The sequence below is a fragment of the Sphingomicrobium sp. genome, assembly GCA_036563485.1.
In the GTDB taxonomy this organism is placed as follows: Bacteria; Pseudomonadota; Alphaproteobacteria; order Sphingomonadales; family Sphingomonadaceae; genus Sphingomicrobium.
The window spans coordinates 278,408-333,785 of the sequence record DATCMI010000001.1; the positions used below are offsets into that span (position 1 = coordinate 278,408).

Sequence of the window (55,378 nt, forward strand, 5' to 3'; positions counted from 1 at the left end):
CATCGCCGCCGCGTCCGTCATCGGCAGGATCTCGGGCACGATCAGGCACGTGCCGGCCGGCGCGACGCAATATTCGGCATAGCCGCCGCCTGCAACCAGAGCGCAGACTTTCTGCCCCACCAGCTCGCCGTCGCCGCCCACAACCTGGCCCGCGACTTCGAGGCCGAGGATGTCCGGCGCACCGGGCGGCGGCGGGTACATGCCTTTGCGCTGAAGGATGTCGGGCCGGTTCACGCCCGCGGCGGCGACCTTGATCAGCACCTCGCCGGGGCCCGGCCGCGGCACCGGCCGCTCGACCACCGCCAGCTCGCCGTCGCCGTCCGGATGCGACGCGATCACGGCCATCATTGACGAAGGAATGGAGCTGCTCACCTGCCCGAGCTTATTGACTTGGCCCCGCCCACGGTCAACGAATTCGTCCATGGACATCGACGACCTGTTCCCCAGCAAGCCCGACGATCCGCTGACCGCGCTCGGCAAGCAGGACCTCGACCCCTTCTCGATCGACGAACTTCACGCCCGCGTCGAGGCGCTAAAGGCGGAAATCGCCCGTACCGAAGCCCACATGGACCGCGCCACCAAGCACCGTTCGGCGGCCGAAGAGCTGTTCAAGAAGTCGTAAGCGTCACTGCGAGCGCAGCGAAGCAATCCAGCCGGCACCTGGATTTGCCGCGGCCGCACCGCGGCCTCGCAATGACGGTGGGCGACCGCCTCATTCAGCCCCCGCACAGCCGCGATCCGATATTTGGGGATAAGCGCGGCACCCGCCCTTGATTGCGGCGTTCCGGCATATGACATTGATTTGAAAGCCCGTGGGGCTCCCTTCCCTCGGGCATGGAGTACCAGCCTACATGCCTAGTTTCGCTCGCGAACTCGAACAGACCCTCCACAATGCTTTGGGGGAGGCCAGCAAGCGCCGTCACGAGTATGCGACTCTCGAACATCTGCTCATTGCGCTCATCGACGACGACCATGCGTCGAAGGTGATGACCGCCTGCGGCGTCAACCGCGACGAGCTTCGTGCGTCGGTGAAGCAATATCTCGACAACGAACTCGGCGCCCTAGTCGCCGACAGCGCCACCGATCCGACGCCGACAAGCGGCTTCCAGCGCGTCGTCCAGCGCGCGATCCTGCACGTCCAGTCGTCAGGCCGCGACGACGTCACCGGCGCCAACGTCCTCGTCGCGCTCTTCTCGGAGCGGGAGAGCTACGCCGTCTACTTCCTGCAGCAGCAGGACATGAGCCGGCTCGATGCCGTCACCTACATCAGCCACGGCGTCGGCAAGGGCGAAACGCCGGCCGAGGGCGCCCGCCCAGCCGAGCCCGGCGAAGAGAAGACGGACAAGGAAGGCGCGAAGAAGGAAAGCGCGCTCAAGCAGTTCACGGTCGACCTCAATGAAAAGGCCCGCACCGGCAAGGTCGATCCGCTGATCGGCCGCATGCCGGAGGTCGAGCGCACCGTGCAGATCCTCTGCCGCCGCTCGAAGAACAACCCGCTCTACGTCGGTGAGCCGGGCGTCGGCAAAACCGCTATTGCCGAAGGCCTCGCGCGCAAGATCATCGAGGGCGACGTTCCCGACGTCCTCAAGCCCGCGACCATCTACTCGCTCGACATGGGCGCGCTACTCGCCGGCACCCGCTATCGCGGCGATTTCGAGGAGCGGCTGAAGTCCGTCGTCTCGGAGCTCGAGAAGCTTCCGAACGCGATCCTCTTCATCGACGAAATCCACACGGTGATCGGCGCCGGCGCCACGTCGGGCGGCGCGATGGACGCGTCGAACCTCTTGAAGCCGGCCCTGTCGAGCGGCGCGATCCGCTGCATCGGCTCGACGACCTACAAGGAGTTCCGCAACCACTTCGAAAAGGACCGCGCACTTCTGCGCCGGTTCCAGAAGATCGACGTCAACGAGCCGACCATCGAGGACACGATCAAGATCATCGCCGGCCTTCGCTCGTCGTTCGAAGGCCACCACAACGTCCGCTACACGCCGGACGCGATCAAGTCGGCGGTCGAGCTGTCGGCGCGCTACATCCATGATCGCAAGCTGCCGGACAAGGCGATCGACGTGATCGACGAAGTCGGCGCGATGCAGATGCTGGTGCCGCCGAGCCGCCGCAAGAAGGTGATCACGCCCAAGGAGATCGAGGCGGTGGTTGCGACCATGGCGCGCATCCCGCCGAAGTCGGTTTCGGCCGACGACAAGCACGTCCTCGAGCATCTCGAGGCCGACCTCAAGCGCGTCGTCTTCGGCCAGGACATGGCGATCGAAAAGCTCGCCTCGGCGATCAAGCTCAGCCGCGCCGGCCTTCGCGATCCCGACAAGCCGATCGGCAACTATCTGTTCTCGGGTCCCACCGGCGTCGGCAAGACCGAGGTCGCGCGCCAGCTGGCGTCCGTCCTCGGTATTCCGCTGCAGCGGTTCGACATGTCCGAATATATGGAACGCCACTCGGTCAGCCGGCTGATCGGCGCGCCTCCGGGCTATGTCGGCTACGACCAGGGCGGGCTTCTGACCGACGCGGTCGACCAGCATCCGCACAGCGTGCTCCTGCTCGACGAGATCGAAAAGGCGCACCCGGACCTGTTCAACATCCTCCTGCAGGTGATGGACAACGGCAAGCTGACCGACCACCACGGCAAGACCGTCGACTTCCGCAACACCATCCTCATCATGACGACCAATGCCGGCGCCGCCGACATGGCGCGTGAAAGCATCGGATTCGGCGCGGCGACGCGCGAGGACGCGCAGGAGGATGCGGTCAAGAAGATGTTCACGCCGGAATTTCGCAACCGCCTCGATGCGATCGTCCCGTTTGCCTACCTGCCGCCGGCAGTGGTCGCGCGGGTCGTCGACAAGTTCATCCTCCAGCTGGAGCTTCAGCTTGCCGACCGCGGCGTCCACATCGAGCTCGACGACGAAGCCCGTCAGTGGCTCACCGACCGCGGCTACGACAAACTCTACGGCGCGCGTCCGATGGGCCGCCTCGTCCAGGAGAAGATCAAGCAGCCGCTCGCCGAGGAGCTGTTGTTCGGCAAGCTGGTCAACGGCGGCGAGGTGAAGGTCCGGATCAAGGACAATGCGCCCTGCTTCGAGATCGTCCCGGCACCGCCGAAGGCAAGCAAGCCGAAGGCGCCCAAGAAGCCCTCGGCAAAGAAGAAAGCCGACGGCGAGGAAGCTCCGGCTGCCGAATAGGGCGCCGATTACCTAACGAAGGGCGGGAGGCGACTCCCGCCCTTTTCCTTTGCGCCGGCAGCTTGCGCCTTGGCCTTTCCCGAGGCACGTGGCCCGATAATCCGAACCGCACTCCCGAAGCCATGGAGACGATGTGACTCTCGACGAGCTGGGCCAGAAGCATGGCACCGACAAAGCCTCTCACGCCCACAATCACCTTGAGGCCTATGACGCGCTGCTCACGCCGTACCGCGACAGGTCACCGCTGACGCTGATCGAGATCGGCGTGCGCGACGGCGCGTCGGTGCGCATGTAGCAGGACTATTTCCCCTCCGCCCAGATCGTCGGCGTCGACATCGTCGAAAGCTGCCGCGATCATGCGGACCCGCGCATCACCATCGAGATCGGCGACGGATCGGATGCCGGCTTCCTTGACGACCTTGCGTCCACATATCCGCCAGACATCGTCTTCGACGACGGCTCCCACCTCTGGAGCGACCAGATCGACACCTTCCGCCGCTTGTTCCCGCGCATCAGTGCAGGCGGGCTGTTCGTTTGCGAGGACCTCCACACGTCGCGGTCAAAATGGGTGGCGAAATACGGCCGCGCCTACACCGACGCCGCCGCTGGCTACTTCGGCCGCCTTGCCGCGGAAGTTGCGGCCGAGGGCCATGTCTACGGCACCATGTTCGACCAGGAAGTGAAGGACATCCAGCGCGACATCGAATGGGTCCGCTTCGGCCGCGGGTTCGTCGCCATCAAGAAGAAGTAATCGCAGCCGATCCGCGCGCGGGGACCTTCTTAGTCGTCGGCCCCGTCGAGCCGGATCGTCCCCTTCGCGCCGCCGCCCTCGCCTGGCCCGACCTTGATAGTGAACTTGTCGCCGTCCTTGGACGTGCCCGTGATCGTGTCGCCGGTGACTGCCGCCTCGACCTTCCTCTCCCGGAACTCGTCCGCGAAATAAGCGCGCACCTTTTCCGGCGCGTTCGGGTCCTTGAACCCGATGTTCACTATCGACCGGCCGCCCGTCGCCTCGACATGGAAGCTGTTGACCGATGCGCTCGGGGGCATCTTCACCCCGTCGATATCGATGTCGCTGCTGCTCAACGCGCCTTCCGGCAGCTTCACCTGCCCCTTTGCGACCGGCAGGTCGAAGGACACATTGCCTTCCGCATCGCCGCTGATCGTGACATTGTCGTCGCCCTTGGCCCCATCGTGCTTCGCCTGGACGTTGCAGCCCGCGAGCAGCAGCGGGAAGAGGATGAGTGCCGATCGATTCACATGAGCCTCCTGTGTGTTGCAAAAACAATACAGCACAGATGCAGGCCGTCAACGTCCCCGCCGCACGCGCGTCTTCTCGCCAGGCTGCTTGCCTGCTAGTTCGTGGGTAGAGCTCAATCGGGGGAGTGAGCATGGCCACCATCGCAGTTCCCGTCACCGGCCCGCTCGTCGAACCGCAAGCCGGCGGCGGCCTGACCCGGGCCGGCCAGGCGCGCATCGACACGATCGACATGCTGCGGGGCCTGGTGATCGCCATCATGGTTCTCGACCATGTCCGCGACTTCTTCCACGCCAGCGTCAACAGCTTCGACCCAACAGATGCGGCGCGCAGCTGGCCCCTGCTCTACCTGACGCGCTGGATCACCCATCTGTGCGCGCCGACCTTCGTGCTTCTGTCCGGCGTGTCCATTTACCTGCAAAAGGCCAACGGCAAGACAGGCGCCGACCTCAGCCGCTTCCTCGTTTCCCGCGGCCTTTGGCTGGTGTTGCTGGAATGCACGATCATCATGTTCGCCTGGAACTTCGGGAAGCCCTTCTGGCTGCTTCAGGTGATCTGGGCGATCGGCTGGGGGATGGTCGGCATGGCTGTGCTTGCCCATCTTCCACACCGCGCCGTCCTCGCAATCGGCGTCGCCATCATCGCCTTGTCGCCCTTCGTCTTGCCGCCGTTCGCGCCGGCCGCGAGCGCTTCCGAGATCCTCCGCCAGCTGCTGTTCGGCACTGCTCCAGTCGCGGGCGCGCCAATCTTCATCGCTTATGCGATCGTCCCCTGGTTTGGCGTCATGGCGATCGGCTTCGGCCTTGGACCTTTGTTCGCGGCCCCGCGGCAACGCCAGTTGCGCACACTGCTTCCGCTGGCGCTCGGCTTGATCGCGCTGTTCGCATTGCTTCGCGGGCTCAACGGCTACGGCAATCCGGTGCCGTGGCGCGCGTTCGGCGATCCGGTGCGCACGGCGATGAGCTTTTTCGACGTGTTCAAATATCCGCCGAGCCCCGACTTCGTCGCCATCACCATCGGTTTTTCGCTGCTGCTGTTCCTGGCCATCGCCCACCTGCGCGGTGCCCCTGCCCGCGTTCTCGGCGACTTCGGTCGAACGCCGCTCTTCACCTACATCGCCCACCTCTACATCGCCCGCATCCTGATGCTGGCGGCGGCAATCGCAATCGGCCGGCCGGAGGCCGCGCTCAACCTCTTCACCCAGGTGTTCGGCGGCAATGCCCCGCAGGACTGGGGCTGGTCGCTAGGCGTGGTCTATGGCGTCTGGGCACTGGTCATCGCCATTCTCATCCCGCTCTCCCGCTGGTTCGCCCAGCTGAAGCGCAGGCGGCGCGATTGGTGGATGTCCTACCTCTGACCTAGACCGGCCCCGCGAAACTTTTTGCCGCCTCGGCGCGTCTCGCGCATGTGGGTGCGTATCGTTTCGGGGAGACTATCGATCGTGAAGACTAGCCGCTGGCTCATTGCGGGCGCGTTCGCCCTCACCACCGTTCCTGCCGCCGCCCAGACCTTCAGCCCGGCCCGGCTCTCGCAACATGTGAAGACGCTTGGCTCCGACGCGTTCGAAGGCCGTGCGCCCAACACGCGCGCCGAAACCAAGACCGTCGACTATATCGTGCGCAACTTCCGCGCCGCTGGCCTGCAGCCCGGCGGAGACCTAGAGAACGGCAAGCGCAGCTGGACCCAGAAAGTGCCGCTGCTGCAATCGCAATGGACTGCAACGCCGCAGCTTTCGATGAACGTCGCCGGCCAGCCGCTCGCCCTCACCCAAGGCGAGGAGATGGTCGTCCGCTCGCCGATGAACGGCACCAAAGCGATCGACCTCGCCAATGCGCCGCTCGTCTTCGCCGGCTATGGCGTCAAGGCGCAGGAGCGCGGCTGGGACGACTTCAAGGGCCAGGACCTCAAGGGCAAGATCCTCGTCGTCCTCGTCAACGATCCCGACTTCGAAGGCGGCGAAGGCGACTTCGGCGGCAAGGCCATGACCTATTACGGCCGCTGGACCTACAAATATGAGGAAGGCGCGCGCCAGGGCGCCGCCGGCGTGCTTGTCATCCACGAAACCGAGCCCGCCTCCTACGGCTGGAACACGGTCAAGAATTCCAACACCAACACCATGTTCGACATCGTCCGCGACAATCCGGCGGCCGATCATCCGCTGGTCGAAGGATGGATCCAGCGCGACATCGCCCACCGGCTGTTCGCCGCTTCGGGCCTCAACTTCGACGCGATGAAGGCGGCGGCGCGGCGCAAGGACTTCCGCCCGGTGCCGCTCAAGGCCGCGCTCAACGTCCGCGGCAATGCGTCGGCCGAAGTCATCACCTCGCACAATGTCGTCGGGCTTCTGCCTGGCAAGAAATATCCCGACGAGACGATCATCTATTCGGGCCACTGGGACCATCTCGGCATCGGCAAGCCGGATGCGAACGGCGACGCCATCTATAATGGCGCACTCGATAATTCGACCGGCATCGCCCACCTGATCGAGCAGGCTCGCGCCTTCGCGCGCGCGCCGCGTCCCGACCGCTCGATCGTCTTCCTCGCCGTCACCGCGGAGGAGAAGGGCCTGCTCGGCACCAAATATTATGCCAGCAACCCGCTCTATCCGCTCGGCAAGACCGTCGCCGTGCTCAACACCGACTCCATGGGCGTGTTCGGCCCGGCGCGCGACTTCAGCATCTCCGGCACCGCGCGCCTCGGCCTGCTCGACGTGCTGGTCGAAGAGGGCAAGCGTCTCGGCAAAACCTTCACGCCCGACGCCCACCCCGAAACCGGCGGCTTCTACCGCTCCGACCATTTCGCCATGGCGCAGGCCGGCGTTCCCGCCGTCTCCTACGAATCCGGCTCCGACCTTGTGAACGGCGGCAGGGCTCGCAGCGAGCAGATCGGCCGCGACTATGTCGAGAAGCGCTACCACCAGCCCGACGACGAATGGGAGCCGAGCTGGGACTTCCGCGGCATCGCCGCCGATGCGCTGCTGCTGCACCGGGTCGGCATGCGGCTCGCCAATTCGCGCGAATGGCCGAACTGGTCCGAGGACAGCGAATTCCGCGCCACCCGCGACGCCACTGCCGCCGAGCGCAGCGGCGACGCGCCGCCCGCCCCTGCGCCGCAAAAGGGCGAACGCGGTTGAGCGAAACGCTCCAGCCGGCGCTCCCCGACGCGCTGGACGAGCAAGCCGAGCGGCTGATGCGCCGCGTCTGCGAAAGGGAGCTGAAGGTCGCCACCGCTGAAAGCTGCACGGGCGGGATGCTCGCCGCGCTACTGACGGACATCGAAGGCGCAGGGCACGGCTTCGACCGCGGCTTCGTCACCTATGAAAAGGAGGCGAAGACCAACCTCCTGGGCATCTCTCCCGCACTCGTCGAGCAAAACGACGCGGTTTCCGAAGCTGTCGCCAGGGCCATGGCCGAAGGGGCGCTGTCGCGCTCCCAAGCCGACCTCGCCTTCGGCGTCACCGGCTTTGCGGGCCCCGCCGGCGAAGGCAGCGAGGAAGGCCTCGTCCACATGGCGCTCGCCCGCCGCAACGGCGCCACCATGCACCGCGTCGGCCACTTCGGCGCGATCGGCCGTGGCCCGGTGCGGGTGAAAAGCCTCGAGGTCATGCTCGACATGCTTGAGAAGGCGCTCGAGGAAGAGTAGTTCCCCCTTTGTTCCAGCGGAGTCGCAACGGAGGGAGAGCGCCATGTCCGACCTGATTTTCTACACCAACCCGCAGTCGCGCGGTCAGACTATCCGCTGGATGCTCGAGGAGGTCGGCGCCCCCTACGAGACGCGGATCCTGGATTACGGCACGACCATGAAAAGCGACGAATATCTGGCGATCAACCCGATGGGGAAGGTTCCGGCCATCGTCCACAACGGCAAGGTGGTCACCGAGGTCGCGGCGATCTGCTGCTACCTCGCAGACGCCTTTCCGGAAGCAAACCTCGCACCACCGGCGACACAACGTGCGGATTATTACCGCTGGATCTTCTTCTGCTCTGGCCCGGTCGAGGCAGCCTTCACCAACAAGGCGCAGGGCTGGGACGCACCCGACCGCCAGGCGATGCTCGGCTACGGCAATTACGATCTAACCATGGCCACGCTGGAGAAGGCGATCGGCGGGAAGCCGTACATCGCCGCCGACCATTTCACCGCCGCCGATCTGTTCGTCGGGGCGATGATCAACTTCATGCTGACCTTCAAGCTGCTCGAGCCGAAACCGGTATTCAGCGACTATGCGCAGCGGATGACCGAGCGCGACGCCTACCGCCGCGCGCAGCAGATCGACGCCGACCTCATCAAGGCCGCAAGTCAGTAACACGCCTCCATGTGGCGCTGCTCGCAAACTCTTCCCGCTTGTGATTGGCGGGCAAGGGTTCCACACACCGCCGATGGACGCCGTCACTCCTGCGCACCTTCGCACGACCGCCTTCCTCGACGGCGGCGGTGAACTCGGGCGGCTGATTGCCGAATTCGATTGGGCCGGCACCTCGGCGGGCCCGATCGAAAGCTGGTCGCAGGTAATGAAGACCACCGTCGGGCTCGTGCTGCGGTCGCCGGTTCCGATCGTCACTCTGTGGGGCGCAACGGGAGTGATGATCTACAATGACGGCTATGCGGCCTTCGCCGGCCGCCGTCATCCGCAGATCCTCGGCATGGATGTCCTCGAGGCATGGCCGGAAGCCGCCGACTGGAACCGCCGGATCATGGACGACGTGTTCCACGGCGGTGGGACGATTTCGGTCCAGGACATGGTCCTCGAACTGGATCGCCGCGGCACAGCGGAGCCCGCTTGGCTCAACCTCGACTATTCACCTGTTCTCGATGAGCAAGGCGCGCCTTGCGCGGTGATTGCGATCGTCGTCGAGACGACCGCCAAGGTCCGCGCCGAGCGACAGCTGAGCGGCGAGCGGGCGCGTCTGGAACGCATGTTCCACCAGGCGCCCGGCTTCATGGCGCTGCTGGAAGGGCCTGAGCATCGGTTCACGATGGCGAACGAGGCCTATTCAGCGCTCGTCGGAGGGCGCGAGGTGCTCGGGAAGACGGTGGTGGAAGCCTTGCCCGAGGTTGCCGAGCAGGGTTTCGTTGCGCTTCTTGGCGAAGTCTATCGTTCGCGCCAGCCCTATATCGGCAGAGCAACGCCGGTCGTGCTCAACCGGGTCGACGGTGCAGCGAGCGAGGAGCGCTTCGTCGACTTCGTCTACCAGCCGCTTCTCGACGACCAGGGCGAACTGACCGGCATCTTCGTCCAGGGGCACGACGTGACCGAGCAGCAGCAGGCGGTTCGCGCACTCCAGGAGACCGAGGAACGCTTCCGCCTGGTCGCGGAGCGCGCGCCGGTCATGCTCTGGATGGGCGACCAGGACGGCAAGTGCCTCTACCTCAACAAGGCCCAGCGCGACTTCTGGGGCCTGACCGAAGCGGACATTGCCGGTTTCCAATGGGGCAGCAGCCTGCACCCCGACGACCAGCAAAAGCTTTACGCTCCGTTCGCCGAGGGCATGGCGAACCACACCCCGTTCACGGTCGAAGCCCGGTACAAGCGCGCGGACGGCCTCTATCGGCGGATGCACACCCACGCCGAGCCGCGCTTCGATGGCGACGGGCAATTCCTCGGCATGATCGGCGTCAACACCGACATAACCGACGTTCGCGAAGCCGAAGAGCGCTATCGCCGCTTGTTCGAGCAGGCGAGCGACTTGATCCTCACCGCCGACCTCCAGCAACGGATCACCGACTGCAACCCGGCCGCCGCAGCAGCGGTCGGTCTTGCTCGCGAGCAGGCGATCGGCCGCAACATTGCGGAGTTCATCAGCGAGGAAGATTACGGCCGCACGACGGAGATGCTCCGCAACAAGCTCGAAGGCGGGGGCACGACGCAATATGACGTGCGCGTGCGCAGCAGCACCGGCGAATGGCTGTTCTGGGAGATCAATTCCGGCCTGACGTTTGACGACGGCGGCAGTCCGGTCGGCCTTCATGTCGTCGCCCGCGATGTTACCGAGCGCAAGCGTTTCGAGAGGCACCAGCAGCTCCTCGTCGGCGAGCTCAACCACCGCGTGAAGAACACGCTCGCGATCGTCCAGAGCCTCACGCACCAGAGCTTTCATTCCGACGTGCCCGCGGACGAGGCGATCCGCCGCTTCGAAGGCCGCCTCCAGGCACTTGCCGCCGCCCACAACCTGCTGACGCACCGCAATTGGGATTCGGCGTTGATGACCGATGTCGTGTCGGCGGCCATGGCGCCTTTCTGCAGCAACGAGCGCTGCGCCATCTCCGGTCCGCCGCTGTTCATTCCGCCCCAGACGGCGGTCAACCTTGCGCTCGCTCTGCACGAGCTGGCGACGAACGCCGCCAAATATGGCTCGCTTTCTAACCGCGACGGCAGGATCGACGTGCATTGGACGACCGAAAGCGGCCGGCTTCACCTCACCTGGCGGGAAAGCGGCGGCCCCGAAGTGACGCCGCCGGACCGGCGCGGCTTCGGTTCACGCATGATCGAGCGCACCCTCGCCTCGGAATTCGGCGGCACGGTCGAGCTCCGTTTCGAGCCCTCGGGCGTCACCTGCCAGGTCAGCGCTCCACTGCCTCAGCCGCTCGCCTGACGCTCGCGAGGCCTCACTGGCCCTGGCCAAGCGAAGATCCGGTCTCTCCATTGAAGTGGGGTTGATCGAATCGGCCAACCTCAACGCTCCCGCGACCCGCCTGCGCGACTATCTCATCCACGCCACGAGCTCGAGCGCGGCGTCGCCGCCTGACGCAAAAGAAAAGGGCCGGAGTTTCCCCCGGCCCTTCCCGTCTGTTGAATGCTGCTTCGCTTAGCGCCGATCGCCCATGAAGCTGAGCAGGAACTGGAACATGTTGATGAAGTCCAGGTACAGGGTCAGCGCGCCCATGATGACGGTCTTGCCCATCATCTCGGTGCCCTGGACGTAGAAATACATGCTCTTGATCCGCTGCGTGTCGTAGGCGGTCAGGCCGGCGAACAGCAGGACGCCGATCGCGCTGATTGCCAGCGCCATCGCGCTCGACTGCAGGAACAGGTTGATGAGCATTGCGACCAGAAGCCCGACGACGCCCATGATCAGGAACGTGCCGAAGCCGCTGAGGTCCTTCTTGGTCGTGTAGCCGTAGAGGCTGAGCCCCATGAACGCGGCCGCGACGGCGAAGAAGGTCTGCGCGATCGACGTGCCGGTGAAGACCAGGAAGATGGTCGACATCGACAGGCCCATCAGGCCCGCGAACGCCCAGAACAGAAGCTGCAGCGTCGACGTCTTCATGCGCTGCATGCCGAAGCTCATCGCGAACACGATCGCGAGCGGCGACAGCATGACGATCCAGCCGAGGCCGCTCATTCCGCCATTGGGCGAACGCAGCACATCGCCGGCATAAGGCGCGAACAGAAGGGCGATGATGCCCGTCAGCAGCACGCCCGACGCCATATAGTTGTAAACCGAAAGCATGTACGACCGCAGGCCCGCATCGCGGGCAGCGCGCGGAACGCCGACCGTGGCGGCGGCGGGGTTCATCCCTGTCGTCGTCGTACGCGGGTCTTGCCAATTGGCCATTCTATCTCCTTTGCGCGGGGCAATTGGCCCTGTCGCTAGCTGCGAATATCGTGGATGCTCTATGGGGATTCAAGCAAAACCGGACATCAAACATCCCTGAAACGCCCAAAAGCCGAGGTGCAGCAGCAGACACTTTGCTGCGGATCTTTGTGACTGCTGCTCACAAGGTTCTGCAGCTGAGTTGGTACGTGCGCCGCCCCCGCACGTACGGCGCTCATGCCTTGGCCCTGACTCCTCAGCGCAAGATCGTTCTCGTGAAGCTTCGTTATGCGCATGGCTGGCGCGTCCCCGGCGGCGGCCGCTCGCCCGACGAAGATCCCGTAGCCGCGGCACTTCGCGAACTGCGCGAGGAAATCGGCATGATGTCGCACGGCCGCGTGCGTGTCGTCGGCGAGGAGGACGACAGCATCGACTATAAGCGCGACCGCTCGACGCTGCTGATCGTCGAGGACGTCCGCTACCGTCCGCGCAGATGGTCCCTCGAAGTCGAGCGCGTAGGCGAATTCGACCTTGCCGACCTCCCCGAAGACACGCACCACACCACCCGTCGCTGGGTCGCGCAGTTAGCGCCGGGAAGCTAGCCGATGCACCGCCTGTTCGTCGCCATCCGCCCGCCGGAGCCAATCCGCGATCTGCTGATCGACGCGATGGACGACGGCGCCGATTTCCGCTGGCAGGACGAGGAGCAGCTGCACCTTACCCTGCGCTTCGTCGGCGAGGTCGAGCGCCCCGTTGCCGAGGATCTCGCCCACGCATTGTCGCGCATCAGCGCCGACGCGTTCGAGTTGCGCATCGCCGCCGCCGGCCGCTTCGAACAGCGCAGCTCCGGCGCGCTTTGGGCAGGTGTCGAACCGAAGCCGCCCGTGGCCGCGCTCGCCGCCAAGGTCGAGCGAGTCTGCCAGTCCGTCGGCCTCGAGCCCGAGCGCCGCGCCTTCCACCCCCACATCACGCTTGCGCGCTGGAAGGGCCGCCGCACTCGCGAAGTCGCCGACTTCCTCGACCGCAACCGCGGCCTTTCATCGGACCCGTTTACCGTCGATTCCTTCGCTTTGTTCGAAAGCCGCCTGTCCCGCCACGGCGCCCAATATCAAACCGTCGAGACCTACCCGCTCGGCTGATCCAACTCGCGTCGTGCCCGTAACAATTGCAACAAATTTCCCGCGTGCCCGGCGAACGATTGCGATGCGCCGCCTCCAAATGCCCCGCCATCAAATCACATCAAATCAACCGGGGACAAGACAATGCACGCACAACAAATCGACACCGGCGCCCTCCGCCGCGTCGCCACCATCATGCTCTCGCTGTCATGCGCAAGCGTGATGCTCGCCGCCGCGGTGCCGGTCTTCGCCGCCGAGCAGCCGCAGCGCATTGAAGCCGTCGCGCCGCACTCGCCGGTCGGCGTCGTCATCGAGGCCCAGACGCTGCCGGCGCGGCAGGCGCCCGCGACTCCGGTTGCTGCCGAGCCCGAGCCCGACGACGAGCTGCGCGCGAAAGAACTGAAGCCCGGCACCTTCGTCTGGGCCGAAGAGCAGGCAAGCGGCGACGCGGCCCTCCACGTCTCGATCTCCGAGCAGCGCGCCTACCTGTATCGCGGCGGCAAGCTTGCGGCGGTGACCACGGTCTCGACCGGCCGTAATGGCCATGCGACGCCGACCGGCACCTTCCGCATTACGGAGAAGCGCGCCGTCCATTTCTCGAACAAGTATGACAATGCGCCGATGCCGTTCATGCAGCGCCTGACCAACGACGGCGTCGCGCTTCACGCCGGCCACATTCCCGGCAAGCCCGCCAGCCACGGCTGCGTCCGCCTGCCGCGCGACTTCGCGCAGAAGCTGTTCAAGGTGACCAAGGTCGGCACCGAGGTGGTGATCGCCGCCTGAGCCCCAAGAAAAGGGGAGCCGCCGGTTAAGGCGACTCCCCCAAACGCGTTCATCCCTGGCAGCTCACCAGATGCGGACGCGCTTTTCCGGTGCCACGTAGAACTTGCTGTCCGGTCCGATGTCGAACGCCTTGTACCAGGCGTCGAGGTTCCGCAGCGGCCCAATGATCCGATAGCGGCGCGGGCTGTGCGGATCGCTCGCCACCTGCGTCTTGATCGCTTCCGGACGCTGGTTCCCGCGCCACGCCTGCGCGAACGCCAGGAAAAAGCGCTGGTCGCCGGTCAGCCCGTCGATCACCGGCGCTTCCTTGCCGCCCAGCGACATACGGTAAGCGTCATACGCGACCTGCAGGCCGGACATGTCGCCGATATTCTCGCCCATCGTGAATTCACCGTTGATGAAGATCCCGGGCGCCGCTTCGTAGGACGAATATTGCTTGCCGAGCTCGTCGGTCAGCGCCTTGAACCGGGTCGCATCCGCCGGCTGCCACCAGTCCTTGGCGGCGCCGTTGCTGTCGAACTTGCGCCCCTGGTCGTCGAAGCCGTGCATGATCTCATGGCCGATGATCGCGCCGATCGCGCCGTAGTTGACGGCCGGATCCGCGCTCGGCGCGAAGTAGGGCGCTTGCAGGATCCCCGCCGGAAAGACGATCTTGTTCTCGAAGAAGGCATTGTAGGCATCGACCGTTGCCGGGCTCATGCTCCACTTCTTCTTGTCGACCGGTTTGCCGATCTGGTCGACCTCGTCCGCCCACTCGAACGCGCTCGATCGCTTCACATTGCCGTACAGGTCGCCGGCTTTCATCGTCAGCTTGGAATAGTCGCGGAATTTCTCCGGATAGCCGACCATCACTTGCATCTTGTCGAGCTTCACGAGCGCGGCCTGCTTGGTCGCTTCGCTCATCCAGCTATTGCCCTTGATGCGCTCGGCCGCGGCCAGCTTCAAATTGCCGACCAGGGCTTCCATTTTCGCCTTCGAATCCGGCGAGAAATATTGCTCGATGTAGGTCTTGCCGAGCAGTTCGCCGAGCCGGTTGTCGACCTGGTCGATGCCGCGCCGCCAGCGGGGACGCAGTTCCTTGACGCCCGACAGCGCCTTCTGGAACTCGAACTTATTGTCGATGAAGCGCTTCGACAGATAGGGCGAAGCCTGGTCGGCGACCTTGAACCGCTGCCAGGTCTTCAGCGTCGACAGCGGCGTCTTCGCATAAAGCGCCGCAAGCGCCTTGATCGCCGTATTATCGCTGACCAGCACGTCGTTGACCGGCGGGATCCCCGCGTTGCGAAGATAGGCACTCCAGTTCAGCCCCGGCGCATAAGCGGCGAGCTCAGCCGGCGTCATGTGATTGTTGAGCTTTTCGATCTTGCGCAGCTCGGTGCGCGGCCACGAAAGCTTGGCGATCTCGGTCTCGAACCCAAGCACCTGGTCCGCCGCGGCAGCCGGCGCCGGCGTGCCGATCATCTTCAGCGTCCGCTCGACATAAGCGCGATAGGCCTCGCGCTGCGGCTTGTACTTGTCGTCGAGATAATAGTCCCGGTCCGGGAGCCCCATGCCGGACGTGCCCAGATAAAGCATGTTGGTGGCCGGATTGTTCGGGTCCGGGATCTTGCCCATGCCGAACAGGGTCGATCCGAAGTCGCTGAGCGTCTTCGCCATGTAGCGCGTGAATTCCGGCTTCGTCTTGATTGCGTCAACGCGTGCGAGGTCGGCCTTTAGCGGCTTGGCGTCGAGCGTCTCCAGCAGCGGCTCGTCCATCCAGCTGGCGTAAAAGGCGCCCAGCTGGCTGTCTTTCGGCGCGCTGGTGACGATCTTCTGCAGCTGGTCCTGAGTCCGGTCATAGACTTCGGAGCCGCTGCCATTGCCCTGCTTGTCCGCAGGCACCGGATTGGCATCGAGCCATTTGCCGGAAGCGAAGCGCTGAAAATCGTCCCCGGGCTTCACCGACGGGTCGCGCGCATCCAGGTCCACGCCCCAGGTGCCGTACCGGACAGGCTGGCTCGCGGCCGATTGCGCGGCGGCCTGCCGGGCGACGGCCGGCGCGCTAACCGCGGCACAGCCGGCAAGAAGAACGGCGGCGCCTCGAAGACCCCAAGCGCCAAGTCGAACAGTCATTATCATCCCCCGTCTAAAGCAGCTTTGAACGGGTGGAACCGCGCGCCTCCATGCGCCAGCCGCTGTCGACAAGCGTCACGAGTCCATCGACGAACCCTCTGCCGCGCCTTTGGATTTTTGGCTCGATCGCCGGATCAACAACCTGTGTCTCCCGACCGCTACAGGAGCCGAACGACAGGTCAGTGAACAACGGTGGGGTTTCCGACGCTCCTGAGCGCGGGAACATCGTTAGCAGACTCATCTCAGGGGAAAGAATACTCGAGGTTTCCGGCGACCTGAGTACAGCTAAAGCGCTGAGTTCCGCTCGATAGCTCCCTACGGCTCACCGTCGCTTACTGCCGTACCGGCCAGCAATTCACTTTCAGCTTTGCTCACTCTGCATTTTACTGGCTTCGTCGTTGATTTGCTCATTCATTCTCGCCAGCTCCTGCCGATAACCCTGAAGCGCGCTTTGATGAGAAGTTATGGCAGACTCGTAATCCTCGATGTTGCGCTCGTGAGCATTCAAGAACGCTTTGTTGCGCTCCGGAGCAAACGGACGTCTGTCGGTCTCCATCGTGTCATCGAGCGGCATCTCAACAAACGAAGGTCTTCGGCGCTTCAACTCAATTTGTCGCCCGTAACTTCCGGCAGGCTGCTGAGAGCTCGGAATGCTATGTCGAGCTCATGTTCCAACAGCCGAACGTCATGCGTTGCTTTCCCGCTTAGCGGGCCTTGCCATAGGTTCCTCACGTACTGCCGGTAGCTGGCCAAGGTGTGCTCTGCCTCGCCAACCCTAGTAGTGATGCTTTCGATCAGACGGTCAAGGTGATGCTTGGAGCCTTGCAGGTTGAGCCATGGCGTCTCTGGGACGGCAAGCGGTTCCGGCGTCGCAACCGGTAGAGGCTGCTCCACGACGAGGTTGAACTGGAGCTGGCACCGCTTGCTTGATCGGATTCCGTCTCTCCGGCCACACGCTCCAAATAAGGAGCCCACCGAAAGGGATGTACATAAATCACCCGGGGGCATGCTCAAGCATTCGCACGACCCACCGTGCGTCTTCTGGCACCCCCTCGGCGGTCTGCAAGTGAGAGTATGCATTCCAGGCGAGCACAAGAAACGAACCGATGCCCCCCGCCTTACCGGATCTTCGGTGAGTGAAGAGCTGCACGGCAATATCCTGCCCGTTAGGAACCCCGCTGTGGAGTCCGCATACTAGAGCAGCGCATTGCATGTCTCCGACGGAATAAACCCGCTCGAATTGCAACACGCCGTCGGGTCCGAGCATCCGAGGGCGACACAAAGCTGCCATTGAAGACGTGCGTCGTCAAACGCTTGCGCAGGCGGCACCCGGCACCCACATCCAACAGCCGCGTTGACCGGGGGAGCCGCCTCGCGCTACTCAGAACATAAACGGAACGAACGCGCCAAGATGCTGACTCACATTTCTGTCCGAGGTGCCCGCGAGCACAACCTCAAGGGTGTCGACATCGACATCCCGCGCGAGAGCCTGACGGTCATCACGGGCTTGAGCGGCTCGGGCAAGTCGTCCCTCGCCTTCGACACCATCTATGCCGAAGGCCAGCGCCGCTACGTGGAGAGTCTGTCGGCCTATGCCCGGCAGTTCCTCGAGATGATGCAGAAGCCGGATGTCGAGCATATCGACGGCCTGTCGCCGGCGATCTCGATCGAGCAGAAGACGACCTCGCGCAACCCGCGCTCAACTGTCGCCACCGTGACTGAAATCTACGATTACATGCGCCTTTTGTGGGCGCGCGTCGGCATTCCTTATTCGCCCGCCACGGGTCTCCCGATCGAGGCGCAGCAGGTCAGCCAGATGGTCGACCGCGTGATGGCTCTGCCCGAGGGCAGCCGCCATTACCTGCTCGCGCCGGTCATCCGCGGCCGCAAGGGCGAGTATAAGAAAGAGCTGGCTGAGTGGCAGAAGGCCGGCTTCCAGCGCGTCCGCATCGACGGCCAATTCTACGCCATCGAGGACGCGCCCGCGCTCGACAAGAAGTACAAGCACGACATCGAAGTGGTGGTCGACCGCATCGTCGTCCGCGACGGCATCGAGAGCCGCCTCGCCGACAGCTTCGAGACGGCGCTGAAGCTCGCCGAGGGACTCGCCTATCTCGACCCAGCCGACCCGCCGGCGGAAGAGCCCGCCGCCAAGGGCATGAAGCTCGACTTCGGCGCGCCGGGGCGCATCGTCTTCTCCGAGAAGTTCGCCTGCCCCGTAAGCGGCTTCACCATCGCCGAGATCGAGCCGCGGCTCTTCTCGTTCAACGCCCCGCAGGGCGCCTGCCCCGCCTGCGACGGCCTCGGCGAGAAGCTCGTCTTCGACCCTGATTTGGTCGTCCCCAACCACGCACTCTCGATCGCCAAGGGCGCCGTCGTGCCCTGGGCCAAGTCGAACCCGCCCAGCCCCTATTACATGCAGGTGCTGTCCAGCCTCGCGCGCGCCTATGGCTTCGAGCTCAACGTGCCGTGGAAGGACCTCCCCGAGGAAGCGCAGCGCGTCATCCTCCACGGCACCGCCGGCAAGGCGGTCACCTTGCGCTTCATCGACGGGCGCCGCTCTTACGAAGTGAAGAAGCCGTTCGAAGGCGTGCTCGGCAACCTCAACCGCCGCATGCTGTCGACCGAAAGCGCGTGGATGCGCGAGGAGCTTAGCCGCTACCAGTCCTCGCAACCCTGCGAAGTCTGCCACGGCGCCCGCCTCAAGCCCGAAGCGCTCTCCGTGAAGATCGCCGGCGAGGACATCAGCATGTCGTCCCGCCGCAGCGTCGCCGACGCCCACGCCTGGTTCGGCAGCCTGCACGAGAGGCTCACGCCCACCCAGAACGAGATCGCAAAGGCCATCCTCAAGGAGATCAACGAGCGCCTCGGCTTCCTCCACAATGTCGGCCTCGACTATCTCCACCTCGACCGCACCAGCGGCACCCTGTCCGGCGGCGAGAGCCAGCGCATCCGCCTCGCGTCGCAGATCGGCAGCGGCCTCTCGGGCGTCCTCTACGTCCTCGACGAACCCTCGATCGGCCTTCACCAGAAGGACAACGACCGCCTCCTCGAGACCCTCAAGCGCCTGCGCGGCCTCGGCAACACCGTGCTGGTCGTCGAACATGACGAGGACGCGATCCGCACCGCCGACCATGTCATCGACATGGGTCCGGGCGCCGGCGTCCATGGCGGCACCGTCGTCTGCTCCGGCACGCTCGCCGAGCTGATGGCCTGCGAGGAATCGATCACCGCCGCCTACCTCAGCGGCCGCCGAGAGATCCCGGTCCCGGCCAAGCGCCGCAAGGGCAACGGCAAGTTCCTCACGGTCAAGGGCGCCACCGCCAACAATCTCCAGGACGTCACCGCCAAATTCCCGCTCGGCACCTTCACCGCGGTCACCGGCGTCTCCGGCAGCGGCAAGTCGTCGCTCACCATCGACACGCTCTACGCCGGGGCCGCCCGCGCGCTGAACAGCGCCCGCATCCCCTGCGGCCCGTGCACCGGCATCACCGGCCTCGAACATTGCGACAAGGTCATCGACATCGATCAGTCGCCGATCGGCCGCACCCCGCGCTCCAACCCGGCCACCTACACCGGCGCCTTCACCAACATCCGCGACTGGTTCGCCGGCCTGCCGGAGGCGAAGGCGCGCGGCTACAAGCCCGGCCGCTTCTCCTTCAACGTCAAGGGCGGCCGGTGCGAGGCGTGCCAGGGCGACGGCCTGCTGAAGATCGAGATGCACTTCCTGCCCGACGTCTACGTCACCTGCGACGTCTGCCACGGCGCCCGCTACAATCGCGAAACGCTGGAGGTGAAGTTCAAGGGCAAGAGCATCGCCGACGTGCTCGACATGACGGTCGAGGACGCGTGCGACTTCTTCAAGGCGGTCCCCGGCATCCGGGACAAGATGGAGATGCTGAAGGAAGTCGGCCTCGGCTACGTCAAGGTCGGCCAGCCGGCGACGACGCTCAGCGGCGGTGAGGCCCAGCGCGTCAAGCTGTCGAAGGAGCTGTCGCGTAGAGCCACCGGCAAGACCCTCTACATCCTCGATGAGCCCACCACCGGCCTGCATTTCGAGGACGTCCGCAAGCTCCTCGAAGTCCTCCACCGCCTGGTCGACACCGGCAACACGGTGGTGGTGATCGAGCATAATCTCGACGTCATCAAGACGGCGGACTGGATCATCGACATGGGCCCCGGCGGCGGCGTTAATGGGGGTCGCATAGTCGTGGAGGGTACGCCGGAGACGGTGGCGGCGAGCGCGGGGTCGGCGACGGGGATGTATTTGAAGCCGCTGCTGGAGCGGGCGAGCGTGAAACCTGAAGTCGTTCAGGCGAAACCGGTCAAACGCGCTCGCCGGCGCGTAGTCGAAGATGTTGCTGCCGAATAGCACGTCCTGAGTTATCGCAGGGCAGGTGTATCGGCTGGAGCCCCGAAGGGGGCGACACCCCGGGCTGGATCCGGGGCCCTGCTAGACCGGGCGTCCGTGGAGCCTGAGGTGGTGAGTGCGGCGCCGAAGAAGGTGAAACGCGCGCGTAAGGCTCCGGTGGATTACGCAGCGAAGTAGGGCGAAGGCTAATCTTCTGACTTCACAAGGCAAGTCGTCGGTCTAAACTGCAAAAGCCGAATAGGGGGAACTATGGCGACGATTAATGTACCTGCCGCGCGCGTTCAGCAGGGCACTCTTTCGCTGTTTGCCACGGCGATTCGGGTGAAAGATCTTTTAGAGCCGGGCTTTTACAGCGTTGACACTCTGGACCCGGAAAGCGGCGACAAGGGGTATCAACGCCTCTTGAACACTGCCCGAGCAAAGCGGCTGGCGGATTACGTCATCGCCGGACAGGACACTAAAGATGCCTTCCTCCCCACCTCGGTCTTCCTCGCCACAGACAAGCAACTCTACATAAATGAGAGCAACAACACGCTTACGATCGATACCGATGCAGTCGGTCCTTTCAGCGTTGTCGATGGCCAACACCGCTTGGAGGGGCTGCGGCTTGCAGCTGGTAAAGACGCGCGCGTGCTTGATTTCGAGGTACCCGTAAACATCGCGACCAATCTCAATCAGCTTGCGCAGATGTGCCACTTCCTCATTGTCAACACGACTCAAAAGAGCGTCGACAAGGCCGTCGAACAGCAGATCGTCGCTAGGCTCAGTGACGCGATTGAGTTTGAAGATGTCCCGAGCCTTCCTCGCTGGATTCGGCGCATTGTCGAGCGCGGAGAAGTTGATCGTGCACTCAAGATGATCGAGTACCTCAACACGACCGCAGACTCGCCTTGGCATTCGAAGGTTCAGATGGCGAACGCGCAGGGGGGCGGTTTCGCCATCAAACAAGACACATTCGCCAAGGCGATCATCAAATACGTCCTAACGGCGAACAACCCAATCACAGCGCTAAAAGATTTCGATCGCGAAAAGAAGGTATATTTGAACTACTGGAAAGCAGTTGCCAGCCTCCTCGACGACGGCGACTCAGATACACTGTACAAATACAATGGCGTTGAGCTGTTCTCCCGCTTTTCTGTGCCGTTCTTCATGAGAATGATGGATAAGGGGAGCTTCAAAGTAGAAGACATGAAGGGCGCTCTGGAACGCTGTTTTGAGAATATGGACGGTGAGTTCGCCGGTGTAGGTCATCCGGAGTTTTGGAAGACCGGCGGGAAAGCGGGAATGTTGAATGCCGCCGCGATTGCCGCGATGGTGCAGGAGATGGCTGGCGCGCTTCACAAGAGCGGGATGTCAGCCGAAATCGAGATTTGAACGTTCGCGAGCTTAGGCCGGCGCCGACCGGAGTTGAACCCTTCCGCAGAGACACATCAAAGTTCGTGCCGACTGGCTCCGGATGCTATGCTCTTACGACGGCAACCGGTCACGTCCTGTACGCCGGGCTTGCCTCACACCTGCAATCCAGGATGCTCCAACACCTGGATGACCCTGCGAAAATCTCGTCGACCGCGGAAGGTCGAGCTGTTTGCTTTCATTGGCTACAGTGCGAGGAAATAAATGCCGTGGAACGGGGGTGGCTCAACATGCACCGGGTCAGGCACCGGCGCTTGCCAGTTCTAAATACCTTGGATTCTCCCGTTAGCTACTAGGCCGCCCGCGCCTTGCTCCAAGCGTCAGCGAACTGGCCCAAATCCTTGAACGTCAAGTCCGTTACGTTTGCGCCTGTTTCAGCGGCAAGCTCAGGGAGCGCGGCAGCGAATTCGTTATAGCTGTCGATAATCAGCTGCGCCGCAGGAATCGTGCGCCTTCGCGATGCCGTTTGCAGCCAGTTCCTCACAGCCCTAATTGCATCATTGGTGTCGTTGTTATGCGTAGTAACATCCACGCCGCCGAGATCAGATATGAATTGCTGAAAGCGGTGCGGTTCCCGGTCCAACACCAAACAGTTTTTCCTCTTCTGATCTGCATCGCCAAAGCGTTTCGCTCCTAAGAAAACGCCGAGTTCGAGGGGCATGTTGAATCTGGGCAGTTGGCTGCTTTCGTCCACCTCAGTCCGCGAGAGGTCATGTATACCGAGGCGAGCCTCACCGATGATTCGATAAAGCTTGTCAATCCGGTTTTCAGTCGCATCTGAATACTCAAGGGCTGACCGAGCGCGGAATCCGCAAGCGATAACAGCAAAGGTGATTGCATCGAACAGCGGGCGGTACTGATCGTCGAACGGGCAGTTTATGAAAACGTCCCTGGCTCGAGTCACCGCCGACCGCCTCGGTGTCCCTTGAGATACTGTTCAACAGCGCGCGCCGCTTTTGCGGCGCTCACGCGGTCATAGCCCGAGACGCCGCTGAGGCGTTCCGCGGCGGCATTGAGCTTCTCGCGATCGTTCCCGACCTTTGTAATGAGCGCGCGCGCTTGATCGCGGCTGAGCCCGTGTTTGCGAGCGAAATATCCGAGTTCATACCCCTGCCCGCCAGCGGCCCGGCTGCGGTCACGGCCGCCTCGCTTGCTTTTATTGTCAGCCACGCACGTCTCCTACTGCGTTCAATATGCGCGTTCGCCGAGAGCAAACAACACCTGCAATGGTGGGCGCTTTGTTCCCCGCCGCTAGCATTGGTGAATGTCCTAGTAGCATGTCGGCACAGCTGCCGCTGCTTCAGTCCTAAGCCAACCGATGCGGCGTCGGGTCGCCTAGCTCCTTGATCAGCGCCGTCCGCGCCTCCGCCGAGCAGCGGACGTAGAGGCGGCGCAGCTCCGCCGGCGGCTGCGGCACCTGCTCCTCGAGCCAGGCGAGCACCTCCTCGTCGCTGCCGCGCGCGGTCCGTTTCACCACCGCCGCTTCGTCCATCCCCAGCGCCCGCGCCAGCAGCCGGAACGTCCGCGCGCGGTGACGGAACTCAAAGTCCATCAGACGCGCGGACTCATGCTCCTGCTTCTTGAGCATCGCCCTGCCGAGATCGAACGCCATGGTGCCGATATGGGCAGCATGCATCGGGATTGAAGCGCTTGACCGCGCCGCTTCTTCTGCCACTCTGCTGCTGCTCGGAAGTCATCCGACATCAGGGGGATAAATCGAAATGAATCCGCGTGTTCTCGCGTGCGCGCTGTTGCTCGCGCCAACGTCTTCTTACGCTTACGCCCAAGCCGCGACAGCGGGCCAGCCGGGGCCGACCCTTGTGCAGCTCGCGCAGCGCTCGTTGCCAGGCGGCACCCAGGTGCAGCTCGCCGCCATGCAGGAACTCAGCAGCAAGCACATCACGGAAGGCGAGCGCTATAAGTTCACGGTCGTCAATGACGTGGTCGACAATGGTGTCGTGGTGATTCCACGCGGCTCGATCGCAACCGGCGTCGTCACAATGAAGACCGGCCGCGCGATCGGCGGAAAGTCGGGCAAGTTCGACATCACGTTCGAAAGCGTCGCTGCCAATGGCAAGACCTTCCCGCTGATGGGCGTTCACCGGCAGGAAGGCAGAGGCAACACGGTCGGCGCCTTGCTCGGATCGATCCTGATCACTGGCCGATCCGCCGTCATGCTGCCGGGCCAGATCGTCACGGCGATGGTCAAAGAACAGACCGCCTATTGATAAAGCTGCCGGCGCCCAGTGCGCCGGCACCTCCTAGTGGCGCCGCCCGCCCGGTGCGGACCGCGCCTCGGCCGCTAGGACCTCAGCCCGCGCCGCCGCCCGGCCGCGCGCTGCCGCCGCTGGGGCCGCCGACCTTTTGCGGGTCGCCGCCGCCGAGGTCACCCTTGTCGCCTGCGGTTCCCGATCCCTGGTCGAGCCCGGCGCCGCCGTGGATGGAATCGCCGATCGTCCGGCCGCCCTGCGCCTGCGCGCGCACCGCCTCGGCGTCGCCCTCGCTCAGCACCTGATCGGCGGGGCCTGCCTCGCCTTCGCCGCTCGGCACCTCCTGGGCGGAGGAATCGCCGCCGCCGCGGCTGTCCTGCTGCTCGCTCGACATCGCGCCGCCGCGCACCTCGTCGAGCGGTTCATTGTCGATCGTCTGCGGATGATCTGTCGTGTCTTCCCGGTCTTCGGTCATGTTTGCCCTCTCCTCGCCCGGCCTAGCTGTTGGTCCGGCCGAGCTGGGCCGGGTTGGCGCCCTGGCCGAGCCCGGCGTCATTCTCGACGTCGCCTTCGACCGTATTGTCGCCTTCCGCTGTCTGCGGGTCTTCGCCGGTCGCTGCGAATGCGCCCTTGCTCTCGCCGATACCCGGGTTGCGCTCCAGGTCGTCCGCGAGGTCCGCTTCGCCGGCCTGGTTCGGATCATGCTTGCTGCTGGTCATGCGTCCTCCTTCTCTCATGGCTTCGAACGCACGAGCCGCGGCTTGAGTTTAGCGGCCCGCCTGCCCCGTCGCCCGGCTCGGCTGATGCGGAGGCTGCTGCGCGGCGACGCGGTCCTCGGCAGTCCCCCGGACTGCCGAGCATGGTTGTTGTTTTCAGTTCATGCGGCGTTTCGCGCCTGGCTTCGTTCTGTACCCGAACTCACCGGCGCTTTTCGGTCGAGAACGGAAGATTTCACCATGCACAGCATCATCAAATATCTTGCCGGCGCAGCAGCGGTCGGCGGCCTGGCCGTCCCGGCGGCGGCGCAGAGCACTTACTATCCGCAATATCAGCAGCCCTACGCCCAGCCGTACGCCCAGCCGTACGCGCAGCCGTATGCACAGCCCTACGCGCAGCCATACGCGCAACCTTACGCCTATGGGCAGTCCCAGAACCCGGTCCAGCAGATCATCGATAGCTTGCTCGGTAACCGCTATGCGGTGAACGACCGCACCGCGGTGACCCAGTGCGCGACCGCTGCACTTGCCCAGGCGCAGGCGCAGTATCGCGGCACCAACCAGGGCTACGGCTATGGTCAGCAGGGCTATGGCTACAACCGGCCGATCGCCGCCCCGGCTATGCGGATCACCGCCATCTCCAATGTCGAACGCCGCAACAACGGGCTGCGCGTTCGCGGCCTGATCAGCAGCGGCTATAACCAGGGCTATCAGAACGGCTACGGTTATCAGAACCAGGCCTATGCCCAGGGCGACCTCAGCTTCCGCTGCAGCGTCGATTACCGCGGCGCAGTGACCGGCGTCCGCGTCACCCAGGCCGATCGTCGCCGCTACTAGCACATCGGCGGCGGGGCGCTACGGCTGCCCCGCCGCCGAAATCGGCGAGCGTCTACCGCTTCAGCTTCTCCGCCGCCGCGTTCAGCTTCTCCCGGTCGTTGCCGACCTTTTCGATCAGCTTGCGCGCTTCCTCGCGCGGGATGCCGTGCTTGCGGGCGAAATAGCCGAGCTCATAGCCCTGACCCGCCGCAACCCGGCTGCGGTCGCGCCCGCCGCGGTTGTTCTTGTCGTCTGCCATCATCGATCTCCCTCTTGTCTGGCGCACCAACGCCGCCGGGATTCCGGCTGTTCCCGCTGTCGCGGCGCGCACCCCGGCCAAATAGCCGTAGGAACGCCCTCTCCTCCCCGCCCGTTCGGCCGGTGAAGGAGCAAGAGCATGGCCAATGAAGCACCGAGCGAAGCCCCGTCCGCCCATGGCGAGGGCGACAGCGCGACCAAGCAGGGCGGATGCCTCGACCTCGGCTGGGGCTGCCTGCCGGTGCTGGCGCTGGTCGCGCTGATCCCGACGCAGCTGTTTTTCTAGAGCAAGGAGCTAAGACGATGATCGACCAGCAGCGCGAGCCAGGATCGTCCGGCGAGCCGGGAAGCCCACCGCAGGACGACAGCGACGAAGACGTCGGGCAGCAGCAGGGTCAGGAGCAGGCGCTCGAGCAGGCGCAGGAGGATGCGGCCCAGGAGCGCGAGGAAGAAGGCGGCTACCAATAAGGCGCGCCGGCACAGAAAGTCCTGTCCTACACGGCCCCGCTTGTGGCTTAAGCTTACCAATGATCTTGGGTGCCTCGAATCTTCGCATCGACGCTACGTCACCGCGAAGATTCGGATTTTCGAGGGCCACGGGCCGTACCCAAGACGGGCGTGGCACCGCAAAAATTGTCAAAACTCTAAGGGGGGTCTGTCCTATTCGCCCGCCGGGTCAGGCGAGCTTCCGCTCGCCCAGCTCCGCGACCAGCCGGCGGCCTTCCCAGACCTCGCAGCGGCTGCCGTAACCGGCTTCTTCGGCCAGCGCGACGGCCTGCTCGTCGCTCTCGGCTTCTATCATGTCGCTGGTCAGCATCTTGTGGACGCCGTCGTAACAATAGACGCGATAGGTCTTGGTGGGGGAGGACATAGAGAGGCTCCAACAAACAGCGGGAGCACGATCCATTGTCTCTCAGTCACCGCTGCGCTGAGGCAAGTGGCGGTGATGCAGTCCTTATAGCACGCCGCGATGAGCCTACGGTTAACTTAAGTTACATGGACGCCCTTAGTTCGGGGGCACTGAGAGCAGTGTTGCGCGTTGGGCGTCGAAACGGAGTGCCGATTGCCCAAGGACCGGATCATTGCCGTAGGTCTGCTCACGCAGCGCGATGTCACCCTTCTCGGGCCGACGTTCGACCGCTTGTGGCCGGTCGAGGACGCGCCCGAGTTCGAGGATCTGCTCAAGGCGATCGATGACGCAGAGCGCCAAGCGGCGCGTGAGAAAGGCGCCTCGAAAAAGTCTTCCTGAAACCGATGAGTCGTTTCGCTGCCGCAAATCGGTTATAGTCCGAGTCGCCGCAATCGGGGGCGGCCGCTATGGAAAACAGGCGTTCTTATTTCATGAGACGGGCCGCGCAGGAGCGTTCGGCGGCCGACCACGCATCCGGCGACAAGGCGCGCCAGGCTCATCTCGAGCTCGAACAACGCTATCGCGAGCTGGTCCGCGGCGCTGCCGTCAGCGAAACCGGGGAAATCGCCCCCGCCGCTTGATCCGGCCGCATACGGCCTTTGGACCGTACGCCCTCTCTGCCGCTCTGTCCGGAACGGCGTTCGTCTTGTGAACCTGTTAACGACACTCGTGTAAGCGGGAACTTGCCGTACAGCCGTTGATTGATGGCAGTGCGCCTGGGTGTGGGTGTGGGTTAACAGGGCAAGGTAAGCGACGCGTGGCATCAGTCGCCGAGCAAGCCGCGCCGCAGGTCAAGCGGCGGCGGTATTTTCCGGTCAGGATCAAGTTCGCAATCGCGGTCGCGGTTGCACTTGCCTGGACGATGCTCAGCGTCTGGCTGTCGCAGGTCTGGGTCGACGAGCTCGGCGCCGCCACGCACCCGTTGTTCGCGCTCTTCGCCATTACGTTCATCGCCTACGTCCCCGGCTTCATGAACGCCTTTCTGGTGACGACCTTGCTGCTCGACCGCCGCCCGCGCCGGCACGTGCTCTCCGAATATCCCGGCGTTACAGTGCTGATCGCCGCCTACAACGAAGCCGACGCCATCGCCGACACCATCGATAGCGCCGCCCACGAGGAATATCCCGGACCGCTCGAGATTCTGGTTCTGAACGACGGCTCGAAGGACAACACGTCGCCGTCGCTGAGGAGGCCAAGCGCAACCTGCGGGCCCTGCCGAACGTCACCGTCCGGATCATCGACTACAAGGTGAACCGCGGGAAGGCGGCCGTGCTCAATGCTGGGCTGCTCGAGGCAAAGCACGAGCTGATCGTCACCATCGATGGCGACACCCGGCTGAAGCCGGACGCCTTGAGCTACATCGTCGAGCGGCTGATGTCCGACCCGCAAGGTACGGTCGCGGTCGCGGGCGCCGTGCTGGTCCGCAATTCGCGCGCCAACCTCATGACCGGCGCGCAGGAATGGGATTATTTCCACGGCATCGCCGCCGTGAAGCGCATGCAGAGCATGTACCACGGCACGCTCGTCGCTCAGGGCGCCTTCTCCATTTACCAGAAGTCGGCGCTGCTCGAAGTCGGCGGCTGGCCGGAATGCGTCGGCGAGGACATCGTCCTCACCTGGGGACTGCTGAAGAAAGGCCACGGGATCGGCTACGCCGAAGACGCGATCGTCTTCACCAATGCGCCGACGACCTTCAAGCAGTTCGCGCTTCAGCGGAAACGCTGGTCGCGCGGGCTGATCGAGGCCCTGCACCACCACGAAGACCTGCTGTTCGTGCCGCGGCTGAGCGTCATGTTCATCTGCTGGAACCTGCTCTTCCTGCCGCTCGACCTCGTCTACACCTTGATCTTCATCCCGGGCGTGATCGCGGCCATCTTCTTCCAGATCTACTGGATTGCCGGGCCAATGACTCTCGCCGTGCTGCCGCTCGCGGGATTCTGGAACCTGGTCATCTACCGGATCCAGAGCCGGATGATGACGGCGCAAAATCTCAAGGTGCGACACAATCCCGGCGGACTGTTTTTCTATCTGCTCGTTTATACGATCCTCATGCAGCCGGTGTGCGTATGGGGCTATTGGTCCGAGCTTCTGGGACTGACGAAGAAATGGGGGACCAAGTGATGCGGGTGTCGGTCTTGCTCGGATGCGCCGCGGCGCTGTTTGCCGCTCCCGCCATGGCGGCAGACGAGCCCCGGCGCGGCGCGGTTGGCAGCGACCTTTTCTTCTCGACGGATGCGGAGGACACCAGTGTCATCAGGGCCGGTCTCAACCTCGACTTCGTTCACGAGGGGCCGGAGAAATATTATGGCGTTCGCGTCGAGAAAGCCTGGTTCGAGCCGCTAGGCGGTGAGCGCGAAGGGCGCACGCGCGTCTATCTCCGCGCAGCCGACGATAAGGGCCCGTGGAAATGGAATGCGACCATCGGCACGGACGGTGACACGGTGCTCGGTTCTGCCACGATTCACGACGAAGCGAAGTTCAGGAAGGAGCTCTTCATCGAGCGCGAGATCCTGGAAACGCCGCTCGGGCTGAAGCGCGGGATCTACTATACCTTCCTGGGCGCGGCGATCGACCTGCCGGCTGACGACCGCAACGTCGTGACGTTGGTCGGCGGCGTCCAGAAGTTCACCGGCGACAATGTGCGCACGCACCTGCGCGCGACCGCCGTCCACGTTTTCAACCCGGACCAGGGACTAAGCGTCCAGCTGCGCACCCGTTACTTCCACAACAGCGATCCGCGGGAGTTCGATTATTATTCGCCGCGCTGGTATGTGTCGGCAGTGCCGGTCCTTCAGATCCGCCGGTTCACGGCTTCAGGTTGGCGCTATCTGTTGGCGGGCGGCGTGGGCGTTCAAAGGGATGCCGACACCGACTGGCGCCGGTCCAGCTATTTCAATGCACAGGTGAGCACGCCGGTTCGCCGCGCCTGGTCGGGCAATGCGTCGCTACTGTTCAGCGAAACGCCGACCACAAGCGGGCAGTCGTACAATTACCTGCAATTGACGTTCGGAGTAAGCCGGGCCTTCTAGAGACGGAGCGACGGGAACTCGTCGTGGACGAGTTCGGCGGCATAGCGATCGCCGGAGAGGTCGCGGAACATCTCGCTCGTTAGTGCAATTGCCCCGACGGTCGCGGCGACGGCGACGAATGCCAGCGGCACCACGCGCCACGGCTTCGACTGCCGTTCGAAGGTCGCGCTTCCGCCTGAGCGACGTGTGTTAACACGCTCTTTTGATTGAATATTCGGCACGCGATAGACAATGCCGAACAGCTATGTTTGTTCCAAGCTGGACTTTAGGCGAGACGAGCCATCAGCAGGTCGAAGACGGCCGGATGGATCATCCGTTCGAACCTCAACCCTGCGGTCGGACCCTCGATCCAGCACACTTCCGCCTCAAGCGTTTCGAGCCCTTCGAACTTGACCAGCACATGCTCTTCGACCCGCGGCCGGTCGACAAGTTCGAGGCGGCAGCCGCTCGGTGACAGGTCGTAGATGCGCACCCGAAAGTTGGAATTGCCGAGGCGGCGCATCGACACTTCGGCCGTTAGCGGCGTGCGGCTGTGGCGGCGCGGCCAATGTTGCTTCGCGACGGGCTCTTCGGCCTTGAACACCAGCCCCGCGCGGCCGCCTCGACACCAGCGCACTTCAGCGTCGATCGCGCCGCGCTGCATGACCGAAAGCTTGATCTTCTCACCGGCGGCGAGTTCGGCCGGAGTCTCGATGCCGCAGCCTTCGTACGACAGGTCGAGAAGGAGAACCTCGACGTTCGAGCCGTCCTCGCGGACCGCGTAGCCGCGCAGGCTGACCGGGCGACGTTCACGCCGCTCGACCGGTGTCTCGCCCAGCCTTTCCGCTGCCGCCGATTTCCCGTTCACACTTCAGCCCCCTGCCTGTGCCGCTACAGGCTGTCCCACGACGCCGTTTACTGCTCGCTCGTAAACAGATGTTTAACGGATCAGCGCATCTCTGCGTTCGGGGTAATTACCGCGCAGGCGATCCGCCCGCCGCTGTTGCCGCTCGGATCCGTCCGATAGTCGTCGGCCGTCGCATGAAGGACAAGCGCGGCTCCGTCCGCATCGAGCAGGCTCGCCATGGTAGCGCCCGGAAGCGTGACCGTCGCCGTCAGCGCACCGTTCGCGGCGACATCCACGTTCGGCAGGTCACCAGCGTGCGGCCCTTCCGGATTGTTCATCCCATGCTTGTGCGCGGTTGGGTTCCAGTGCCCGCCGGCGCTGGCGAAATCGGGCACCTGGCACTGACCGACCGAATGGACGTGAAGCCCATGGATTCCGTGCGGCAGGCCGGCGGCATTAATGCGGAAACTCACACCGCCCGCGCTCTGCCAGGCGACGACGCTGCCGATCGACTGGCCCGAGGAATTGACGAGCGCCATCGGTGCGCCCCCAGTCGGCTCGAGAGTGACGCATCCGGCAAGCAAGGCCGACGCGGCAATTGCAATCATTGTACGCATGCCAGGAAAACCCCTCAGTCGGTGGTTTGTTCAGCTTGGATCCGGACCAGCACCTGGCCCTCGGTGACCTGCCCGCCGGCGCTCGCGTTCAGTTCGGCGACAATGCCGTCGAACGGGGCGGCCAGGGCATGCTCCATCTTCATCGCTTCCAGCGTGAGCAGCCGCTGGCCCTTGCTGACCTTCTCACCCGCAGCGATTTCGACCGCGGTCACCTTGCCGGGCATCGGCGCTTCGATGTCGCCGTCGTGTGCGCTGTGGCCGACCGTGCCGCGCGCCGCCAGCGAGAAACCGAACGCCTGCCCCTCGTAAAAGACAACGACGCGTTCGTCGTCGGTAAAGCCCGACACGTCTGCGATCTCGTCGGCTGCGCCGAGCTCCACCGCCTCACCGTCGAGCGCAATCGAGTAGCGGTCCGGAGCATTGAGACGGAAGCCCGGCAGCGCCGGGACGGCCGCATCCTGTTCGGCCGCGAGCACCGAGATTGCAGCAGCGGCGCGGCGAACGTCGTCGGTGGGTTGCGCAGCCGGAACCAGCTCGTCGAGGTTGCGCTCGATAAAGCCGGTGTCGAGCCGTCCATCGATGAAGTCGTCGTGGACGAGCGCGTTCAGCAGGAATGCGGCGTTGGTCCGCACCGGCCAGACTTCCGCCTGCGCCAGGATATCCGCCAGCTCGTAGATGGCTTCGTCGCGCGTGTCCGACGACGCGATCAGCTTGGCGATCATGGGGTCGTAGAAAGGCGAGATGGCGTCGCCTTCCTCGACACCGGTTTCGATCCGCCCTTCCTCGCCAAGATCAAAATGCTCGAGCGGCCCGACGCTCGGCATGAATCCTTTGGCGGGATCCTCGGCGTAAAGCCGCGCTTCGATTGCGTGGCCGCTGATCGACAGTTCTTCCTGCGCCAGCGGAAGCGGCTCGCCGGACGCCACGCGGAGCTGCCATTCGACGAGGTCCTGGCCGGTGATCTCTTCGGTGACGGGATGCTCGACCTGGAGCCGCGTGTTCATTTCCATGAACCAGATACGGTCGCCGCGCAGACCTTGGGAAGCGTCGGCGATGAACTCGATCGTGCCCGCGCCTTCGTAGTTGACCGCCTGCGCCGCGCGGACGGCGGCGCCGCAAACCGCCTCGCGCGTCTCGGCATCCATGCCGGGCGCCGGAGCTTCCTCGATCACCTTCTGGTGGCGCCGCTGCAGCGAACAATCGCGCTCGAACAGATGGACGACATTGCCATGGCTGTCGCCGAACACCTGCACCTCGATATGGCGCGGGCTTTCGATCCACTTTTCGAGCAGCACGACGTCGTTGCCGAACGAGCTCGCCGCCTCGCGCTTGCAGCTTTCGAGTGAGTCCATGAAGCCGGCTGCATCATCGACCTTGCGCATGCCCTTGCCGCCGCCGCCGGCGACCGCCTTGATCAGCACCGGATAGCCGATCGCGTCGGCTTCGCTCTTCAGCCGCTCTGGGCTCTGGTCTTCACCAAGATAGCCGGGCGTGACCGGCACGCCCGCGTCTGCCATCAGCTTCTTGGCAGCATCCTTTAGCCCCATCGCACGGATGCTGTCCGGCTTCGGGCCCACCCAGACCAGCCCGGCATCGAGCACCGCTTGCGCGAAGTCGGCATTCTCGCTGAGGAAGCCGTAGCCCGGATGAATGGCCTCGGCGCCCGTCTGCTTCGCTGCCGCGATGATCTTCTCGCCGACGAGGTAGCTTTCACGCGCAGGCGACGGACCGATGTGCACGGCTTCGTCGGCCATGCGGACGTGCAGCGCATTGGCGTCGGCGTCGGAGTAGACGGCCACAGTGCGGATGCCGAGTTCGCGCGCCGTGCGGACGACCCTGCAGGCGATCTCGCCGCGGTTGGCGATGAGAAGTGAATCGATCATGCGCGCAAGGTCACAAAGTTCGCGCCCGAACCGCCGTTTTCGAGCCCGGCTGCTAGAGCCGAATACAAGCCAGCCTGTGACCTTCGCCAGAGGAGGGGCAGGATATTCATGCTGTCATCCTTATGTGCATCGATGCCGTGTAGGACAGCGTTTTCGCGCCTTCGTCGCTGAACCGTCGGCCACCCGCGACGTCGACCTAATCCATCACTTCGGGCAGCCGGTCTTTTCGACCGTGAAGCTGAGATTGACGATCCGCCATTTGCCGGCGAGCCGCGCGAGATCGAAATGGTCGTAGCCGCAATGCGAGAATTTCCCGTCAATATGGAAGGTGTAGGCCGACCAGACGGATGCCATGTTGCCGCGGATCCGAACTTCCGGATTTTGCATGCGCTCGTCGAGACGCTCCTTGCCTTGGCCGAGGTCAGTGACCCAGGCCGGCCAGCTGTCGGTAAACGACTGCGCCTTTCCGGCGCGTTCGCCATGACCGCTGATGCTGCCCTTGGCGACGACGAGATCGAGGATCTTCTTCTGGTCGCGCGCGGCGAGCGCATCGAAGAATGACTGCACCGTAGCCGTAACGGCGCGCTCATCCTGTTTGGTTGCAGCCGGAACTGCCGATCCCAGCGCGACAAAAGCGAGAATGATAGACATGGTCACATCCTGAACACGCCGAACTGCGGGCGTTCGGCGATGGGGGCGTTGAGGCAGGCGGCGAAGGCGAGGCCGAGGACGTCGCGGGTTTGGGCGGGGTCAATGATGCCGTCATCCCACAGCCGCGCCGTCGCGTGCCAGGGATTGCCTTCGTCTTCATACTTCTGACGGATCGGCGCCTTGAACTGCTCGGCCTCGTCCGCGGACCATTTGTCGGCGTCGCGGTGGACGGTCGCAAGCACGCTTGCAGCCTGTTCGCCGCCCATGACGCTGATCCGGCTGTTGGGCCAGGTGAACAGGAAGCGCGGGCTGTATGCTCGGCCGGCCATGCCGTAATTGCCGGCGCCGAAGCTGCCGCCGATCAGCACGGTGATCTTCGGCACCTGCGCCGTGGCGACGGCGGTCACCAGCTTGGCGCCATGCTTGGCTATGCCTTCCGCTTCATACTTCCCGCCGACCATGAAGCCGCTGATGTTCTGGAGGAACAGCAAGGGCGTGCGGCGCTGCGCCGCAAGCTCGATGAAGTGCGCCCCCTTCACCGCGCTCTCGCTGAACAGCACGCCGTTGTTGGCGAGGATCGCGACAGGCATGCCCCAGATGTGGGCGAAGCCGCACACGAGGGTCGAGCCGTAGAGCGGCTTGAACTCGTGGAACTCCGAACCGTCGACGATGCGGGCGATGACCTCGTGCACGTCGTACGGCGCGCGCACGTCGTCAGGGATGACGCCGTACAACTCTTCCGGGTCGAGACGCGGGGCGCGCGGCTCGCGAAGCTCGATCGCGGGGACCTGCGGCTGAAGCGTCGAAACGATGTCGCGAACGATCGTGAGCGCATGCTCGTCATTTTCGGCGAGATGGTCGACGACGCCGCTCTTGCGCGCATGGAGGTCGCCGCCGCCGAGGTCCTCGGCGCTGATCTCTTCGCCCGTCGCCGCCTTCACCAATGGTGGGCCGCCGAGGAAGATCGTTCCCTGGTTGCGGACGATGACGCTCTCGTCACTCATCGCGGGCACGTAGGCGCCGCCGGCGGTGCAGCTTCCCATCACGCAGGCGATCTGCGGGATGGCTTTCGAACTCATCTGCGCCTGGTTGAAGAAGATGCGCCCGAAATGCTCCTTGTCCGGAAACACCTCGGCCTGGTGCGGCAGGTTGGCGCCGCCGCTGTCGACCAAATAGATGCACGGCAGCCGGTTCTCGAGTGCGATCTCCTGCGCGCGGAGATGCTTCTTCACCGTCATTGGAAAATAAGTGCCGCCTTTGACCGTCGCGTCGTTGCAGACGATCATCACCTGGCGGCCGCTGACGCGTCCGATGCCGCAGATGATGCCGGCGCCCGGCACCTCGCCATCATACATGTCGCAGGCGGCAAGCTGGCCGATTTCGAGGAACGGCGAGCCTGGATCGAGCAGCCGCTCGACGCGGTCGCGCGGGAGCAGCTTGCCGCGCGACACGTGACGCTCGCGATGCTTTTCCGGGCCGCCCTTCGCGGCCCTCGCGACGTCGTCGCGAAGCTTCTGCGCAAGCTGGCGATTGTGCTCGGCACGCCTGCGGAACTCGTCGCTGTCGGCGCTAAGCTTGGTCTCGATCCGCGGCGCGCTCATTCCCCATCCGTTAGTCGAAAACCCGTGCCGCTCGCCTAGCCGCTGCTTGCGCCATTGCAAAGCGCGGCCTTCAGCAGCAGTAGCAACGCTTCCGAGGACGGGGATGAGGGCCATGAAAAAGCAACTGCTGTTGATTTTTGCTTCTGCAATCGCGCTGAGCGCCTGCGGCCAGAACGCCGGTGACGGCAATGCCGCGCAGCAGCAGGAGCCCGGAACCGCCGTCGGCATCAATGCCGCATGGATGGACAAGTCCGTGGTGCCCGGCGACGATTTCTACACCTACGCCAACGGCACGTGGATGAAGAACACGCCGATCCCCGAGGACCGGTCGAGCATCGGCGCCTTCTTCATCGCCGACCAGATCCGCGAGAAGAACACCAAGACGATGTTCGAAGACATCGTGAAGTCGAACCCGAGCAGCGGCAACGAAGCGCTGATCGCCAACTACTACAAGGCCTATGCGAACACCGACGCGATCGATCGGTCAGGAATTGCGCCGGCCAAGGCGGACCTGAATGCGATCGCGGGGATTGCCGACAAACGCCAGCTGAGCGCCGCAATCGGCAGCACGCTGCGCGCCGACACCGACCCGCTCAACGCGACCAATTACCAGACGGAAAACCTGTTCGGCATCTTCGTCAGCCAGGGGCTGAACACGCCGGGCGAAACGCTGCCTTATTTAATGCAGGGCGGCATCGGCCTTCCGGAGCGCGAATATTATCTGTCCGGCGACGCGGAGATGGCGGGGATCCGCGGCAAATATGAGCCGTACATCGCCCAGATCCTGCAGAATGCCGGGATCGCCGATCCGCAGGGTGCAGCCAAGCGCGTGATGGCTCTGGAGACCAAGATCGCGCAGGCTCACGCGAGCCGCGAGGAAAGCGAAGACTTCGCGAAGGGCGCTCAGGTCTGGACGCGCCAGGAGCTCGAGCAGAAGGCGCCGGGGATAGACTGGGGCGCGCTGCTCGGCGCGGCGCAGCTCGGCAATGCGCAGAAGTTCCAGGCCTATCACGCGACCGCCATCCCGAAGCTCGCCGCGCTGATCGGTTCCCAACCGCTTCAGGCATGGAAGGAATGGCTGGCCTTCCATACGCTGAACCAGCAGACCAACGTGCTGCCCAAGGCGTTCCGCGACGCGAGCTTCGCCTTTAACGGCACTGTCCTGCAAGGGACGCCCAAGCAGCGGCCGCGCGACCAGCTGGCTCTGAACGCGACGAGCTTCGCGCTGCAGGACGCGGTCGGCAAAGCCTATGTCGACCGCTACTTCCCGGCCTCGGCCAAGGCCGAAGTCCAGAAGATGGTCGACGGGATCAAGGCGGCGTTCGCAAAGCGCGTGCAGGCCATCGACTGGATGGCGCCGTCGACGAAGCAGGAAGCGCTGAAGAAGGTCGAAACGATCGTCGTCGGAGTCGGCTACCCCGACACGTGGCGCGACTATTCGGGCGTCCAGATCACGGCCGACAACGCTTATGCGAACCAGAAGAATGCCGGGCTCGCCGAATATCGCCACCAGGTCGCGAAGATCGGCAAACCGATGGACCGCAACGAATGGTGGATGCCGCCGCAGCTCGTGAACGCAGTCAATCTGCCGGTCCAGAACGCACTGAACTTCCCGGCGGCGATCCTGGTCGAGCCCTTCTTCAACCCGAAGGCGGACTCGGCGTTCAACTATGGCGCCATCGGCTCTGTCATCGGCCACGAGATCAGCCACAGCTTCGACAACAACGGCGCGCTGTTCGATTCCACCGGGCGCCTGCGCAATTGGTGGACGCCGCAGGATTTCGCGCGCTTCCAGCAAGCGGGCCAGGCGCTTGCGAGCCAGTATGACGCCTACGAGGCGCTGCCGGGGCTGCACGTGAACGGCAAGCTGACGCTGGGCGAGAACATCGCGGATGTCGCGGGCCTTGCTGCCGCTTATGACGCGTACAAGGCGTCGCTGAACGGCAACGCGGCGCCGACGATCGACGGCTTCAACGGCGAGCAGCGCTTCTTCCTTGCCTACGCTCAGGCCTGGGCCACCAAGATGCGGGAGCCGACGCTTCGCAACCGCATCGCTACGGACGGCCACGCGCCGGGCAACTTCCGCGCTCAGACGGTGCGCAACATCGACGCCTGGTACCCTGCATTCAATGTGCAGCAGGGCCAGAAGCTCTACCTCGCGCCCGACAAGCGCGTGAAGGTCTGGGGCTAAGCGCTCCTGGCGGGCTGGCGCATTGCCGTCAGCCCGCTGATCTTCCTCACGAGTTCGGCCGCGCGGAACGGCTTTTCGATCCGCGGCACGTCGGCCGGCACGTCGGAGGCGGCGCTCGCATATCCGGTGACGAGAAGCGCGGGTGTTCCGGGGCGGATATGGCGAAGCTCGCGGATCAGGCCGGCGCCGGACATGAGGGGCATCGCATAATCGGTGACGATCAGATCGTAGGTCGGGTCACTCTTGAAGATGGCGACAGCAGTCTGGCCGCTATGCGCCTGGTGCACCGTGTGACCGACGTCTGCGAGGATGTCGGCTGTCGCGGCACGAACGAGGTCTTCGTCGTCGACCAGCAAAATCTTCAGCGGGACGACGTCGCCCGGATCGAGCTCCGGCGCCTCCTCCAGTTCGGCTTCGCCCTGACCGATCGGCAGCCACAGGTTCACCGACGTCCCTTCGCCGAGCTTGCTTTCGAGACATAAAGCGCCGCCGGACTGGGCCGCGAGGCCATGAACCATGGACAAGCCGAGACCGGTGCCTTTCCCCCGCTCCTTGGTCGAATAGAAGGGTTCGACGGCCATGGAGAGCGTCCGCTCGTCCATGCCCTCACCGTCGTCCCTGACGACGATGCGCACATATTCGCCAGGCGACAGACCGGACGCATGGCCGTCCGCGACCTGCTCCCGTTCAGCGCTGATCAGCAGGCGGCCGCCTTTGGGCATGGCGTCACGCGCGTTCACTGCAAGGTTCAGCAATCCGAGCTCGAGCTGGTTCGGATCGACCAGCACCCACAAGTCCTCCGATGGCAGCCGAAGATCGAGACGGATGGTCGGTCCAAGCGAGCGTTCGAGCAGGTCGGTAGTCCCGAGCAGCACCCGGCCTACGGGCACGCTGCGGCTCTCCAGGCGCTGCTTGCGGGCGAAGCTGAGCAGGCGCGCGACCAGGACGCGGGCGCGTTCCGCGCTCGTCAGCGCGCCCTCGAGCAGGCGCAGCGATCTTTCGTCGTCCGTCTTTTTCGAAAGCAGGTCGAGGGCGCCGATGATCGGGGTCAGCAGATTGTTGAAATCGTGGGCGATGCCGCCGGTCAGCTGGCCGATCGCGTCCATCTTCTGCGTCTGGCGAAGCTCGGTGTGAACGCGCTCGAGCTCCTCGGTACGATCGACGACTAGCTGTTCGAGATCTTCTCGCGAGCGGGCCAGTACTTCGCGGGCCCGGACCAGCTCGTCGATGTCGGTGCACGTGCCGTACCAGCGAACAATCTCTCCGCCTTCATCGCGCACCGGCTGTGCGCGACCGATCACCCAGCGGTATTCGCCGGACCGGTGCCGCAGCCGATATTCGATGTGGTAGGGGTCACCGGTCTTGAGCGAGTGCTGCCAAAGCTCAAACGATCGTTGCTGATCATCGGGATGGAAAATGTCGTTCCAGCCTGCGCCGTCCGTCGAGCCGTAGGGAACCCCGGTGAATTCGTACCAGCGGTCATTGAAATAATCGTGGAAGCCGTCGGGCCGCGTCGACCAGATCATCTGATCGATCGAGTTGGTGATGGCGTGGAACTGGGCTTCGGATTCGATCAGGCGCGCCTGCGCACGCACCCGCTCCACATGTGCCCAGGAGCGCTGCGTGATCTCGGTGATGAGCGCGAGCTCATATTCCGACCAATAGTGCGGGTCCTTGTCGTGGATCGCCATCAGCGCCGTCAGCTTGCCGGCCTTCACGAGCGGCATGCAGATGGTCGAGCCGATCCCGATCGCCTGGAAGGTCGCTGCCTCCTCGGGCGCGATTTCCTTGAGATTATCGTTGATGATCAGCGGCCTTCCGGCGCCAAGTTCCTGGACCGCCAGCGTCCCGAAGTCGGCGAGGCTGTAGTGGCCGACGATCGAGGGTGAGCCGGGCGCATGCCAGTTGCCGCGGATGGTGAAGCCATCCTCATCGTCATCCATGTCGGCATAGGCGCAGTTTGAGATGCCGAGGTGCTCAGCCGTGAGGCGCGTCGTAATCGCCATGATGGTATCGGCGTCGCCGGCGCGCGAGACTTCCTGGGTAAGTTCGTCGAGGAACCGCAACATGGCCTCGCTCTGCCGCAGGCTCTGCTCGGCGCGGAAGCGGTCGGTCACGTCCTGGGTATGCTGGATGATCGCTTCGACCTTGCCGTCCGGTCCGATCACCGGCGTGTTGGTGGCCGACCACCAGCGCTCGTCGAAGCCGCCCGACGGCACCGGAATGTCATATTTCACCACGTCCATGACGTGCGGCCGCTTCGACGCGAGCGCTTCCTTGAGCGAGGCGAGCAGCAGCGGCACGCCGTCGGCACCAGGCTGGTCGGGGTTTGCAGGAAAAGCGTCGAACATCGACCTTCCGACGAGGTCTTCCCACCGCCGCATCGTTGCGCGCAGATAAGCGTCGTTCGCGTCGATGATCGTAAAGACCGGATCGTCCGGCGCCATGACGACCAGAGGCGCCGAGACGGCCGTAAACATACGGCGCAGCGCCGCAGCGCTTTCCGAACGGCTGGTATCTTGATGGTCGGCCACGTTTTCGGAACTCAGCATGGTCGAACCAGTCATTTGCCCTTTTGCCGCGCGAAGACATGTCGCGTGAGCCGGACAACCAGCCGTACCGGCAGCGCAACAACGGCGCTGGCAAGCGCCCGTTCCTTGTCGTCAGGCCCCAATAACTTCGCGCCCGATCAGCATCCGGCGGATCTCGTTAGTGCCGGCCCCGATGTCGAGCAGCTTGGCGTCGCGGTAATAGCGCTCCACGGGCCAATCCTTCGTGTAGCCGGCGCCGCCCAGCGCCTGGACAGCTTCGTTGGCCACCTTCACCGCGCTTTCTGAAGCCAGCAGGATCGCGCCGGCCGCATCGAAGCGGGTCGTCTTGCCGGCATCGCAGGCGCGCGCGACCTGATAGACGTAGGCGCGGGCCGAGTTGAGCGCGACATACATGTCGGCGATCTTCGCCTGCATCAGCTGAAAGCTGCCGATCGGTTTGCCGAACTGCTTGCGGTCGCGGACGTAGGGCAGGACCACGTCGAGGCATGCCTGCATGATCCCGATCTGGATGCCGGCGAGCACCGTGCGCTCATAATCGAGGCCGCTCATCAGCACCTCGACGCCCTTGTTCTCCTCGCCGAGAATGTTCTCCGGCGGCACGAAGCAATCGTTGAACACCAGCTCGTTGGTCGGCGAGCCGCGCATGCCGAGCTTGTCCATCTTCTGGCCAATGGAGAAGCCGTCCATCCCCTTCTCGATCAGGAAGGCGGTGATCCCGCGGCTGCCTTCCCCAGTCTTCGCATAGACGACCAAGGTGTCGGCATAGCCGCCGTTGGTGATCCAGAACTTGGTGCCATTGAGGCGATAGCCGTTGCCGCTCTTTTCCGCCTTGAGCTTCATGCCGACGACGTCGCTGCCCGCGCCGCTCTCGCTCATGGCAAGCGCGCCGACATGTTCGCCGCTGATCAGCTTCGGCAGATATTTGCGCTTCTGGTCCTCATTGGCCCAGCGGCGGATCTGGTTGACGCACAAGTTCGAGTGAGCGCCGTAGCTGAGCCCGATCGAGGCGGATGCGCGCGCGACTTCTTCTTGGGCGACCACATGCTCGAGATAGCCGAGACCGAGCCCGCCCCACTCCTCCTCGACGGTGATGCCGTGAAGGCCGAGCTCGCCCATCTGCGGCCAAAGGTCCTTCGGAAACTCATCGGTTTGGTCGATCTGCGCTGCAATCGGCGCGATCTTGTCGGACGCGAAGCGCTGCGTGGTGTCGCGGATCGTGTCCGCCATCTCGCCAAGGTTGAAATCGAGTCCGGTGTTGGACATGCCTGCTCTCCTGTTCCGGGCGCGCTAGCAGAGCGCCGCCGGAGTGAACAAGCCGCCTCTAACGGCCGAGAACCTGCGCCGTTGGCACTAGTCGGACTTCGTGCATCATCCCCAGATAACCGTCGAAATAGGGTTTGTGGGTCGATCCGACGATCACTAGCGCCCGATCTCCCGGGGATCTTGCGAGCGCCGCGCGGATGTTCGCGATCATGGAAAGGTTGCGGGATTCCCACCAGCCAACATAGCGCCGGCCGTGCTGACCGGCCGATGGGGTGACGAAAGCCTTGCCCATATCCGATCGAACCGTTGCCCTGCCACGTCGTCGCGGTTCACGAAGCGATAGTAAGCGAGCAAAGTCTCCGCACTGGCGATGTCCTGCATTCCCTTCCGGGCCTCATCGGCCAGCGGCAGCGGCGAGCCGCTCCATATTTCGCGCATCGCCGCGCCAAGGCCCGGAGGCGCCTCCGCCTGGACCCGGTCAGCGAGGTGGCTGTCGGTCGGATATATCCGCTCGAGACCGAGACGCGCGGCCAACGTGGCGGCGATGAGGAAGTTTTCGTTCCGCCGCTTCGAGAGGTCATCGAGTTCGGTTGCGAGCGCGGGGCTCACCCCGTCGCCGGCAGGGCGTTCCGACACAGGGAGGCGAAGCCACTGGGTGGCAGCGGAGCCGAGATTGCCGGCGGCCGCAAACAGCCCGCCCATTCGACGCCGCTCTGCCGCAGTGGACGCAGGGCCAAGCTTTTGCACCGCCTCTTCCGCCGCAGCTTCGGCCGCAGGCATGTCCAAGCCAAGGGCTTTGCCTGCGAGTGCGGAGATCGCCTCGACTCGGGCGCAATAGCTTTGAGCCGTGTCTGGCCAACTTTTCTCGTACCGGCGAAGCAAAAAGCATTCGGGCCCCGAAGGCGCTTCGATCGTGATCACGCCCGGCTTCCACGCCGCCAGTTGGTCCAGCAACGGGTCGAGCCACTCTGGCTGCAACTTCTCCATGCCCGAGAGGTGAGGCGTGCCCAACAGCAGGACGGGCGTCGGGCTCGGCGTCGGCCAGGGACCTACGAGGGGCTCGGCAGCGGCCGTTCCGGTGAGGAACAGGCCAGCCAGGCCGGCAAAAGCCTTCGTGAGGCTAATCGTCCGTCGGACCATTCCTCGCTCTCCCCCTGACTTCGGAGAGGATGCGGGCGCCCATTTGAAGAAGCAAGCAAGCTCCCTTATGTGCACCGCAACAAATCATCCTGGAGCAGCACATGGCCACCCAAGCCTCCGATCCGACCGTCATCCTTTCGATCGCGCGTACGCCGATGGGCTCGATGCAGGGCGCACTTGCCGACGCCTCCGCGACCGATCTCGGCGCAACGGCGGTGAAGGCGGCTGTCGAGCGGGCCGGGATCAGCGGCGACGCCATCGACCGCATCTACATGGGCTGCGTGCTGCCGGCAGGCCTCGGCCAGGCTCCCGCCCGCCAGGCGGCGATCAAGGCCGGGCTGCCGACGTCGGTGCAGGCGACCACCGTCAACAAGGTCTGCGGGTCGGGCATGCAGACGGTGATCATGGGCGACGAGGCGATCCGCACCGGCAACGCCGAGGTGATCGTAGCGGGGGGCATGGAGAGCATGACCAACGCGCCATACCTGCTGAAGAAGCACCGTTCGGGCGCCCGCATCGGTCACGACACCGCCTACGACCATATGTTCCTCGACGGGCTCGAGGACGCCTACGAAGAAGGCCGCGCGATGGGCAGCTTCGCCCAGTGCACCGCGGACGAATATCAGCTCACGCGGCAGCAGATGGACGAATATGCGATTGAGAGCCTTCGCCGCGCGAAGGACGCGATCGACAATGGCGGCTTTGGCGACGAGATCGTCCCCGTCACCATCAAGACCCGCGCCGGCGAGACCGTAGTCGACACCGACGAAGCGCCCGGCCGCGGCCGTCCTGACAAGATCCCGCAGCTGAAGCCCGCCTTTTCGAAGGAAGGGACGATCACTGCCGCGACTTCATCGTCGATCTCCGACGGCGCAGCTGCTGTCGTCCTGACCAGCGAATCCAAAGCCCGCGAAAAAGGATTGCAGCCGATCGCCCGCATCGTTGCCACTGCGGCGCACGCGCAGGAGCCGGCGCAGTTCACGGTCGCCCCGATCGGCGCGATCGAGAAGGTGCTCAACAAAGCGGGTTGGAAGGCCGGCGAGGTCGACCTGTGGGAAGTGAACGAGGCGTTCGCCTGCGTCGCCATGTTCGCGATGAAGGACCTCGGCATCCCGCACGAGAAGATCAACGTCCATGGCGGCGCGACCGCGCTCGGGCACCCGATCGGCGCCAGCGGCACCCGCATCATCGTGACGCTGGTCAACGCGCTCAAGCAGAAGGGCGCCAAGCGCGGCGTCGCCAGCCTGTGCATCGGCGGCGGCGAAGCCACCGCGGTGGCGGTGGAGCTGGTCTAGACTACTTCTTGCCGGCGTAGGCCTCGCACTCGATCTCGACGAGGCCGCCGAGAGCGAGGCCGCTTGCGCCGAATGCGCTTCGGGCCGGGCGCTTCCCTTCGGGGAAGTAGGTCACATAGACTTTGTTCATCGCCGGCCAGTCCTTCATGTCGGCGAGCATGACCGTGCAGTGAAACACGTCTTCGTGGGTGAGACCCGCGCGCTTTAGGACGGCGCCTATGTTGTCGAGCGTCTGCTTGGTTTGCGCTTCGATGCCATCGGCGAGCTTACCGTCGGCGCCGACTCCGAGCTGGCCCGCCATATAGAGGACGTCGCCCACGCGAACCGCGCTCGAGAATGGCGCGCCTGGACCGGCGGGAAAATGTTCGACGGTTTGCGGTGGGGCTGCCGCGGCCGCCGTTGCCGTTAAAGCCAAGGCCGCTGCTGCGATCATCTTCATATTCGCCCCCCTCTAATCAGATCAGTCGACGACTTCGTTCGCTCCCACCCCCCAGAGGTCGGACGTGCGAATATAGCCTTCCTTCTTGGCCACTTCGATGCGGCACCAGCCGTCGCGGCAATGGTCGATCCGGCCGACCACGCCGGGTTCGAGCAGATAGCGGATCTTGGCGCCGTCGTCGGCGCTGCTGCGCACCGGGCGCGGATCGCCGGGTTTGACTAGGGCCGTGCGGCGGTCGCTGAGCAAGGTCACGAGCATCCAGCCTTGGGCGCCTTCATGGTCCTCGATCAGCCGCCATGTCTCGTAGCGCTTGAGGACTCGGACCGGCAGGTCACGGCGCTGGTAGAGCCAGACACCCGGGTAGTTTCGGCCGGGGCCGGTGCGGGTCATCGCCTGCCCCGACGCGATCGAGGCCCAATAGGGGGTCTTCTTGTCCTGCGCAGCGGCGGGCCCGCTCACGCCGAGGAGCAACAGCACGCCAATCGCCCCCCACAGCCGCATCAGGCGCCCGTCAGGATCCGGTCGACCAGTTGCTTCACGGTCGGGACGAAGCCATTCGAGTAGAACGGGTCGGTCTTGAACCGGAACGCCGAATGGCCGGCGAACATGAGGTTGTGCTCGACGGGGCCGCCATGGGCGATGTCCTGAAGCGTCTTCTGGATGCAGAAGCTGCGCGGATCGGCGAGCCGGCCGGTCGAGTTCTTTTCATTGTCCGCCCAGGACGAGAAGGCGCATTGCGACAGGCAGCCCATGCATTCGGCCTGGTCGATGCGGATCTGCTTTTCGCCTTCAGGAGTGACGAAGATCAACGTGTCGTCGGGGGTCTTCATCGCCTGGGTGAAGCCGCGCGCATACCATTCGCGCGCATGGATCAGGTCGCCCTTTGTGACCCAATAATTCTTCTTGTTGCCGATGCCGACGTCGAGCTCGAAATGATGATCGCCGATCGGCTCCTTGGTGAAGGCGATCTGGCGTTCGCTGCGCGCTTCGAGCTCGCGCAGGAACGGGTTGCGCACGGCCGACGAATAGAAGCCGGTCGGGGAGAAGCGGTGGAGCAGGATGTCGCCTTCCTCCAGCGTCATCAGCCGCGCCTTCCACTCGGGCGGGATCGGGCTTTCCTGGGTGAGCAGCGGACGCGTGCCGAACTGGAATGCGATCTGGCCGAGCTCAGGATTGTCGATCCAGTTTTCCCATTCGTCGAGCCGCCAGACGCCGCCGGCCATGACGATCGGGACGCTGTCGGGCACCCCGCCCTCGCGCATCACGTCGCGCAGTTCCTTGACGCGCGGATAGGGGTCCTGCGGCTCGCGCGGGTCTTCCGCGTTCGACAGGCCGTTGTGGCCGCCGGCGAGCCACGGGTCTTCGTAGACGACAGCGCCAAGCCACTCGGCGGCTTTCGAATAGGCCCGCTTCCACAGCGCGCGGAAGGCGCGGCCGGAGCTGACGATCGGCAAGTAGAAGACGCCATAGGATGCGGCGATCTCGGACAATTTGTAGGGCATGCCCGCGCCACAGGTGACGCCGGCGATCTTGCCCTTCGCGCGTTCGAGCACGCCGTGAAGGATCGGCACCGCGCCGCCCATTTCCCACAGCACGTTGATGTTGATGAGGCCCTTGCCGTTGGCCATCTCGTAGGCGCGCTCGACCTGGGCGACCGCGCCATCGATGCCGTACTGGATCAGCTCCTCATGCCGCTGCCGCCGGGTCATGCCCTGGTAGACCTGCGGGATGATGCGACCTTCGGGATCGTAGCTGTCGGCATTGACCGCCGAGACGGTCCCGATGCCGCCGGCAGCGGCCCATGCGCCCGAACTTGCGTGATTGGTGGCGCTGACGCCCTTGCCGCCTTCGATCAGCGGCCAGACCTCGCGTCCGGCGTACATGATGGGCTTCAGGCCCTTGAACAAATGCTTTCTCCTGGGGCGCGTTGCGTCCGTGAAGGCGCCCTATAGGCGCAATTAACAGCGATGCGAATAATCTGCTGCGGGCCTGCCGGTTCCCTCAATCGAGCGAGTAATCGAGGCCGATGTCGACGGCCGGAGCCGATTGAGTGATCCGCCCGACCGATATGAAATCGACGCCCGTTTCCGCAAGCGAGCGGATGGTCTGCAGCGTCACGCCTCCGGATGCCTCGAGCGGAACGCGCCCCGCGACCAGCGCCACTGCGTCGCGCAGCGTCGCCGCATCCATATTGTCCAGCAGCAGGCGATCGGCGCCGGCCTGGAGCGCTGGTTCGATCTGCTCGATGCGGTCGACTTCGACCTGGACCTGCAGTCCGGTGTCGGCGGCCTTGGCGCTGCGCACCGCTTCGGCGACGCCGCCGCACACCGCGACATGATTGTCCTTGATCAGCACGCCGTCGTCGAGGCGCATGCGGTGGTTCTGAGCCCCGCCCATCCGCGCCGCATATTTGTCGAGAACCCGAAGCCCCGGAATGGTCTTGCGCGTGTCGAGCAGGGTCGCGCCGGTCCCGGCGATCGCGTCCACATAGGTGCGGGTGAGCGTGGCGATGCCGGACAGATGCTGCAGCGTGTTCAGCGCCGAGCGTTCCGCCGTCAGCATTGAGCGCGCATTGCCCGAAAGGTGCATCAGCGCCGTGCCATGCTCGGCGACATCGCCATCCTCGACGAGCAGGTCGATGTCGACCTGCGGATCCAGCTCCCGGAAGAAGGCTGCGGCGAGCTCCAGTCCCGCGACCACGATCAACTGGCGGCAATTCATTTCCGCCGTGAACCGCGCGTCCGCCGGGATGGTGGCGGCCGAGGTGACGTCGCCACCGGCGCCGAGGTCTTCGGCAAGCGTGGACTGGACGAACGCGTCGAGGTCGAAGTTATCGGGAAGCGCCATGCGGCTGCTCTAGGCGAGCGACGCGCGCAGCGACAAGCTCAGGTCGCAGGCTCCGCTTCGGTGGCGGCACGCCAGCGGCCTTCTTTCCAGGCGAAGCGCTTGGCATCGAGGGCTTCGAAAGCATCGCCCTTCCAGGCGTTCACTGTCACGGTGACCGAGGCTTCGCCGACATCGATGGTGTTGAAGCTTTGCTCCTGTTCGCGAACCCGCGTCGATGTCGCGGTGCCGGCTTGGACGACGAGCGCGCCGCCCGCGCGCGTAACCAGGTCGCTCGCATCATGCGTCTCGGCATGATGATTGTGCCCTGCGAGCAGCAGGTCGACGCCGGCATCCTGCACCGCGTCGAGCGCCAGCTCCTGACGACCAATGGCGGGCGTCACCTCGCTCCCGACCTGCAGCGCAAACAGCGGATGGTGGGTGACGAGAATGCGGAACGAGTCCTTGGGCGTCCGCGCGAACGTCTCGCGGATGAAGGTCACCTGCTCCTCGTTCATCCGCCCATCCTTGAAGGTCAGCGAGCGGGCGGTGTTGATGCCGAGCACGGCAACGCCGGGAAGCTCCACGAACGGACATAGGCTCTCGTCGATAAAGCGTCGGTAGCGGGCGAGCGGCGAGAGAAAGCGGCGGAGCACGTCGTAGAGCGGCACGTCATGGTTGCCGGGAACGCCGAGCACCTCATGGCCGGCGCGCTGCAGCCGCTCGAGGAAGCGGCACGCTTCCTTGAACTGTTCAGTGCGCGCCCGCTGCGTGAAATCGCCGCTGATGACGACTAGGTCGGGCTTGAGCTCGTCGACCTGGCGCTCGACGCCTTCGACGATGCGCTCGTCATGGGCGCCGAAATGCAGGTCGGAAAGATGGACGATGCGGGCCATGGCCCAAGAACGCGGCTCCGCCGCGACGGTTCAGTGATTCAGGAACAACAACAGCTTCACGTCGATTCCGAAGCCCTCGGTTCGCTTCTGGTCGAGGAAGTGGGCGATCTCCTCTCGAGGGACGAGGTGGACGTTAATGTCCTCGTTCTCGTCGCCGCCGCCCTCGCCCACCCTGCGAAGGCCGTGCGCCCGAACGAGGGTGAAACTTTCTGACAGCATGCCGGGTGAGGCGTAGAACTGGCCGAGCCGCTCGATCCGCTCGGCGGTGAACCCCGTTTCCTGCTCCAGTTCCTTGATCGCGGTGCTCTCGACCGTCGCCGCTTCGTCCTCGTCGCCGACAAGGCCCGCCGGCAGCTCGATGCAGCGGCGGTTCGGGCCGACGCGCGGCTGATCCACCAGGATCAGCTTGCCTTCGAACTCGGCAAGGACTGCGACCGCACCGATGTTGCGCGCGCGGCTCGCATATTCCCAACGCTCGCGCTTCAGCAGCCGAACGAACTTACCCTCGCAGAGCACTTCGGGCTCCGGCAGCTCGTCGAGACTCTTCATAGTTCAATCAGCTTGTCAGGGATTTCGTTGCGGTCGTTCGCGGAGCGTGGGAAATGCTCGGCGAGCACTGCACCGACCTGCTCGATCGCCGCGACGATGCCGTCGGCAATGCGGCCCTCCTTCACCTCGACCAGCAGCGCCGCCATGGCGTCGCCCCAGGTCTCTGGCGTCGTCACTTTGGTAATCGCCTCATCGGCGACGATCTCGGCGCGATGCTCGGCCATCGACAGATAAATGAGGATGCCGGTGCGGCCGACGGTCCGCCGCTCGGCGGCTGCCTTGAAGACGGCGACGGCGCGCCGGCGGACGCGTCGGGTCTTGGTGGCGCCCGGGGTCAGCGCGAGCCGGAGCGGTGTATACTTCAAGATGAGCAGCACCGCGGTGAACTTCAGCACCGCAAGGATCATGAGGAAGGTCAGAAGCTCGCCGATGGTCGGCTCCGGATGCCAGCCGCCAGTCAGGGTCACATACCAAGATTCGAGCCAATCCGGCCGCCACGCCGCCCAGGCAAGCACGAGGATCATCGCGGCGGCGGCCCAGTGGAGGGCGACGTCGTGATAGGCGTCGCTGCTCGGCGTCGCGACGGCGACGATTTCGCCGTTCGACTGGCCCTCCGCGACCGCAATGGCGGCGCTCACCTTCTGGTGGTCGGCGTCTGGAAGCTGCGTCACCACGATCCTGACGCGCCTCCGCCGCCGAACGAGCCGCCCCCGCCCGAGAAGCCGCCGAAACCGCCGCCCCCGCCGAAACCGCCTCCGCCGCCCCAACCGCCGCCGCCCCAGCCGCCGCGACGCGATCCACGGCTAAGCTCGTTGAGGCCCCAAAGCACGACCCACGGGCTGATCCCGCCGCGACCGCGCCGGCCGCGATACCGCCGTCCGCGCGCGCCCCGGCTCATGCTGCCGATCACGAACAGGATAACGATGATCCAGAAGAAGACTGGAATGATGCCCGGGCTTTCGTCGCGCCGCTGCTGCTGGGCCTGATCGGCCTTGGCAACGTTCTTTGATGCTTGCTCCGGCGACAGGCTCATCTGGGTGATGATCTGGTCGGCGCCGGCGACGATGCCGCCGCCCATGTCACCCGCTTTGAAGCGCGGGAGAATGGATTCGCGGATGATGATGCTCGACACTGCATCGGTCAGGAATATGCGGGCTTCGTAACCGGTTTCGATCCTGACCTTCTTCTCGTTCGGCGCGACGAGCAGGATGACGCCGTCGTCCTCGCCCTTGCGGCCGATCGCCCATGTCCTGCCGAGGCGGTAGCCATAATCCTCGATCGTCCGGCCTTCGAGGCTCGGCACGGTGGCGACCACGAATTGCCGGCCGGTCTGCGTCTCCAGCGCCTCGCTCTTCGCCGTCAGGTCGGCGACCTGCTGCGGGGTGAGCAGGTGCGCATTGTCGACCACACGGCCCGTCAGCTGCGGAAAGGTCTGCGCCGCGGCGGGCGTGGCCAGCGCGAGCAGCGCCAGCCACAGGAAGACGAGATATCGGCGCACTTAGCCCGCGGTGTTGAAGTCGACCTTGGGCGCGTTCTGCGATCCCGAGGCGGCTTCGAACGGCACCTTCGGCTTGGCGCCGTAGAAGATCTTGGCGCCGATCGCGTCGGGGAAGGTGCGGATGCGGGTGTTATACGCCTGCACCGCCTCGTTATAATCCTTCCGCGCGACGAGGATCGAATTTTCCGTCCCTTCGATCTGCGACTGAAGAGTCAGGAAGTTCTGGTTCGATTTGAGGTCCGGGTAGGCTTCGAACGTCGCCAGCAGCCGTCCGAGCGAACCGCCGAGCTGCCCTTGGGCATTGGCATAGGCCTGCATCTTGGCAGGATCGCTGAGGTCATCGGCATTGACCTGGATGCTGCTCGCCTTGGCGCGCGCCTCGGTGACCTGCGTCAGCACGTCCTTTTCCTGCTTGGCATAGCCCTTCACCGTCTCGACGAGGTTCGGGATCAGGTCGGCGCGGCGCTGATATTCAGCCTGCACCTGGCCCCATTTGGCGGTGACATTCTCTTCCGCAGTCGGAACGGAGTTCAGGCCGCAGCCGGCGAGGCTGACCGCCGCTACGGGCGCAAGAAGAGAAAAACGGCGCAGTCCACTCATGTCGAAGTCCCCTCGAAACGACACCCTTGTTGACGCATAACTAGAAGCGCGCCGGTTTCGTTTCAATGCGCTGTCTTAGAAAAACAACACAGCAGTACTGCTGCAGGGGGGCTCATGCTTCGCGAATTTCGACAGTTCATCAGCAGAGGCAATGTGTTAGACCTGGCGGTCGCCGTGATCATCGGCGCCGCGTTCGCGACGATTACGACCAGCCTAACCGAGGACATCATCATGCCGGTGGTCGGCGCGCTGTTCGGCGGGCTCGATTTCTCCAGCTATTTCGTGCGGCTCGGACCCGTGCCCGACGGCTATCGCGGAAGCTTGACCGATTATGCCGCACTCAAGGCCGCGGGCGCGCCGGTGCTCGGATGGGGCCAGTTTGTCACCGTCGTAATTAATTTCCTGATGCTCGCCTTCATCATCTTCCTGCTGGTGCGGGCGGCCAATCGGGCGACGGGCAGGCGCGAGGACGCGGCAGGCCCGACGGAAATCGAGCTGCTGGCCGAGATCAGGGATGAGCTGAGAAGGAGATAGGTCCGAGGGATTCTGTTGCTCGGCTCCCTCGGAGGCCGCCGGATTCCCATTCTGTTGCCCGGTTGGGTCCAACCGCGCTTAAGCTTTGTAACGTCTGACCGTTAGGCCGTCAGTTACGCAGCAATAGCGAGCGCCTCGTTATCGTTGGCACTTGTGTGAATGAGCCGTCACGGTGGCCCGATCCGATCGGCAATCGCGTCTTTATTGCACTCGTCGATCCTATTTCGCCCCCATCAACATCCCTCGCTTTAACGAGGAGTGATGGTGGAGGCGCCGGGGTACTGCCCCCCGGGTCCGAAATGCCTATTCCACGCAACAATCTACCGACATAGCCGGTTGCCCGGCACGGGAAGACATAGGGATTTTCCCCTCGAATCTCAAGCGGCGCGCTGGTAATGGGCGACCCGCACACATCCACCAGGGGATATCAAAACTATGAAAAAGCTTGCTTTTGTGATCGGCGGCGCGGCGCTCATGGCTCTGTCGGCCTGCAGCGGCAACAATGACGACGCGGTCAACAATGCCGAGCTCAACCAGCCGGCGGCCGAGGACCTGAACGTGCTCGCCAATGCCGCGGCGACGAACGCGGAAGACGCGGCGCTCGGCAATCAGCAGCAGCAGCTGGAAGACGAGAACGCCTCGGCGACGGTGAACACGACCGCCAACACCACGGAGTCGACCGACGCCGACGAGCAGAACGTCAGCGGCATGTAATCCGGCTGTTCGGCAGTCTGTTCAAAGGAAAAGCCGCTCGGGAAACCGGGCGGCTTTCTCTTTGCGTGAGCCACGACTAGGGCGGCTTTGATGGCCGATGACGCGATCCCCGCCGCTACGCTGATCGTCGTCCGGGACTCGCCCGCGGGTCCGCCTGAGATCCTCATGGTCGAGCGCGCTGAAGGCATGGCTTTCGCCGCCGGCGCTCTGGTCTTTCCGGGCGGTCGCATCGATGAGGCGGACCGCGAGCTTGGCGCCCGGCTCGGCGTCGAGCCGGCCATCGTCGCGGCCATTCGCGAAACCCTTGAGGAGACCGCGATCCCCGTCGGACTGTCGCCCCTGCCCTCCCCTGAAGCGGCGGTCGAGCTGCAGCGCGCCCTGATCGCAGATGAACCGTTCGCCCGGCTCCTCGATGCCTACCGGCTATGCCTTGAACCGCAAATGCTGACACCCTTCGCCCGCTGGGTTCCGAAATTCCACGCAGTCCGGCGCTTCGACACCCTCTTCTTCGTCGCTCAATCCCCGGAAGGAAGCTGGGAGCCTCAGGTGGTCGAGGGCGAATGTGCCGGTGCAGCATGGCTGCGCGCGTCCGACGTTCTCGCGCGCGAAGCTCAGGGCCAGGCGCGGCTGATCTTCCCGACCCGGCGGACGCTCGAGCGGCTCGCCCAGCATGCGACCTTCGGCGGCATCCGCGACGATGCGGAGGGGCATCCGATCGAGCCTGTGACCCCGTGGGTCGAGGAAAGGGACGGAGAAAAGTACATCACCATCCCGGCCCATCTCGGCTTCCCGGTGACGGAGGAGCGCCTTGAAGGCTTGTGGCGCGGCTGATCCGGATCGGTGCGGCGTGGTTCATCGTCCTGGCTCTGGGCGCCGCCGCCTACATCACTGCGCGTGACTACATCCGCTCGCATCCACAGGATGTGCCGTGGACTGCGCTGAGGCTTACCGACCCGGTAGGCGCCTTCACGCTGCGCAAGCTCGGCGCACTTGCTGAGGAGCCGGCCCAGTGCCGCTCGTTGCTCCTCGAAGCGCGGGCCGCCGACGTTCCGGCCCCTTCCCGGCGCCCCAGCCCCGAATGCGGATACGACAACGGCATTCGGCTGGCCGCAGCGGCGGGAGAGGCAGCGATGTCGCCGGCCGGCGTTATCGTCAGCTGCCCCGTCGCCGCGGCGATGCTGCTGTTCGAGCGGCAGGTGCTGCAGCCCGCAGCCGAACGGCACTTCGGCAGCCCGATTACCGCCATTCATCATGCGGGCTCGTACAATTGCCGCCGGATCTACGGCCGCAGCGAGGGTGCATTCAGCGAGCATGCCGCGGCGAACGCGCTCGATATCACCGGCTTCGCGCTTGGCGACGGCACGCGCGTCAGCGTGCTCGCCGACTGGAACTCACTCGGACCCAAAGGAGCATTTCTGCGCGAAGTGAAGGACGGGGCGTGCCGGCTTTTCGCCACCACCTTGTCGCCGGATTATAACGAGGCGCACCGCGATCACCTCCACTTTGACCAGGCGTCGCGGCGCACTTCCGGCTTCGGCCTCTGCCGCTAGGCGGCCGAGTCGCCGCCCCACCAAAGAAAAGGGACCCGCCGAAGCGGATCCCTCCTCAAAGCCGAAGCTGTCGCCTGACTTATTTCAGGTGGTTCGAGAGATGCTTGTTCATCTCGAACATGCTGACGCGTTCCTTGCCGCCGAAGACCTTCTTCAGCTTGTCGTCAGCAACGATTTCTCGTTTGTTCTGCGGGTTTTGCAGGTTGTTCTTGCGGATGTGGTCCCACACCTTCGAAACGACCTGGCTGCGCGGAAGCGGGTCGCTCCCGCAAATCGCCGCGAGGTCCGCCGACGGTTGAACCGGACGAGCGAGCCCGCCCCCTGCTTTACGACCACTACCTTCTGCCATCAGGCCCTCCTGTTGTTCTGGCGTTGGTAGAGCGCAAAGCTTTGCTGTTTGCAATGCTGTTCCAGAGGGGAAATCCCCTTCAGCGGCGACCGAACGGCACGACCCGGTTGTCGATGTCATGGCCGATGTCGGCCCGGCCGCCGTACGCAATGCCCGAACGAGCGCACCATTCCTCCACGATCGCACATTCGTCGCGGCCGAAATCGGGGTCGTTTTCAGGGATCTGACCCACCCGGCCGAGCCGCAGCCGCGCAGCCTTGCGGACGTTCTCGCTGGAGGTGACGTGGAACATCGTCCGGTCGATTCGATAATGATGTTCGCCGACATCCTCGATCAGCAGGTCGACGCCTTCAAAGTTGGGTTCGAGCACCGTGCCAAGCAGCGCCGCCAGCACCGTCAGGTTGAAGGCCATCGCAGGACCTTTAAGCTCAGGTTCGACCGCAGCGGGGTCTCGGCGGATCAGCCAGTCGAGCGCGCGGTTCACCGCAGCCTCGCCGCCGTCACGCACGATGTCCTGCGGCATCGGGCCCCAGGCAACGTCGAGCCCGGCCCGATGGAAACCGCCGAGCAAGAAGCCAGCGTCGCTGTATCCCATATAAACTTTGGAGCGGGCGGCATCGGGCAAGTCGCGTATCGCCGCCTCGGCAATGCGATTCGACCCGTAGCCGCCACGTGCGAACCACACCGCGTCGACCGAAGGGTCAGCCATCACCTCGCGCAGGGCGCTTAGGCGCGCCGCGTCAGGGCCCGCGAAATGGCCGTCGGAAAGGAAGCATTGCGGATGGACGAAGAGTTCATGGTCCCCGCGCGCCTCAGCGAGTGCCACGACGCGTTCCGCCGCAACCTTGTGGAGCGAGGAGCTAGGAGCAACCACCGCGATACGCATGCGCGGTGCTTAGGGTCCTGCCTTCACGCGGGCAATTGCTTCCCCCGCGCCGGCCTTCAGTTCGTGCGGTGCGTGGCGGCGAATAGGCCGAGTGTCAGCGCAGCACGCTGCTCGACCACCGGAATGTCGGCCGGCGCAGCGGGCACACCGCAGCTTGGCGTCTGCGCATAAGCGTTAGCGAGCGCCTGCGCCTCCTGCGGCGATCCCGGAGTAGCCGCGACAACCTTGTAAACCAGCCCGGGCGACTGGACGGCCAGGCAACGGCCCACCGAATCGATAGTCACGCCCGCAGCTGCTTTGTACAAGCTTGCCCCGGCGGCCGCGTCCGCAGGTGCAGCGCGGTCCGGATAGGTCCGATTTTTGGCACGGATCAGCTGCTCCGCTACTGCAGAGTTGATCAGGAAAAGTGGCAAGCCACTCGACTTTCCGCTGCATGCCTTGTGCTTGCCGCTCAGTGCCTTCGACAGGCGGTCAAACCGAGGGTCAGTCGTCATAGCGCCGCCCACCAGTTCTGGTGCCGCTTCGCCGGTCCGCTTGATGAGGCAAGTGGCAACCTGCGCCGCGTTTGAAGCAGCCGCGGCGGGTTGTGAGGTGATGCGCCGCATGTCCCATACGACCATCTCCTGGCGGATCTGATCCATGGTCGGCCTGTTCATCTCGAACGAAGGGGGTGGAGGCGGAGGCGGAGGCGAATTCTGCTGCGCCCCGGCCGCTGAAGCCATGGTCAGCGCTGACGCCCAAATTAACGCCCGAGTACAAGTCATCATCGCAGGTCTCCCCTTCAACCGGCGAAGTCTGCA

Annotated in this window: 62 protein-coding genes and 1 other RNA gene (1 of these 63 only partly in view); 29 read left to right on the forward strand and 34 right to left on the reverse strand. The window is 64.5% G+C overall.

The window, feature by feature from the left end:
* Nucleotides 1-345, reverse strand: the 5' portion of a protein-coding gene (locus VIL42_01480; protein HEY8591516.1) for an NAD(P)H-quinone oxidoreductase. 624 nt of this gene lie to the left of the window's left edge; only the first 345 of its 969 coding nucleotides appear in the window; the start codon lies at nt 343-345; its stop codon lies off the left edge, out of view.
* A 76-nt stretch (nt 346-421) separates the two neighbouring features.
* On the opposite strand from VIL42_01480, the gene VIL42_01485 reads away from it, so the two are divergent.
* The 4 genes from VIL42_01485 (at nt 422) to VIL42_01500 (ending at nt 3,945) form a co-directional block, all read left to right on the forward strand.
* Entirely contained in the window at nt 422-622 is a 201-nt protein-coding gene (locus tag VIL42_01485; GenBank protein ID HEY8591517.1) for a DUF1192 domain-containing protein, read from the forward strand.
* 229 nt (nt 623-851) lie between these two features.
* The gene (gene clpA, locus VIL42_01490) at nt 852-3,194 is read left to right on the forward strand and encodes an ATP-dependent Clp protease ATP-binding subunit ClpA (GenBank protein HEY8591518.1); all 2,343 of its coding nucleotides are present in this window, start codon (nt 852-854) and stop codon (nt 3,192-3,194) included.
* Between the two features lie 133 nt (nt 3,195-3,327).
* The gene (locus tag VIL42_01495) at nt 3,328-3,489 is read left to right on the forward strand and encodes a hypothetical protein (protein ID HEY8591519.1); all 162 of its coding nucleotides are present in this window, start codon (nt 3,328-3,330) and stop codon (nt 3,487-3,489) included.
* 204 nt (nt 3,490-3,693) lie between these two features.
* Complete coding sequence (locus tag VIL42_01500) at nt 3,694-3,945, forward strand: hypothetical protein (protein HEY8591520.1); 252 nt, start codon at nt 3,694-3,696, stop codon at nt 3,943-3,945.
* Between the two features lie 29 nt (nt 3,946-3,974).
* Here the strand turns inward: VIL42_01500 and VIL42_01505 are convergent, their stop codons facing one another.
* Entirely contained in the window at nt 3,975-4,454 is a 480-nt protein-coding gene (locus VIL42_01505; protein ID HEY8591521.1) for a hypothetical protein, read from the reverse strand.
* 131 nt (nt 4,455-4,585) lie between these two features.
* Here VIL42_01505 and VIL42_01510 point away from each other — a divergent pair, with 131 nt between their 5' ends.
* From VIL42_01510 to VIL42_01530, 5 genes are all read left to right on the forward strand, one after another.
* Nucleotides 4,586-5,809, forward strand: a complete 1,224-nt coding sequence (locus tag VIL42_01510) for a heparan-alpha-glucosaminide N-acetyltransferase domain-containing protein (protein HEY8591522.1) — start codon at nt 4,586-4,588, stop codon at nt 5,807-5,809.
* Between the two features lie 84 nt (nt 5,810-5,893).
* Nucleotides 5,894-7,585, forward strand: coding sequence for a M28 family metallopeptidase (locus VIL42_01515; protein ID HEY8591523.1), 1,692 nt, complete (start codon nt 5,894-5,896; stop codon nt 7,583-7,585).
* Nucleotides 7,582-8,094 (forward strand): CinA family protein, encoded by a 513-nt coding sequence (locus tag VIL42_01520; GenBank protein ID HEY8591524.1) that lies wholly within the window; start codon nt 7,582-7,584, stop codon nt 8,092-8,094. The genes VIL42_01515 and VIL42_01520 overlap by 4 nt, the downstream gene beginning before the upstream one ends.
* 43 nt (nt 8,095-8,137) lie before the next feature.
* Nucleotides 8,138-8,755 (forward strand): glutathione S-transferase family protein, encoded by a 618-nt coding sequence (locus tag VIL42_01525; GenBank protein ID HEY8591525.1) that lies wholly within the window; start codon nt 8,138-8,140, stop codon nt 8,753-8,755.
* 73 nt (nt 8,756-8,828) lie between these two features.
* Nucleotides 8,829-11,042, forward strand: a complete 2,214-nt coding sequence (locus VIL42_01530) for a PAS domain S-box protein (protein ID HEY8591526.1) — start codon at nt 8,829-8,831, stop codon at nt 11,040-11,042.
* A 213-nt stretch (nt 11,043-11,255) separates the two neighbouring features.
* Here VIL42_01530 and VIL42_01535 read toward each other — a convergent pair whose 3' ends face one another.
* The gene (locus VIL42_01535; GenBank protein ID HEY8591527.1) at nt 11,256-12,005 is read right to left on the reverse strand and encodes a Bax inhibitor-1/YccA family protein; all 750 of its coding nucleotides are present in this window, start codon (nt 12,003-12,005) and stop codon (nt 11,256-11,258) included.
* A 188-nt stretch (nt 12,006-12,193) separates the two neighbouring features.
* Between VIL42_01535 and VIL42_01540 the strand changes: the two genes are divergently transcribed.
* The 3 genes from VIL42_01540 to VIL42_01550 all read left to right on the forward strand — a co-directional run bounded on the left by VIL42_01540 (nt 12,194) and on the right by VIL42_01550 (nt 13,885).
* Nucleotides 12,194-12,586, forward strand: a complete 393-nt coding sequence (locus tag VIL42_01540) for an NUDIX domain-containing protein (protein ID HEY8591528.1) — start codon at nt 12,194-12,196, stop codon at nt 12,584-12,586.
* A gap of 3 nt (nt 12,587-12,589) precedes the next feature.
* Nucleotides 12,590-13,123, forward strand: coding sequence for an RNA 2',3'-cyclic phosphodiesterase (gene thpR / locus VIL42_01545; protein ID HEY8591529.1), 534 nt, complete (start codon nt 12,590-12,592; stop codon nt 13,121-13,123).
* A gap of 123 nt (nt 13,124-13,246) precedes the next feature.
* Entirely contained in the window at nt 13,247-13,885 is a 639-nt protein-coding gene (locus VIL42_01550; protein HEY8591530.1) for a L,D-transpeptidase family protein, read from the forward strand.
* Between the two features lie 63 nt (nt 13,886-13,948).
* Here VIL42_01550 and VIL42_01555 read toward each other — a convergent pair whose 3' ends face one another.
* Nucleotides 13,949-15,997 carry a M13 family metallopeptidase gene (locus VIL42_01555; protein HEY8591531.1) on the reverse strand — a complete coding sequence of 683 codons (2,049 nt, stop codon included), beginning with the start codon at nt 15,995-15,997 and terminating at the stop codon, nt 13,949-13,951.
* A gap of 361 nt (nt 15,998-16,358) precedes the next feature.
* Entirely contained in the window at nt 16,359-16,571 is a 213-nt protein-coding gene (locus VIL42_01560; GenBank protein HEY8591532.1) for a hypothetical protein, read from the reverse strand.
* Between the two features lie 837 nt (nt 16,572-17,408).
* On the opposite strand from VIL42_01560, the gene uvrA reads away from it, so the two are divergent.
* The gene (uvrA, locus tag VIL42_01565; GenBank protein ID HEY8591533.1) at nt 17,409-20,369 is read left to right on the forward strand and encodes an excinuclease ABC subunit UvrA; all 2,961 of its coding nucleotides are present in this window, start codon (nt 17,409-17,411) and stop codon (nt 20,367-20,369) included.
* A gap of 249 nt (nt 20,370-20,618) precedes the next feature.
* Nucleotides 20,619-21,743, forward strand: coding sequence for a DGQHR domain-containing protein (locus tag VIL42_01570; GenBank protein HEY8591534.1), 1,125 nt, complete (start codon nt 20,619-20,621; stop codon nt 21,741-21,743).
* 331 nt (nt 21,744-22,074) lie between these two features.
* Here the strand turns inward: VIL42_01570 and VIL42_01575 are convergent, their stop codons facing one another.
* From VIL42_01575 to VIL42_01585, 3 genes are all read right to left on the reverse strand, one after another.
* Nucleotides 22,075-22,686, reverse strand: a complete 612-nt coding sequence (locus VIL42_01575; GenBank protein HEY8591535.1) for a hypothetical protein — start codon at nt 22,684-22,686, stop codon at nt 22,075-22,077.
* Nucleotides 22,683-22,952, reverse strand: a complete 270-nt coding sequence (locus tag VIL42_01580; protein HEY8591536.1) for a DUF3606 domain-containing protein — start codon at nt 22,950-22,952, stop codon at nt 22,683-22,685. Before VIL42_01580 ends, VIL42_01575 begins: the two co-directional genes overlap by 4 nt.
* Nucleotides 22,953-23,088: 136 nt before the next feature.
* Nucleotides 23,089-23,457 carry a hypothetical protein gene (locus VIL42_01585; GenBank protein HEY8591537.1) on the reverse strand — a complete coding sequence of 123 codons (369 nt, stop codon included), beginning with the start codon at nt 23,455-23,457 and terminating at the stop codon, nt 23,089-23,091.
* Nucleotides 23,458-23,503: 46 nt separating this feature from the next.
* Between VIL42_01585 and VIL42_01590 the strand changes: the two genes are divergently transcribed.
* Nucleotides 23,504-24,010 carry a hypothetical protein gene (locus VIL42_01590; GenBank protein HEY8591538.1) on the forward strand — a complete coding sequence of 169 codons (507 nt, stop codon included), beginning with the start codon at nt 23,504-23,506 and terminating at the stop codon, nt 24,008-24,010.
* An 82-nt stretch (nt 24,011-24,092) separates the two neighbouring features.
* Here the strand turns inward: VIL42_01590 and VIL42_01595 are convergent, their stop codons facing one another.
* Both VIL42_01595 and VIL42_01600 read right to left on the reverse strand, forming a co-directional pair.
* Nucleotides 24,093-24,467: a hypothetical protein gene (locus VIL42_01595; GenBank protein HEY8591539.1), complete on the reverse strand. Its 375-nt coding sequence runs from the start codon at nt 24,465-24,467 to the stop codon at nt 24,093-24,095.
* A gap of 22 nt (nt 24,468-24,489) precedes the next feature.
* Nucleotides 24,490-24,711 (reverse strand): hypothetical protein, encoded by a 222-nt coding sequence (locus VIL42_01600; GenBank protein HEY8591540.1) that lies wholly within the window; start codon nt 24,709-24,711, stop codon nt 24,490-24,492.
* 237 nt (nt 24,712-24,948) lie between these two features.
* Here VIL42_01600 and VIL42_01605 point away from each other — a divergent pair, with 237 nt between their 5' ends.
* Nucleotides 24,949-25,545: a hypothetical protein gene (locus VIL42_01605; protein HEY8591541.1), complete on the forward strand. Its 597-nt coding sequence runs from the start codon at nt 24,949-24,951 to the stop codon at nt 25,543-25,545.
* A 52-nt stretch (nt 25,546-25,597) separates the two neighbouring features.
* Here the strand turns inward: VIL42_01605 and VIL42_01610 are convergent, their stop codons facing one another.
* Nucleotides 25,598-25,783: a DUF3606 domain-containing protein gene (locus VIL42_01610; protein ID HEY8591542.1), complete on the reverse strand. Its 186-nt coding sequence runs from the start codon at nt 25,781-25,783 to the stop codon at nt 25,598-25,600.
* Nucleotides 25,784-25,921: 138 nt separating this feature from the next.
* On the opposite strand from VIL42_01610, the gene VIL42_01615 reads away from it, so the two are divergent.
* Together VIL42_01615 and VIL42_01620 are read left to right on the forward strand one after the other, a co-directional pair.
* The gene (locus VIL42_01615) at nt 25,922-26,068 is read left to right on the forward strand and encodes a hypothetical protein (protein HEY8591543.1); all 147 of its coding nucleotides are present in this window, start codon (nt 25,922-25,924) and stop codon (nt 26,066-26,068) included.
* Nucleotides 26,069-26,085: 17 nt separating this feature from the next.
* Complete coding sequence (locus VIL42_01620) at nt 26,086-26,250, forward strand: hypothetical protein (GenBank protein ID HEY8591544.1); 165 nt, start codon at nt 26,086-26,088, stop codon at nt 26,248-26,250.
* Between the two features lie 208 nt (nt 26,251-26,458).
* Here the strand turns inward: VIL42_01620 and VIL42_01625 are convergent, their stop codons facing one another.
* A complete protein-coding gene (locus tag VIL42_01625; GenBank protein ID HEY8591545.1) occupies nt 26,459-26,653 on the reverse strand; it encodes a hypothetical protein in 195 nt (64 codons plus the stop codon).
* Between the two features lie 192 nt (nt 26,654-26,845).
* On the opposite strand from VIL42_01625, the gene VIL42_01630 reads away from it, so the two are divergent.
* The 5 genes from VIL42_01630 (at nt 26,846) to VIL42_01650 (ending at nt 29,721) form a co-directional block, all read left to right on the forward strand.
* Nucleotides 26,846-27,031, forward strand: coding sequence for a hypothetical protein (locus VIL42_01630; GenBank protein ID HEY8591546.1), 186 nt, complete (start codon nt 26,846-26,848; stop codon nt 27,029-27,031).
* Between the two features lie 92 nt (nt 27,032-27,123).
* Entirely contained in the window at nt 27,124-27,273 is a 150-nt protein-coding gene (locus VIL42_01635; protein HEY8591547.1) for a hypothetical protein, read from the forward strand.
* 176 nt (nt 27,274-27,449) lie between these two features.
* Nucleotides 27,450-27,944 carry a glycosyltransferase gene (locus tag VIL42_01640; protein ID HEY8591548.1) on the forward strand — a complete coding sequence of 165 codons (495 nt, stop codon included), beginning with the start codon at nt 27,450-27,452 and terminating at the stop codon, nt 27,942-27,944.
* Nucleotides 27,929-28,813, forward strand: a complete 885-nt coding sequence (locus VIL42_01645) for a glycosyltransferase family 2 protein (GenBank protein HEY8591549.1) — start codon at nt 27,929-27,931, stop codon at nt 28,811-28,813. Before VIL42_01640 ends, VIL42_01645 begins: the two co-directional genes overlap by 16 nt.
* Nucleotides 28,813-29,721: a hypothetical protein gene (locus VIL42_01650; GenBank protein ID HEY8591550.1), complete on the forward strand. Its 909-nt coding sequence runs from the start codon at nt 28,813-28,815 to the stop codon at nt 29,719-29,721. The genes VIL42_01645 and VIL42_01650 overlap by 1 nt, the downstream gene beginning before the upstream one ends.
* Here VIL42_01650 and VIL42_01655 read toward each other — a convergent pair.
* The 6 genes from VIL42_01655 to VIL42_01680 all read right to left on the reverse strand — a co-directional run bounded on the left by VIL42_01655 (nt 29,718) and on the right by VIL42_01680 (nt 35,299).
* The gene (locus VIL42_01655) at nt 29,718-29,855 is read right to left on the reverse strand and encodes a hypothetical protein (GenBank protein ID HEY8591551.1); all 138 of its coding nucleotides are present in this window, start codon (nt 29,853-29,855) and stop codon (nt 29,718-29,720) included. The genes VIL42_01650 and VIL42_01655 overlap by 4 nt on opposite strands.
* Nucleotides 29,856-29,986: 131 nt before the next feature.
* Nucleotides 29,987-30,568, reverse strand: a complete 582-nt coding sequence (locus tag VIL42_01660; protein HEY8591552.1) for a PilZ domain-containing protein — start codon at nt 30,566-30,568, stop codon at nt 29,987-29,989.
* Between the two features lie 80 nt (nt 30,569-30,648).
* Entirely contained in the window at nt 30,649-31,164 is a 516-nt protein-coding gene (locus tag VIL42_01665; protein ID HEY8591553.1) for a superoxide dismutase family protein, read from the reverse strand.
* 14 nt (nt 31,165-31,178) lie between these two features.
* Nucleotides 31,179-33,047 carry an acetyl/propionyl/methylcrotonyl-CoA carboxylase subunit alpha gene (locus VIL42_01670; GenBank protein HEY8591554.1) on the reverse strand — a complete coding sequence of 623 codons (1,869 nt, stop codon included), beginning with the start codon at nt 33,045-33,047 and terminating at the stop codon, nt 31,179-31,181.
* 204 nt (nt 33,048-33,251) lie between these two features.
* Complete coding sequence (locus VIL42_01675; GenBank protein ID HEY8591555.1) at nt 33,252-33,698, reverse strand: nuclear transport factor 2 family protein; 447 nt, start codon at nt 33,696-33,698, stop codon at nt 33,252-33,254.
* 2 nt (nt 33,699-33,700) lie between these two features.
* Nucleotides 33,701-35,299, reverse strand: coding sequence for a carboxyl transferase domain-containing protein (locus tag VIL42_01680; GenBank protein ID HEY8591556.1), 1,599 nt, complete (start codon nt 35,297-35,299; stop codon nt 33,701-33,703).
* Nucleotides 35,300-35,411: 112 nt separating this feature from the next.
* Between VIL42_01680 and VIL42_01685 the strand changes: the two genes are divergently transcribed.
* Nucleotides 35,412-37,490, forward strand: a complete 2,079-nt coding sequence (locus VIL42_01685; GenBank protein ID HEY8591557.1) for a M13 family metallopeptidase — start codon at nt 35,412-35,414, stop codon at nt 37,488-37,490.
* Here the strand turns inward: VIL42_01685 and VIL42_01690 are convergent.
* From VIL42_01690 to VIL42_01700, 3 genes are all read right to left on the reverse strand, one after another.
* Nucleotides 37,487-40,042, reverse strand: a complete 2,556-nt coding sequence (locus tag VIL42_01690; protein ID HEY8591558.1) for a PAS domain-containing protein — start codon at nt 40,040-40,042, stop codon at nt 37,487-37,489. The genes VIL42_01685 and VIL42_01690 overlap by 4 nt on opposite strands.
* A 111-nt stretch (nt 40,043-40,153) precedes the next feature.
* Nucleotides 40,154-41,305, reverse strand: a complete 1,152-nt coding sequence (locus tag VIL42_01695) for an isovaleryl-CoA dehydrogenase (GenBank protein HEY8591559.1) — start codon at nt 41,303-41,305, stop codon at nt 40,154-40,156.
* Nucleotides 41,306-41,512: 207 nt separating this feature from the next.
* Complete coding sequence (locus VIL42_01700; protein HEY8591560.1) at nt 41,513-42,445, reverse strand: hypothetical protein; 933 nt, start codon at nt 42,443-42,445, stop codon at nt 41,513-41,515.
* 101 nt (nt 42,446-42,546) lie between these two features.
* Here VIL42_01700 and VIL42_01705 point away from each other — a divergent pair, with 101 nt between their 5' ends.
* On the forward strand, nt 42,547-43,740 hold the full coding sequence (locus VIL42_01705) for an acetyl-CoA C-acyltransferase (protein HEY8591561.1): 1,194 nt from the start codon (nt 42,547-42,549) through the stop codon (nt 43,738-43,740).
* Nucleotide 43,741: 1 nt separating this feature from the next.
* Here the strand turns inward: VIL42_01705 and VIL42_01710 are convergent, their stop codons facing one another.
* The 9 genes from VIL42_01710 to VIL42_01750 form a co-directional block, all read right to left on the reverse strand.
* Nucleotides 43,742-44,179, reverse strand: a complete 438-nt coding sequence (locus VIL42_01710) for a RidA family protein (GenBank protein HEY8591562.1) — start codon at nt 44,177-44,179, stop codon at nt 43,742-43,744.
* Nucleotides 44,180-44,200: 21 nt separating this feature from the next.
* Entirely contained in the window at nt 44,201-44,680 is a 480-nt protein-coding gene (locus tag VIL42_01715) for an SH3 domain-containing protein (GenBank protein ID HEY8591563.1), read from the reverse strand.
* Nucleotides 44,680-46,086, reverse strand: a complete 1,407-nt coding sequence (locus VIL42_01720) for a nitronate monooxygenase (protein ID HEY8591564.1) — start codon at nt 46,084-46,086, stop codon at nt 44,680-44,682. Before VIL42_01720 ends, VIL42_01715 begins: the two co-directional genes overlap by 1 nt.
* 94 nt (nt 46,087-46,180) lie before the next feature.
* Nucleotides 46,181-47,026 (reverse strand): carboxylating nicotinate-nucleotide diphosphorylase, encoded by an 846-nt coding sequence (gene nadC, locus VIL42_01725; protein ID HEY8591565.1) that lies wholly within the window; start codon nt 47,024-47,026, stop codon nt 46,181-46,183.
* Between the two features lie 38 nt (nt 47,027-47,064).
* A complete protein-coding gene (locus VIL42_01730; GenBank protein HEY8591566.1) occupies nt 47,065-47,898 on the reverse strand; it encodes a metallophosphoesterase in 834 nt (277 codons plus the stop codon).
* 30 nt (nt 47,899-47,928) lie between these two features.
* Nucleotides 47,929-48,447 (reverse strand): NUDIX hydrolase, encoded by a 519-nt coding sequence (locus VIL42_01735; protein ID HEY8591567.1) that lies wholly within the window; start codon nt 48,445-48,447, stop codon nt 47,929-47,931.
* Nucleotides 48,444-49,121, reverse strand: coding sequence for a TPM domain-containing protein (locus VIL42_01740; GenBank protein ID HEY8591568.1), 678 nt, complete (start codon nt 49,119-49,121; stop codon nt 48,444-48,446). Before VIL42_01740 ends, VIL42_01735 begins: the two co-directional genes overlap by 4 nt.
* Nucleotides 49,115-49,945: a TPM domain-containing protein gene (locus tag VIL42_01745; GenBank protein ID HEY8591569.1), complete on the reverse strand. Its 831-nt coding sequence runs from the start codon at nt 49,943-49,945 to the stop codon at nt 49,115-49,117. The genes VIL42_01740 and VIL42_01745 overlap by 7 nt, the downstream gene beginning before the upstream one ends.
* On the reverse strand, nt 49,946-50,545 hold the full coding sequence (locus VIL42_01750; protein ID HEY8591570.1) for a LemA family protein: 600 nt from the start codon (nt 50,543-50,545) through the stop codon (nt 49,946-49,948).
* A 114-nt stretch (nt 50,546-50,659) separates the two neighbouring features.
* Between VIL42_01750 and mscL the strand changes: the two genes are divergently transcribed.
* Complete coding sequence (gene mscL, locus VIL42_01755) at nt 50,660-51,079, forward strand: large conductance mechanosensitive channel protein MscL (GenBank protein HEY8591571.1); 420 nt, start codon at nt 50,660-50,662, stop codon at nt 51,077-51,079.
* 39 nt (nt 51,080-51,118) lie between these two features.
* Here the strand turns inward: mscL and ssrA are convergent.
* Nucleotides 51,119-51,464, reverse strand: a transfer-messenger RNA (tmRNA) gene (gene ssrA / locus VIL42_01760).
* A gap of 50 nt (nt 51,465-51,514) precedes the next feature.
* Between ssrA and VIL42_01765 the strand changes: the two genes are divergently transcribed.
* The 3 genes from VIL42_01765 (at nt 51,515) to VIL42_01775 (ending at nt 53,343) form a co-directional block, all read left to right on the forward strand.
* Nucleotides 51,515-51,793 (forward strand): hypothetical protein, encoded by a 279-nt coding sequence (locus VIL42_01765; GenBank protein HEY8591572.1) that lies wholly within the window; start codon nt 51,515-51,517, stop codon nt 51,791-51,793.
* Between the two features lie 90 nt (nt 51,794-51,883).
* On the forward strand, nt 51,884-52,624 hold the full coding sequence (locus VIL42_01770) for an NUDIX domain-containing protein (GenBank protein HEY8591573.1): 741 nt from the start codon (nt 51,884-51,886) through the stop codon (nt 52,622-52,624).
* Nucleotides 52,612-53,343: an extensin family protein gene (locus VIL42_01775; GenBank protein HEY8591574.1), complete on the forward strand. Its 732-nt coding sequence runs from the start codon at nt 52,612-52,614 to the stop codon at nt 53,341-53,343. The genes VIL42_01770 and VIL42_01775 overlap by 13 nt, the downstream gene beginning before the upstream one ends.
* Before the next feature lie 79 nt (nt 53,344-53,422).
* Here VIL42_01775 and VIL42_01780 read toward each other — a convergent pair whose 3' ends face one another.
* From VIL42_01780 to VIL42_01790, 3 genes are all read right to left on the reverse strand, one after another.
* Nucleotides 53,423-53,692, reverse strand: a complete 270-nt coding sequence (locus tag VIL42_01780; GenBank protein ID HEY8591575.1) for an SWIB/MDM2 domain-containing protein — start codon at nt 53,690-53,692, stop codon at nt 53,423-53,425.
* A 79-nt stretch (nt 53,693-53,771) separates the two neighbouring features.
* Complete coding sequence (locus tag VIL42_01785; protein ID HEY8591576.1) at nt 53,772-54,578, reverse strand: LD-carboxypeptidase; 807 nt, start codon at nt 54,576-54,578, stop codon at nt 53,772-53,774.
* Between the two features lie 56 nt (nt 54,579-54,634).
* Nucleotides 54,635-55,183 carry a hypothetical protein gene (locus VIL42_01790; protein HEY8591577.1) on the reverse strand — a complete coding sequence of 183 codons (549 nt, stop codon included), beginning with the start codon at nt 55,181-55,183 and terminating at the stop codon, nt 54,635-54,637.
* Nucleotides 55,184-55,378 lie beyond the last annotated feature (195 nt).

Coding starts and splice junctions, on each gene's coding strand:
- nadC (HEY8591565.1), bottom strand. CDS start 47,026: ATGGCGCTTCCCGATAACTTCGACCTCGACGCGTTCGTCCAGTCCACG.
- thpR (HEY8591529.1), top strand. CDS start 12,590: ATGCACCGCCTGTTCGTCGCCATCCGCCCGCCGGAGCCAATCCGCGAT.
- VIL42_01695 (HEY8591559.1), bottom strand. CDS start 41,305: ATGTCCAACACCGGACTCGATTTCAACCTTGGCGAGATGGCGGACACG.
- VIL42_01635 (HEY8591547.1), top strand. CDS start 27,124: ATGAGACGGGCCGCGCAGGAGCGTTCGGCGGCCGACCACGCATCCGGC.
- VIL42_01670 (HEY8591554.1), bottom strand. CDS start 33,047: ATGATCGATTCACTTCTCATCGCCAACCGCGGCGAGATCGCCTGCAGG.
- VIL42_01555 (HEY8591531.1), bottom strand. CDS start 15,997: ATGACTGTTCGACTTGGCGCTTGGGGTCTTCGAGGCGCCGCCGTTCTT.
- VIL42_01680 (HEY8591556.1), bottom strand. CDS start 35,299: ATGAGCGCGCCGCGGATCGAGACCAAGCTTAGCGCCGACAGCGACGAG.
- VIL42_01665 (HEY8591553.1), bottom strand. CDS start 31,164: ATGCGTACAATGATTGCAATTGCCGCGTCGGCCTTGCTTGCCGGATGC.
- VIL42_01620 (HEY8591544.1), top strand. CDS start 26,086: ATGATCGACCAGCAGCGCGAGCCAGGATCGTCCGGCGAGCCGGGAAGC.
- VIL42_01690 (HEY8591558.1), bottom strand. CDS start 40,042: ATGCTGAGTTCCGAAAACGTGGCCGACCATCAAGATACCAGCCGTTCG.
- clpA (HEY8591518.1), top strand. CDS start 852: ATGCCTAGTTTCGCTCGCGAACTCGAACAGACCCTCCACAATGCTTTG.
- VIL42_01625 (HEY8591545.1), bottom strand. CDS start 26,653: ATGTCCTCCCCCACCAAGACCTATCGCGTCTATTGTTACGACGGCGTC.
- VIL42_01570 (HEY8591534.1), top strand. CDS start 20,619: ATGGCGACGATTAATGTACCTGCCGCGCGCGTTCAGCAGGGCACTCTT.
- VIL42_01710 (HEY8591562.1), bottom strand. CDS start 44,179: ATGAAGATGATCGCAGCAGCGGCCTTGGCTTTAACGGCAACGGCGGCC.
- VIL42_01595 (HEY8591539.1), bottom strand. CDS start 24,467: ATGACCGAAGACCGGGAAGACACGACAGATCATCCGCAGACGATCGAC.
- VIL42_01615 (HEY8591543.1), top strand. CDS start 25,922: ATGGCCAATGAAGCACCGAGCGAAGCCCCGTCCGCCCATGGCGAGGGC.
- VIL42_01765 (HEY8591572.1), top strand. CDS start 51,515: ATGAAAAAGCTTGCTTTTGTGATCGGCGGCGCGGCGCTCATGGCTCTG.
- VIL42_01770 (HEY8591573.1), top strand. CDS start 51,884: ATGGCCGATGACGCGATCCCCGCCGCTACGCTGATCGTCGTCCGGGAC.
- VIL42_01675 (HEY8591555.1), bottom strand. CDS start 33,698: ATGTCTATCATTCTCGCTTTTGTCGCGCTGGGATCGGCAGTTCCGGCT.
- VIL42_01605 (HEY8591541.1), top strand. CDS start 24,949: ATGCACAGCATCATCAAATATCTTGCCGGCGCAGCAGCGGTCGGCGGC.
- VIL42_01715 (HEY8591563.1), bottom strand. CDS start 44,680: ATGCGGCTGTGGGGGGCGATTGGCGTGCTGTTGCTCCTCGGCGTGAGC.
- VIL42_01650 (HEY8591550.1), top strand. CDS start 28,813: ATGCGGGTGTCGGTCTTGCTCGGATGCGCCGCGGCGCTGTTTGCCGCT.
- VIL42_01485 (HEY8591517.1), top strand. CDS start 422: ATGGACATCGACGACCTGTTCCCCAGCAAGCCCGACGATCCGCTGACC.
- VIL42_01750 (HEY8591570.1), bottom strand. CDS start 50,545: ATGAGTGGACTGCGCCGTTTTTCTCTTCTTGCGCCCGTAGCGGCGGTC.
- VIL42_01685 (HEY8591557.1), top strand. CDS start 35,412: ATGAAAAAGCAACTGCTGTTGATTTTTGCTTCTGCAATCGCGCTGAGC.
- VIL42_01735 (HEY8591567.1), bottom strand. CDS start 48,447: ATGAAGAGTCTCGACGAGCTGCCGGAGCCCGAAGTGCTCTGCGAGGGT.
- VIL42_01785 (HEY8591576.1), bottom strand. CDS start 54,578: ATGCGTATCGCGGTGGTTGCTCCTAGCTCCTCGCTCCACAAGGTTGCG.
- VIL42_01590 (HEY8591538.1), top strand. CDS start 23,504: ATGAATCCGCGTGTTCTCGCGTGCGCGCTGTTGCTCGCGCCAACGTCT.
- VIL42_01705 (HEY8591561.1), top strand. CDS start 42,547: ATGGCCACCCAAGCCTCCGATCCGACCGTCATCCTTTCGATCGCGCGT.
- VIL42_01790 (HEY8591577.1), bottom strand. CDS start 55,183: ATGCGGCGCATCACCTCACAACCCGCCGCGGCTGCTTCAAACGCGGCG.
- VIL42_01530 (HEY8591526.1), top strand. CDS start 8,829: ATGGACGCCGTCACTCCTGCGCACCTTCGCACGACCGCCTTCCTCGAC.
- VIL42_01550 (HEY8591530.1), top strand. CDS start 13,247: ATGCACGCACAACAAATCGACACCGGCGCCCTCCGCCGCGTCGCCACC.
- VIL42_01730 (HEY8591566.1), bottom strand. CDS start 47,898: ATGGCCCGCATCGTCCATCTTTCCGACCTGCATTTCGGCGCCCATGAC.
- uvrA (HEY8591533.1), top strand. CDS start 17,409: ATGCTGACTCACATTTCTGTCCGAGGTGCCCGCGAGCACAACCTCAAG.
- VIL42_01535 (HEY8591527.1), bottom strand. CDS start 12,005: ATGGCCAATTGGCAAGACCCGCGTACGACGACGACAGGGATGAACCCC.
- VIL42_01560 (HEY8591532.1), bottom strand. CDS start 16,571: ATGCCGCTCGATGACACGATGGAGACCGACAGACGTCCGTTTGCTCCG.
- VIL42_01600 (HEY8591540.1), bottom strand. CDS start 24,711: ATGACCAGCAGCAAGCATGATCCGAACCAGGCCGGCGAAGCGGACCTC.
- VIL42_01510 (HEY8591522.1), top strand. CDS start 4,586: ATGGCCACCATCGCAGTTCCCGTCACCGGCCCGCTCGTCGAACCGCAA.
- VIL42_01525 (HEY8591525.1), top strand. CDS start 8,138: ATGTCCGACCTGATTTTCTACACCAACCCGCAGTCGCGCGGTCAGACT.
- mscL (HEY8591571.1), top strand. CDS start 50,660: ATGCTTCGCGAATTTCGACAGTTCATCAGCAGAGGCAATGTGTTAGAC.
- VIL42_01700 (HEY8591560.1), bottom strand. CDS start 42,445: ATGGTCCGACGGACGATTAGCCTCACGAAGGCTTTTGCCGGCCTGGCT.
- VIL42_01610 (HEY8591542.1), bottom strand. CDS start 25,783: ATGGCAGACGACAAGAACAACCGCGGCGGGCGCGACCGCAGCCGGGTT.
- VIL42_01780 (HEY8591575.1), bottom strand. CDS start 53,692: ATGGCAGAAGGTAGTGGTCGTAAAGCAGGGGGCGGGCTCGCTCGTCCG.